Annotated in this window: 56 protein-coding genes and 2 tRNA genes (2 of these 58 cut by a window edge); 32 read left to right on the top strand and 26 right to left on the bottom strand. The window is 69.1% G+C overall.

What is annotated here, in order from left to right:
- Nucleotides 1-1,324 carry the 5' portion of a glycosyltransferase family 9 protein gene (locus H0I76_RS04495; protein WP_200607519.1) on the bottom strand. 107 nt of this gene lie to the left of the window's left edge, so the window shows 1,324 of its 1,431 coding nt (coding positions 1-1,324); it begins with the start codon at nucleotides 1,322-1,324; the stop codon falls past the left edge of the window.
- A 202-nt stretch (nucleotides 1,325-1,526) separates the two neighbouring features.
- On the opposite strand from H0I76_RS04495, the gene mgtE reads away from it, so the two are divergent.
- From mgtE to H0I76_RS04475, 4 genes are all read left to right on the top strand, one after another.
- Nucleotides 1,527-2,918: a magnesium transporter gene (gene mgtE / locus H0I76_RS04490; RefSeq protein ID WP_200607517.1), complete on the top strand. Its 1,392-nt coding sequence runs from the start codon at nucleotides 1,527-1,529 to the stop codon at nucleotides 2,916-2,918.
- 88 nt (nucleotides 2,919-3,006) lie between these two features.
- Nucleotides 3,007-3,921 carry an AAA family ATPase gene (locus tag H0I76_RS04485; protein WP_200607515.1) on the top strand — a complete coding sequence of 305 codons (915 nt, stop codon included), beginning with the start codon at nucleotides 3,007-3,009 and terminating at the stop codon, nucleotides 3,919-3,921.
- A gap of 60 nt (nucleotides 3,922-3,981) precedes the next feature.
- Nucleotides 3,982-5,223 (top strand): vWA domain-containing protein, encoded by a 1,242-nt coding sequence (locus H0I76_RS04480; RefSeq protein ID WP_200607513.1) that lies wholly within the window; start codon nucleotides 3,982-3,984, stop codon nucleotides 5,221-5,223.
- Nucleotides 5,224-5,418: 195 nt separating this feature from the next.
- Nucleotides 5,419-5,742 carry a hypothetical protein gene (locus H0I76_RS04475; protein ID WP_200607511.1) on the top strand — a complete coding sequence of 108 codons (324 nt, stop codon included), beginning with the start codon at nucleotides 5,419-5,421 and terminating at the stop codon, nucleotides 5,740-5,742.
- 19 nt (nucleotides 5,743-5,761) lie between these two features.
- Here the strand turns inward: H0I76_RS04475 and H0I76_RS04470 are convergent, their stop codons facing one another.
- Entirely contained in the window at nucleotides 5,762-6,442 is a 681-nt protein-coding gene (locus H0I76_RS04470; RefSeq protein ID WP_200607508.1) for a cupin domain-containing protein, read from the bottom strand.
- A gap of 186 nt (nucleotides 6,443-6,628) precedes the next feature.
- Between H0I76_RS04470 and H0I76_RS04465 the strand changes: the two genes are divergently transcribed.
- Both H0I76_RS04465 and H0I76_RS19670 read left to right on the top strand, forming a co-directional pair.
- A complete protein-coding gene (locus tag H0I76_RS04465; protein ID WP_200607506.1) occupies nucleotides 6,629-7,699 on the top strand; it encodes an XdhC family protein in 1,071 nt (356 codons plus the stop codon).
- Nucleotides 7,696-9,363: a molybdopterin-binding/glycosyltransferase family 2 protein gene (locus H0I76_RS19670; RefSeq protein WP_325166403.1), complete on the top strand. Its 1,668-nt coding sequence runs from the start codon at nucleotides 7,696-7,698 to the stop codon at nucleotides 9,361-9,363. Before H0I76_RS04465 ends, H0I76_RS19670 begins: the two co-directional genes overlap by 4 nt.
- Before the next feature lie 24 nt (nucleotides 9,364-9,387).
- Here the strand turns inward: H0I76_RS19670 and H0I76_RS04455 are convergent, their stop codons facing one another.
- Both H0I76_RS04455 and H0I76_RS04450 read right to left on the bottom strand, forming a co-directional pair.
- Complete coding sequence (locus tag H0I76_RS04455) at nucleotides 9,388-10,380, bottom strand: site-specific tyrosine recombinase XerD (protein WP_200607504.1); 993 nt, start codon at nucleotides 10,378-10,380, stop codon at nucleotides 9,388-9,390.
- Nucleotides 10,377-10,517 (bottom strand): hypothetical protein, encoded by a 141-nt coding sequence (locus H0I76_RS04450; protein ID WP_200607502.1) that lies wholly within the window; start codon nucleotides 10,515-10,517, stop codon nucleotides 10,377-10,379. Before H0I76_RS04450 ends, H0I76_RS04455 begins: the two co-directional genes overlap by 4 nt.
- A 257-nt stretch (nucleotides 10,518-10,774) precedes the next feature.
- On the opposite strand from H0I76_RS04450, the gene H0I76_RS04445 reads away from it, so the two are divergent.
- Together H0I76_RS04445 and aroB are read left to right on the top strand one after the other, a co-directional pair.
- Nucleotides 10,775-11,359 carry a shikimate kinase gene (locus tag H0I76_RS04445; RefSeq protein WP_325166402.1) on the top strand — a complete coding sequence of 195 codons (585 nt, stop codon included), beginning with the start codon at nucleotides 10,775-10,777 and terminating at the stop codon, nucleotides 11,357-11,359.
- A 7-nt stretch (nucleotides 11,360-11,366) separates the two neighbouring features.
- Nucleotides 11,367-12,476, top strand: a complete 1,110-nt coding sequence (gene aroB / locus H0I76_RS04440; protein ID WP_200607875.1) for a 3-dehydroquinate synthase — start codon at nucleotides 11,367-11,369, stop codon at nucleotides 12,474-12,476.
- A 9-nt stretch (nucleotides 12,477-12,485) separates the two neighbouring features.
- On the opposite strand, the gene H0I76_RS04435 is transcribed toward aroB, so the two are convergent.
- Nucleotides 12,486-13,109, bottom strand: coding sequence for a class I SAM-dependent methyltransferase (locus H0I76_RS04435; RefSeq protein ID WP_200607498.1), 624 nt, complete (start codon nucleotides 13,107-13,109; stop codon nucleotides 12,486-12,488).
- 132 nt (nucleotides 13,110-13,241) lie between these two features.
- Between H0I76_RS04435 and H0I76_RS04430 the strand changes: the two genes are divergently transcribed.
- Nucleotides 13,242-14,123 carry a LysR family transcriptional regulator gene (locus H0I76_RS04430; RefSeq protein WP_200607495.1) on the top strand — a complete coding sequence of 294 codons (882 nt, stop codon included), beginning with the start codon at nucleotides 13,242-13,244 and terminating at the stop codon, nucleotides 14,121-14,123.
- Between the two features lie 110 nt (nucleotides 14,124-14,233).
- Here the strand turns inward: H0I76_RS04430 and H0I76_RS04425 are convergent, their stop codons facing one another.
- The 3 genes from H0I76_RS04425 to H0I76_RS04415 all read right to left on the bottom strand — a co-directional run bounded on the left by H0I76_RS04425 (nucleotide 14,234) and on the right by H0I76_RS04415 (nucleotide 18,014).
- Entirely contained in the window at nucleotides 14,234-15,193 is a 960-nt protein-coding gene (locus H0I76_RS04425; RefSeq protein ID WP_200607493.1) for a radical SAM protein, read from the bottom strand.
- A gap of 117 nt (nucleotides 15,194-15,310) precedes the next feature.
- On the bottom strand, nucleotides 15,311-16,267 hold the full coding sequence (locus tag H0I76_RS04420) for a phosphate acetyltransferase (RefSeq protein WP_200607491.1): 957 nt from the start codon (nucleotides 16,265-16,267) through the stop codon (nucleotides 15,311-15,313).
- Between the two features lie 238 nt (nucleotides 16,268-16,505).
- Entirely contained in the window at nucleotides 16,506-18,014 is a 1,509-nt protein-coding gene (locus tag H0I76_RS04415) for a mechanosensitive ion channel family protein (protein ID WP_200607489.1), read from the bottom strand.
- A gap of 377 nt (nucleotides 18,015-18,391) precedes the next feature.
- Between H0I76_RS04415 and H0I76_RS04410 the strand changes: the two genes are divergently transcribed.
- The 3 genes from H0I76_RS04410 (at nucleotide 18,392) to H0I76_RS04400 (ending at nucleotide 21,846) form a co-directional block, all read left to right on the top strand.
- Complete coding sequence (locus tag H0I76_RS04410) at nucleotides 18,392-21,208, top strand: intermembrane phospholipid transport protein YdbH family protein (RefSeq protein WP_200607487.1); 2,817 nt, start codon at nucleotides 18,392-18,394, stop codon at nucleotides 21,206-21,208.
- A gap of 82 nt (nucleotides 21,209-21,290) precedes the next feature.
- Nucleotides 21,291-21,482, top strand: coding sequence for a YnbE family lipoprotein (locus H0I76_RS04405; RefSeq protein ID WP_200607485.1), 192 nt, complete (start codon nucleotides 21,291-21,293; stop codon nucleotides 21,480-21,482).
- Between the two features lies 1 nt (nucleotide 21,483).
- Nucleotides 21,484-21,846, top strand: a complete 363-nt coding sequence (locus tag H0I76_RS04400; RefSeq protein WP_200607483.1) for a YdbL family protein — start codon at nucleotides 21,484-21,486, stop codon at nucleotides 21,844-21,846.
- 76 nt (nucleotides 21,847-21,922) lie between these two features.
- Here the strand turns inward: H0I76_RS04400 and H0I76_RS04395 are convergent, their stop codons facing one another.
- The 3 genes from H0I76_RS04395 to H0I76_RS04385 all read right to left on the bottom strand — a co-directional run bounded on the left by H0I76_RS04395 (nucleotide 21,923) and on the right by H0I76_RS04385 (nucleotide 24,333).
- Nucleotides 21,923-22,669 carry a L,D-transpeptidase family protein gene (locus H0I76_RS04395; protein WP_200607480.1) on the bottom strand — a complete coding sequence of 249 codons (747 nt, stop codon included), beginning with the start codon at nucleotides 22,667-22,669 and terminating at the stop codon, nucleotides 21,923-21,925.
- Between the two features lie 319 nt (nucleotides 22,670-22,988).
- Nucleotides 22,989-23,062 (bottom strand) — tRNA-Gly (locus H0I76_RS04390).
- Between the two features lie 68 nt (nucleotides 23,063-23,130).
- Nucleotides 23,131-24,333 (bottom strand): pyridoxal phosphate-dependent aminotransferase, encoded by a 1,203-nt coding sequence (locus tag H0I76_RS04385; RefSeq protein ID WP_200607478.1) that lies wholly within the window; start codon nucleotides 24,331-24,333, stop codon nucleotides 23,131-23,133.
- 360 nt (nucleotides 24,334-24,693) lie between these two features.
- Between H0I76_RS04385 and H0I76_RS04380 the strand changes: the two genes are divergently transcribed.
- The 8 genes from H0I76_RS04380 (at nucleotide 24,694) to H0I76_RS04345 (ending at nucleotide 31,588) form a co-directional block, all read left to right on the top strand.
- The gene (locus tag H0I76_RS04380) at nucleotides 24,694-25,074 is read left to right on the top strand and encodes a helix-turn-helix domain-containing protein (protein ID WP_200607476.1); all 381 of its coding nucleotides are present in this window, start codon (nucleotides 24,694-24,696) and stop codon (nucleotides 25,072-25,074) included.
- A 73-nt stretch (nucleotides 25,075-25,147) separates the two neighbouring features.
- Nucleotides 25,148-26,050, top strand: a complete 903-nt coding sequence (locus H0I76_RS04375) for an ROK family protein (RefSeq protein WP_200607474.1) — start codon at nucleotides 25,148-25,150, stop codon at nucleotides 26,048-26,050.
- 38 nt (nucleotides 26,051-26,088) lie between these two features.
- Complete coding sequence (locus H0I76_RS04370; RefSeq protein WP_200607471.1) at nucleotides 26,089-26,349, top strand: FAD assembly factor SdhE; 261 nt, start codon at nucleotides 26,089-26,091, stop codon at nucleotides 26,347-26,349.
- A 277-nt stretch (nucleotides 26,350-26,626) separates the two neighbouring features.
- Nucleotides 26,627-27,553 (top strand): 3-hydroxyisobutyrate dehydrogenase, encoded by a 927-nt coding sequence (mmsB, locus tag H0I76_RS04365; protein WP_200607469.1) that lies wholly within the window; start codon nucleotides 26,627-26,629, stop codon nucleotides 27,551-27,553.
- Between the two features lie 113 nt (nucleotides 27,554-27,666).
- Nucleotides 27,667-28,176 (top strand): MarR family winged helix-turn-helix transcriptional regulator, encoded by a 510-nt coding sequence (locus H0I76_RS04360; protein ID WP_234455070.1) that lies wholly within the window; start codon nucleotides 27,667-27,669, stop codon nucleotides 28,174-28,176.
- Between the two features lie 266 nt (nucleotides 28,177-28,442).
- The gene (locus H0I76_RS04355; protein ID WP_200607466.1) at nucleotides 28,443-29,708 is read left to right on the top strand and encodes a RodZ domain-containing protein; all 1,266 of its coding nucleotides are present in this window, start codon (nucleotides 28,443-28,445) and stop codon (nucleotides 29,706-29,708) included.
- Nucleotides 29,709-29,913: 205 nt separating this feature from the next.
- Nucleotides 29,914-31,047, top strand: a complete 1,134-nt coding sequence (gene ispG / locus H0I76_RS04350; protein WP_200607464.1) for a flavodoxin-dependent (E)-4-hydroxy-3-methylbut-2-enyl-diphosphate synthase — start codon at nucleotides 29,914-29,916, stop codon at nucleotides 31,045-31,047.
- Nucleotide 31,048: 1 nt separating this feature from the next.
- The gene (locus H0I76_RS04345) at nucleotides 31,049-31,588 is read left to right on the top strand and encodes a DUF1499 domain-containing protein (RefSeq protein ID WP_200607462.1); all 540 of its coding nucleotides are present in this window, start codon (nucleotides 31,049-31,051) and stop codon (nucleotides 31,586-31,588) included.
- Nucleotides 31,589-31,613: 25 nt separating this feature from the next.
- Here the strand turns inward: H0I76_RS04345 and H0I76_RS04340 are convergent, their stop codons facing one another.
- Nucleotides 31,614-31,895: a hypothetical protein gene (locus H0I76_RS04340; RefSeq protein WP_200607460.1), complete on the bottom strand. Its 282-nt coding sequence runs from the start codon at nucleotides 31,893-31,895 to the stop codon at nucleotides 31,614-31,616.
- A 78-nt stretch (nucleotides 31,896-31,973) separates the two neighbouring features.
- Between H0I76_RS04340 and prfA the strand changes: the two genes are divergently transcribed.
- The 3 genes from prfA to H0I76_RS04325 all read left to right on the top strand — a co-directional run bounded on the left by prfA (nucleotide 31,974) and on the right by H0I76_RS04325 (nucleotide 34,782).
- A complete protein-coding gene (prfA, locus tag H0I76_RS04335; protein ID WP_200607458.1) occupies nucleotides 31,974-33,032 on the top strand; it encodes a peptide chain release factor 1 in 1,059 nt (352 codons plus the stop codon).
- Nucleotides 33,029-33,889, top strand: coding sequence for a peptide chain release factor N(5)-glutamine methyltransferase (gene prmC, locus H0I76_RS04330; RefSeq protein WP_200607455.1), 861 nt, complete (start codon nucleotides 33,029-33,031; stop codon nucleotides 33,887-33,889). Before prfA ends, prmC begins: the two co-directional genes overlap by 4 nt.
- A 212-nt stretch (nucleotides 33,890-34,101) precedes the next feature.
- Complete coding sequence (locus H0I76_RS04325; RefSeq protein ID WP_200607453.1) at nucleotides 34,102-34,782, top strand: DUF4167 domain-containing protein; 681 nt, start codon at nucleotides 34,102-34,104, stop codon at nucleotides 34,780-34,782.
- A gap of 100 nt (nucleotides 34,783-34,882) precedes the next feature.
- On the opposite strand, the gene H0I76_RS04320 is transcribed toward H0I76_RS04325, so the two are convergent.
- Nucleotides 34,883-35,218 (bottom strand): HesB/IscA family protein, encoded by a 336-nt coding sequence (locus tag H0I76_RS04320; RefSeq protein WP_200607451.1) that lies wholly within the window; start codon nucleotides 35,216-35,218, stop codon nucleotides 34,883-34,885.
- 104 nt (nucleotides 35,219-35,322) lie between these two features.
- Between H0I76_RS04320 and H0I76_RS04315 the strand changes: the two genes are divergently transcribed.
- The 6 genes from H0I76_RS04315 to scpB all read left to right on the top strand — a co-directional run bounded on the left by H0I76_RS04315 (nucleotide 35,323) and on the right by scpB (nucleotide 41,998).
- Nucleotides 35,323-36,507 (top strand): deoxyguanosinetriphosphate triphosphohydrolase, encoded by a 1,185-nt coding sequence (locus H0I76_RS04315; RefSeq protein WP_200607448.1) that lies wholly within the window; start codon nucleotides 35,323-35,325, stop codon nucleotides 36,505-36,507.
- 115 nt (nucleotides 36,508-36,622) lie between these two features.
- Nucleotides 36,623-38,368 carry an arginine--tRNA ligase gene (gene argS, locus H0I76_RS04310; protein WP_200607870.1) on the top strand — a complete coding sequence of 582 codons (1,746 nt, stop codon included), beginning with the start codon at nucleotides 36,623-36,625 and terminating at the stop codon, nucleotides 38,366-38,368.
- Between the two features lie 76 nt (nucleotides 38,369-38,444).
- Complete coding sequence (locus H0I76_RS04305; protein ID WP_200607446.1) at nucleotides 38,445-39,398, top strand: SPOR domain-containing protein; 954 nt, start codon at nucleotides 38,445-38,447, stop codon at nucleotides 39,396-39,398.
- Nucleotides 39,395-40,414 (top strand): glycoside hydrolase family 3 N-terminal domain-containing protein, encoded by a 1,020-nt coding sequence (locus tag H0I76_RS04300; protein WP_407704249.1) that lies wholly within the window; start codon nucleotides 39,395-39,397, stop codon nucleotides 40,412-40,414. Before H0I76_RS04305 ends, H0I76_RS04300 begins: the two co-directional genes overlap by 4 nt.
- Nucleotides 40,407-41,237 carry a segregation and condensation protein A gene (locus H0I76_RS04295; RefSeq protein ID WP_200607442.1) on the top strand — a complete coding sequence of 277 codons (831 nt, stop codon included), beginning with the start codon at nucleotides 40,407-40,409 and terminating at the stop codon, nucleotides 41,235-41,237. The genes H0I76_RS04300 and H0I76_RS04295 overlap by 8 nt, the downstream gene beginning before the upstream one ends.
- A gap of 41 nt (nucleotides 41,238-41,278) precedes the next feature.
- Nucleotides 41,279-41,998, top strand: coding sequence for an SMC-Scp complex subunit ScpB (scpB, locus tag H0I76_RS04290; protein WP_200607868.1), 720 nt, complete (start codon nucleotides 41,279-41,281; stop codon nucleotides 41,996-41,998).
- A 64-nt stretch (nucleotides 41,999-42,062) separates the two neighbouring features.
- On the opposite strand, the gene H0I76_RS04285 is transcribed toward scpB, so the two are convergent.
- The 8 genes from H0I76_RS04285 to H0I76_RS04250 form a co-directional block, all read right to left on the bottom strand.
- Nucleotides 42,063-43,148, bottom strand: a complete 1,086-nt coding sequence (locus tag H0I76_RS04285; protein ID WP_200607440.1) for a 2'-deoxycytidine 5'-triphosphate deaminase — start codon at nucleotides 43,146-43,148, stop codon at nucleotides 42,063-42,065.
- 85 nt (nucleotides 43,149-43,233) lie between these two features.
- A tRNA-Pro gene (locus H0I76_RS04280) sits at nucleotides 43,234-43,310 on the bottom strand.
- Between the two features lie 121 nt (nucleotides 43,311-43,431).
- Nucleotides 43,432-43,929, bottom strand: a complete 498-nt coding sequence (locus H0I76_RS19665; RefSeq protein WP_200607438.1) for a MerR family transcriptional regulator — start codon at nucleotides 43,927-43,929, stop codon at nucleotides 43,432-43,434.
- Nucleotides 43,926-44,225: an integration host factor subunit alpha gene (gene ihfA, locus H0I76_RS04270; RefSeq protein ID WP_200607436.1), complete on the bottom strand. Its 300-nt coding sequence runs from the start codon at nucleotides 44,223-44,225 to the stop codon at nucleotides 43,926-43,928. Before ihfA ends, H0I76_RS19665 begins: the two co-directional genes overlap by 4 nt.
- Nucleotides 44,226-44,378: 153 nt before the next feature.
- The gene (locus H0I76_RS04265) at nucleotides 44,379-45,356 is read right to left on the bottom strand and encodes a beta-ketoacyl-ACP synthase III (RefSeq protein ID WP_200607434.1); all 978 of its coding nucleotides are present in this window, start codon (nucleotides 45,354-45,356) and stop codon (nucleotides 44,379-44,381) included.
- Entirely contained in the window at nucleotides 45,353-46,456 is a 1,104-nt protein-coding gene (plsX, locus tag H0I76_RS04260) for a phosphate acyltransferase PlsX (protein ID WP_200607432.1), read from the bottom strand. The genes H0I76_RS04265 and plsX overlap by 4 nt, the downstream gene beginning before the upstream one ends.
- A 79-nt stretch (nucleotides 46,457-46,535) precedes the next feature.
- Nucleotides 46,536-46,742 (bottom strand): 50S ribosomal protein L32, encoded by a 207-nt coding sequence (rpmF, locus tag H0I76_RS04255; protein WP_200607429.1) that lies wholly within the window; start codon nucleotides 46,740-46,742, stop codon nucleotides 46,536-46,538.
- A gap of 174 nt (nucleotides 46,743-46,916) precedes the next feature.
- Nucleotides 46,917-47,507, bottom strand: coding sequence for a YceD family protein (locus H0I76_RS04250; RefSeq protein WP_200607427.1), 591 nt, complete (start codon nucleotides 47,505-47,507; stop codon nucleotides 46,917-46,919).
- Nucleotides 47,508-47,677: 170 nt separating this feature from the next.
- On the opposite strand from H0I76_RS04250, the gene H0I76_RS04245 reads away from it, so the two are divergent.
- Complete coding sequence (locus H0I76_RS04245) at nucleotides 47,678-48,100, top strand: outer membrane protein assembly factor BamE (RefSeq protein WP_200607425.1); 423 nt, start codon at nucleotides 47,678-47,680, stop codon at nucleotides 48,098-48,100.
- Nucleotides 48,101-48,144: 44 nt separating this feature from the next.
- On the opposite strand, the gene H0I76_RS04240 is transcribed toward H0I76_RS04245, so the two are convergent.
- The 4 genes from H0I76_RS04240 to ribB form a co-directional block, all read right to left on the bottom strand.
- A complete protein-coding gene (locus H0I76_RS04240; RefSeq protein ID WP_200607423.1) occupies nucleotides 48,145-49,362 on the bottom strand; it encodes an MFS transporter in 1,218 nt (405 codons plus the stop codon).
- A 123-nt stretch (nucleotides 49,363-49,485) separates the two neighbouring features.
- Nucleotides 49,486-49,968: a transcription antitermination factor NusB gene (nusB, locus tag H0I76_RS04235; RefSeq protein ID WP_200607421.1), complete on the bottom strand. Its 483-nt coding sequence runs from the start codon at nucleotides 49,966-49,968 to the stop codon at nucleotides 49,486-49,488.
- Nucleotides 49,968-50,504 (bottom strand): 6,7-dimethyl-8-ribityllumazine synthase, encoded by a 537-nt coding sequence (locus tag H0I76_RS04230; protein WP_200607419.1) that lies wholly within the window; start codon nucleotides 50,502-50,504, stop codon nucleotides 49,968-49,970. Before H0I76_RS04230 ends, nusB begins: the two co-directional genes overlap by 1 nt.
- A 3-nt stretch (nucleotides 50,505-50,507) precedes the next feature.
- Nucleotides 50,508-51,626 (bottom strand): 3,4-dihydroxy-2-butanone-4-phosphate synthase, encoded by a 1,119-nt coding sequence (ribB, locus tag H0I76_RS04225; RefSeq protein ID WP_200607417.1) that lies wholly within the window; start codon nucleotides 51,624-51,626, stop codon nucleotides 50,508-50,510.
- Nucleotides 51,627-51,933: 307 nt separating this feature from the next.
- Between ribB and H0I76_RS04220 the strand changes: the two genes are divergently transcribed.
- Nucleotides 51,934-52,461, top strand: a complete 528-nt coding sequence (locus tag H0I76_RS04220) for a GNAT family N-acetyltransferase (RefSeq protein WP_200607415.1) — start codon at nucleotides 51,934-51,936, stop codon at nucleotides 52,459-52,461.
- 37 nt (nucleotides 52,462-52,498) lie between these two features.
- Here the strand turns inward: H0I76_RS04220 and H0I76_RS04215 are convergent, their stop codons facing one another.
- Nucleotides 52,499-53,098: a riboflavin synthase gene (locus H0I76_RS04215; RefSeq protein WP_200607412.1), complete on the bottom strand. Its 600-nt coding sequence runs from the start codon at nucleotides 53,096-53,098 to the stop codon at nucleotides 52,499-52,501.
- Nucleotides 53,099-53,372: 274 nt separating this feature from the next.
- Between H0I76_RS04215 and H0I76_RS04210 the strand changes: the two genes are divergently transcribed.
- Nucleotides 53,373-53,668, top strand: partial view of a polysaccharide biosynthesis/export family protein gene (locus H0I76_RS04210; RefSeq protein WP_200607410.1) — the 5' portion only. It continues 832 nt past the right edge of the window; the window shows 296 of its 1,128 coding nt (coding positions 1-296); its start codon is at nucleotides 53,373-53,375; the stop codon falls past the right edge of the window.

The raw sequence follows: 53,668 nt of genomic DNA, 5'->3' as shown, positions 1-53,668 counted from the left end.
GCATCGACGGGTACCACGGTGTCGTCTCGCCCTTGCCATAGAGCCAGAAGCCTTCGTGGCTCAGCAGGTTCCAGACCGGCTTGCCCAGGGAGGCCGCGACATGCACGACGGCGGTATCGGTGGTGATCATCAGGTCCATCTCGTCCATTACGGCGGCGCTGTCGGCGAAGTCGCGATCCGCGCCGCAGGCGTCCACGATCAGCCCGGCCATGCCCGAGGCGAGAAACGCCTCGTGTGCCGGCCCCTTGTAGAGGCTGAAGAGCTGCACCCCGGGCACGCCCGCCAGCCCCAGGAAGCTCTCGGGCCCCGTCGAGCGCAGGTGATTGCCCTTGAAGGTGGTGCTGCCGGTCCACACGACGCCGATCCTGAACGCCAAACCGAACGGCGCGACCAGCGCCCTGGCCCGCGCCCGGCTGTCCGAGGGGATCGCCAGCGGCGGCGCGGGCGGGATGCCACCGGCCATGCCGACGAGATGCGGCAGGCTCATGTTGGGCGTGTAGAAATCGTAGTCGTCGCTGCGGCGCGCGGCGTCCGTCAGCCGGATCCCCGCAAGCCCGGCAAACAGCCGGCGCAGCGGCGGCTTGACCAGCATGGTCACCTCGGCCCCCATGGCGCACAGCGCGGGCAGGAAGCGGCTCATCACGATCGCGTCGCCGAACCCCTGTTCGGGCAAGACCAGCAGGCGCTTGCCCGCGATCGCCTCCCCCTGCCAGCGCGGCCAGGGCACGTCGGCGGGAAGGCTCACCTCGCCATCGGCATAGCGGCACTCGAAATCCGCGAACCCGTCGCGCCAGTACCCCAGCATCAGCTGGGCAAGGCCGCGCTGCAGCCGGCAGGTGTCGTCGGCCCATCCTTCCTGCTCGGCCCCGTCGACCAGGGCGATCGCCTCCTCCTGCCGCCACTGCGCGCGCAGCACCGCCGCAAGGTCGCGCAGGCGCACCGGGTCGCGTGGCGCCTCGGCAATCAGCTCGCGGCGCAGCGCCTCGGCCTCCGCGCATTGCGCGTCGTCGGCCAGGGCGTTGGCGAGGTTCACGCGGGCGCCCACGAGCCCGGGGTCGAGCGCGAGCGCGCGCCTGTGCGCGGCGATGGCGGGGCCAAGCCGCCCCATCCGCCTCAGCAGCGCGCCGAAATTGGTCCAGACCTGCGCGTTGCCGGGCGCGCCGGCCAGCAGGCGGCGGTAGACAGCCCCCGCCTCATCGAGCTTCCCGGACCGGTGCAGATCGAGCGCGCGCTGGTGCAGTTGCGCAAACGATGCGCCCGGTGCCGCGGCTTCCGCATCCGGGTCAGCAGCCTGCGCGTCAGCACCGTTTTCCGCCTTTTCCATCGCGCCGTCCCTTGTACCCGCCGCCCCGGTGATACCGTCTCGTCATGGCATGGGATCATGGCGCTCCAAGTCGTGGCCCGCCAGCCGAAAATCCCCGCGGCGGCCTTTGCGGTTGCGCCGGATTTCGCCTAAACAGTGGCTCGCGGTGCCACGGGGAACCACGTGAGCGGTGCGGCCGCGCGCATTCTTCGGAGGGCCAGAGATGACCGAGACGCAACCGGTGATCCCGGAGCCCGTGGACGAAGACGACGCGTTCGATCTCGACCCCGAAAAGGTGACGGCGGTGATCGAGGCGGTGCGTGCGGGCGACAAGCCCGCCGTGCTCGAACTGATCGAGGACCTGCACGTCGCCGACCTCGCCGACCTTCTCGAGCAGATCGACAGCGAGACCCGGCGCCAGTTCCTCGACATGGCCTGGTCGGACATCGACCAGGAGGTCCTCGTCGAGGTCGAGGAGGGCGTGCGCGACGACATCCTCAGCTGGCTCGAGCCCGAGCGCCTGGCCGAGGCCGCGCGCGAGTTCGAGACAGACGACGTCGTCTACCTGCTCGAGGACCTCGACGAGGAGCAGCAGCGCCAGGTGCTCGAGGCGCTCGAGCCCGAGGACCGGGTTGCGGTCGCCAAGTCGCTGACCTACCCCGAATACTCGGCCGGCCGCCTGATGCAGACGGACTTCGTCAAGGCGCCGCCGTTCTGGACCGTCGGCCAGATGATCGACTTCCTGCGCGCCTCGGCGGGCGAGCTGCCCGAGCAGTTCTACGACATCGTCGTCGTCGACCCTGCGATGAAGCCCGTCGGGACGATCCCGCTGTCGAAGATCATCGGCACGCGGCGACCGGTCACTCTCAGCGCGCTGATGGACGAGGATTTCCGCACCCTGCATGTCGAGGACGCGCAGGAGGACGTGGCCTACGCCTTCAAGCAGTACCACCTCGTCTCGGCGCCGGTGGTCGACGACGACGGCCGCCTGGTCGGCGTGATCACCATCGACGACGCGGTCGAGGTGCTGGACGACGAGGCCGAGGAAGACCTCAAGCGCCTCGGCGGCGTCGGCGACGAGGAAATCTCCGACCGGGTCTGGGAGATCACCCGCCAGCGCTTTCCATGGCTGGGCGTCAACCTGATGACCGCCATTCTCGCCTCGCTGGTCATCTCGCTCTTCGAGGGGACGATCCAGCAGATCGTGGCGCTGGCCGTCCTGATGCCGATCGTCGCCTCGATGGGGGGCAATGCCGGGACGCAGACCCTCACCGTCGCGGTGCGCGCCCTGGCCACGCGTGATCTCACGCCGACCAACGCGATGCGCGTTGTCGCGCGCGAGACTGTGGTGGGCTTCTTCAATGGCGTGGGTTTCGCGATCGTCATGGGCCTGATCGCCTGGTTCTGGTTCGAAGACCCGCATCTCGGGATGGTCATCGCTGCCGCGATGGTGGTGAACCTGCTCGTCGCGGGGCTCTCGGGCATTCTCATCCCGCTCGCGCTCGACCGTGCCGGCGCCGATCCGGCCCTGGCATCGGGCACCTTCGTGACCACGGTGACCGATGTCGTGGGGTTCTTCTCGTTCCTCGGCCTCGCCGCCCTGGTGCTGTTGTGACCAGCCGTCTCCGGCGGCGCTACTGCGCTTGACGCCGCCGCGCTAAGACCGTCCATTGGCCGCTGGCCGCGAACAGGAGAGAGGGCGCATGACCGCGATACCGCGCAGCATCGACGACACCATCGGGCTTCTGTCGGGGACCGGCTATGTCTGCGGCCGCGCGCTGGCGACGGTGGTGTTCCTCTCGCTTCGGCTCGGGCGTCCCCTGTTCCTCGAGGGCGAGGCCGGCGTCGGCAAGACCGAGATCGCCAAGGCCCTGTCCACCGCGCTGGGGCGCCGCCTGATCCGGCTGCAATGCTACGAAGGGCTCGACGCGGCCTCGGCCGTCTACGAGTGGAACTATCCCGCCCAGATGATCGAGATCCGGCTGGCCGAGGCCTCGGGCGATCGCGACCGCGAGGCCATCGCCAACGACCTCTTCTCCGAACGTTTTCTCGTCCACCGCCCGCTCCTCGACGCGATGAGCCCCCAGCCCGGCGGCGCGCCCGTGCTGCTGATCGACGAGCTCGACCGCACCGACGAGCCCTTCGAGGCCTTCCTGCTCGAGGCGCTCTCGGACTTCCAGGTGACGATCCCCGAGTTCGGCACCGTGAAGGCGCCCGAGCCGCCGATCGTCATCGTCACCTCGAACCGCACGCGCGAGGTGCACGACGCGCTCAAGCGCCGCTGCCTCTATCACTGGGTCGACTATCCGACGGCCGAGCGCGAGCTCGAGATCCTGCACGCCCGCGCCCCCGAGGTGCCCGAGCAGCTGTCGCGCGAGGTGGTGAGCTTCGTCCAGCGCCTGCGCACCGAGGACCTGTTCAAGCGCCCCGGCGTGGCCGAGACGATCGACTGGGCCAGGTGCCTCGTCGCCCTCGACGCGATGGCGCTCGATCCGCAGACCATCTCGGACACGTTGGGCGCGCTGCTCAAGTACCAGGACGACATCGCGCGCTTCCAGGGTTCCGAGGCGAAGCGCCTGCTCGACCAGGTGAAGGCCGGCGTCGAGGGGGCAGCGTGAGGCGGGCCGTGACACCTCGTGGTCTCCGGCAGGATGCGGGTCGCCTCGGTGCCAGGTTCGATGCCTGAGATCCGGATCCCCGAGGACGGGCGGCTTGCCCAGAACATCCTCTATTTCGCCCGCACCCTGCGCGCGGCGGGGCTGCCGGTCGGCCCGGGCCGCGTCGTCGACGCGGTCAAGGCGGTGGCGGTCGGGGGCGTCGACCACCGCACCGACTTCTACCACACGCTGGCCGCCTGTTTCCTGAGCCGGCCCGAGCAGCGCGCCGTCTTCGACCAGTGCTTCCACATGTTCTGGCGCGACCCCCAGATCCTCGAGAAGGCGATGGGCCTGCTACTGCCCGAGATCAAGGTCGCGCCCGAAGAGCGCGAGAAACGCGCCGCCGAGCAGCGTGCCGCCGAGGCCATGACCAGCGGCGCCAGGCTCCCGCCGCCCCCGCCGGCCGAGGAGGAGGGCGAGGAGGTCGAGATCGACGCGCGCCTCACGATGTCGACCGAAGAGCACCTCGCGTCGCGCGATTTCGAGCAGATGACCGCCGCCGAAATCGCCGAGGCCAAGCGCGCTATCGCCCGGCTTGCCCTGCCGGTCAGGCCGATCGCCTCGCGTCGGGCGCGCCCGGCGGCGCATGGCCACCTGCCCGACTGGCGCGCCACCATGCGCAAGGCGATGCGACGCGGCGGCCAGGTGCGGGAGTTCGCCCGCGCGACCCGGCGCGAGCGCTGGCCGGCGCTGGTCTGTCTGTGCGACATCTCGGGCAGCATGGCGGGCTACAGCCGCATGCTTCTGCATTTCCTGCACGCCGCAGCCAATGCGAAGGGGGCGGGCTGGTCGAAGGTGCATGCCTTCACCTTCGGCACGCGGCTGACCAACATCACCCGTTACCTGCGCGAGCGCGACGTCGACGAGGCGCTCAGGCGCGCCGGCCGCGAGGTGCAGGACTGGGAGGGCGGCACCCGCATCGGCGCCTGTCTCGAGGCGTTCAACCGCGACTGGTCGCGCCGCGTTCTGGGGCAGGGGGCCGTGGTGCTCCTGATCACCGACGGGCTCGAGCGCGACGAGCCCGAACGCCTTGGCCACGCGGCCGAACGGCTCGCGCTGTCCTGCCGCAAACTCGTCTGGCTCAACCCATTGCTGCGCTGGGACGGCTTCGAGGCCCGGGCCGCGGGCGTCCGCGCGATCCTGCCCCATGTCGACAGCTTTCGCGCGACTCACTCGATCGACAGCCTGCGCGAACTGGCCGAGGCGCTGACCCGCCCGGACGACCAGGGCGCGAAGGCGCGCATGCTCGCAACCATGCGCTGAGCGACCCCGCCGCGTCGGGCCCCTTCTGTTCAAAAACGGTGCAGTTTTCGCAAGATATGCGGCGTTGAGATCGCGCTTGCGCCGCAATTTTACCGTGGAGGGCGCGCATCCTTAACCATCATTTCCGCGGGGCTGTGGGCCTTGCGGAGACGGGAGGCGGACAACCGCCCCCGGATCGAGGGGAAGGATCGGGCCATGCTGTTGCAAGTTCTGGAATCTGGAGTTCTCGTCGTCGTCTCGCTGATCTGGTACGGGTCGCTCTGGGGCGTCATCGCGCGGCGCAAGGCCACGCCGGTGCGCCCGGCCATCGTCACCCTGATCTGCGCGGGATTGCTGGTGGGGATCGCGTCGAAGCTGAGCGAGTTCGCGGGCGGCGCGCCGCTCGACCCGCTCGTCTGGCTTCACGTCTTCAACCTGATGGTCGTGTTCGCCGATCTCGGCGTGACGGCCCGCTACGTGCGCGGCGCGCATGACCTGCGCGCCCTGCTTCGGAGTACGGACGGGGCGCAAGCCGTCTGAGGCCCGTACCCGACACGACTCAGGCCGCGGGAGGACGGGGCTCCTCGCTCAGGTGCCCCGTCTTGACCCAGACCAGCGCGCCTTGCGGGCCCGCCTGCGCCTCCAGGCGGGCACCCTTGGGCAGGCGCAGCCACGCCTGGGGCTCGAACTGCTCCGCGCTTTCTGCAAAGTCCCCCTCCAGCACCAGGATCTCGGCACCTCCGGGCAGGACTTGGGTGACCTTTGCGCCGGGCGCCCAGCGCTCGAGGCGGACATCCTCGCGCGCGTCGCTGTGAAGCGGCGCCACCTCGATGCCCGGCCGTCCTTCGGCGGGGGAAAATTTCCGCTCGGCCGGCGGCACGCGCACCTCGGCGCGGTCGTCGGGCGACATCTGCCAGAGCTTGACGAAGATGGTGCAGCCCGGCGCCGATGCCGGCGTGTGGCGCGAGGTCGGCGGATTGCGCACATAGGTGCCGGCGGGAAAGTCGCCGCTCTCGTCCTGGAACACGCCCTCCAGCACCAGGAACTCCTCGCCCCCGCCATGGGTGTGCGCGGCAAAGGCCGATCCCGGCGCGAACCGCACGATCGTGGTGGCGCGCGCCACCTCGTCGCCGATCCGGTCGAGCATCCGCCGCTCGACCCCCGCGGCGGGCGAGGGAACCCATGGGTTCGATGCGGGGTGCATCGCGGCGCGGCGGCTGAAATCGTCGTTGATGCGCATGGCGGCCTCCGTTCTTCGTCCTCTTCCACATAGGTAGGGCCAAACATCGCCCGCGCACAGATCACGTCTGCGTGTGGCGCGGCCCCGGCGGGCGGCGGCGGCCTCACCCCTTGCCATCGCGCCCCACAAGGGGCACCTCTTCTTGAGCCGCGCCCGGGACGCGTCGCGCCGGGCAGGAGGAGAGCCATGGCCATCACCGATCACGATCGCATCCCCGAAATCGCGCTCAGCTGGCACCGCGATGGAAAGGGGGCGGCGCTTGCCACCGTGGTCCAGACATGGGGCTCGGCGCCGCGCCAGGTCGGCGCGCAGCTTGCGATCTCGGGCGGCTCCGAGATCATGGGCTCGGTCTCCGGCGGCTGCGTCGAGGGGGCCGTCGTGGTCGAGGCGCTCGACGCGATCGGCGACGGGCGCTGCCGGATCCTCGAGTTCGGCGTCTCGGATGCCGAGGCCTTCGCCGTCGGCCTCGCCTGCGGCGGCACGATCCGCGTGCTGGTCGAGCCGGTCGGCATCGGCGACGGCGTCCCCGAGGGGCTGCTTGCCGAACTGGTCGCGGCCCGCGCGGCGCGGCGCCCCGCGGCGGTCGCGACCGACACCGCAACCTGGACGCGCCGCCTGCTGGCATACGCGGATGCGCCCGCGCGGTTCGACGCCGACCGGTCGGGCTTCCTCGACGATGACGCGCCCCAGACCTTCCTCGCGGTTCACAACCCGCCGCTGAGGTTGGCCATCGTGGGGGCCGCGCATATCGCCCAGCCGCTCACGCTGATGGCGCGCGCGGCCGGCTACGACGTCACCGTGATCGACCCGCGCGAGGCCTTTGCCTCCGAGACCCGCTTCCCCGGCGAGGCGGTTAGTCACGACTGGCCGGACGAGGCACTTCGGGCGCATGGGCTCGACCTGCGCACGGCGCTGGTGACCCTGTCGCACGACCCCAAGATCGACGATCCCGCGCTTGTCGAGGCGCTGCGCTCCGATGTCTTCTACATCGGCGCGCTGGGCTCGACCCGGACCCACGCCAAGCGGGTCGACCGGCTCCGGGCAGCAGGTTTTTCCGAGGCCGAGATCGCGCGCATCGAGGCGCCCATCGGCCTCGACATCGGCGCGAAATCCCCCGCCGAGATCGCCATCGCCATCCTCGCCCAGATGACCGAGCGCCTTCGCCGGCCCGACACCCGCCCGGGTGCGCGTCCCGGTGTGCCGCCCGGTGCGGCCGATATGCCGCCGCTGCGGCGCGCATCAGGGGGGCAGGGATGAGGTTCGCCCGTGTCCCCCTCGACGACGCCGCCGGCGCGATCCTCGCCCATTCGCTGGGCGTGCCGGACGGGCGCATCAAGAAGGGCACCCGCCTTGGCCCCGACGAGATCGAGCGCCTGCGCGCGGCGGGCCATGCACAGGTCGTCGCGGCGCGGCTCGACGACGGCGACCTGCCCGAGGACGAGGCGGCGGCGCGCATCGGGGCGGCCCTCGCGCCCGATCCCGCGGCGCTCGGCCTCACGCGCTCGGCGCCTTTCACCGGCCGCTTGAACCTTTACGCCGCGACCGGCGGCGTCGTCTCGGTCGATGCCGAGGCGGTGCGTGCGATCAATGCGGTCGACGAGGCCGTGACGCTTGCCACCGTCGCCGACCGCGCGCGGGTCACCGCCCGCCAGATGATCGCGACCGTCAAGATCATCCCCTACGCCGCGCCCGAGGCCGCCGTCCGGCGCATCGAGGCCCTGATCGCCGGCCGGCCGGATCCGCTGATCCGCTTGCACGGCCTCGTCCGAGACTCGGCCACGCTGATCCTCACCCGCGTGGCCGGCATGAAACCTGCCCTGGTCGAGAAGGGCGCCGAGGCCGTCCGCGCCCGGCTCAGGGCGCTTGGCATCGAACTGGCCCGCGAGGTCGTCGTCGCGCATGACGAGGACGCGCTGGCCGCGGCGCTGGCCGACGCGCCGGGCGCGATGGTGCTGATCCTCACCGGCTCGGCCACCTCCGACCGTGGCGATGTCGGGCCCGCCGCGCTGGTGGCGTCGGGTGGGCGCCTCACCCGGTTCGGCATGCCGGTCGACCCCGGCAACCTTCTGTTCCTGGGCGAGCTGGCCGGGCGCCCCGTGATCGGCCTTCCGGGCTGTGCGCGCTCGCCCAAGCTCAACGGTGCTGACTGGGTGCTCGAGCGTGTCGCCTGCGGCCTCGATCCCGACTGGTCCGAGATCGCCGCGATGGGCGTGGGCGGCCTGCTCAAGGAGATCCCCTCGCGGCCCCAGCCCCGCACCGGCGAGGCCCCGCGCGAGGCGTCGGGCGAGGCGGACGACGAAGGCACCGGGCGCTGGCCCCGCATCTCGGCCGTCCTGCTCGCGGCGGGCGCGTCGCGGCGCATGGAGGGGGCCGACAAGCTGACCGAGATGGCTGGCGGGCGCCCGCTCCTGGCCCGCGCCGCTGCCGCGCTTGCCGCCAGCGCCGTCGAGGAGGTCGTGGCCGTCCTGCGCCCCGGCGACAGTGCCCGCGCCGCCGCGCTGCAGGGGCTTGGCGTGCGGGTCATCGAGAACCCGCGGGCGGCCGACGGCATGGGCACCTCGATCGCCGCCGGCGTCGCGGCGCTCGCGCCGGGCATCGACGCCGCGATGATCGCGCTTGGCGACATGCCCGATCTCGATCCCGCCGACATCGACCGGCTGATCGCCGCCTTCGACCCGGCGGAGGGCCGCGCAATCGTGCGTGCGCGTGGCGCCGAGGGCGCGCCGGGGCATCCGGTGATCTTCGGGCGGCGCTTCTTCGAGCCCCTGCGCGCGCTCGAGGGCGACGCCGGCGCGCGCGCCGTGATCGCCGAGCATCCCGAGTTCGTCGTCGACGTCACCCTGTCCGGCCGTTCGGCGTTGACCGATCTCGACACGCCACAGGACTGGGAAGCCTGGCGCGCGCGCCAGGCCGGCGCCTGACCGGCGCCCGACCAGCTACAGCGCTCAGTCCTGCGCCAGCGGGTGGTGTGTCAGCACCAGCTGCCGCAACCGCTCGTCGAGGACATGGGTATAGATCTCGGTGGTCGAGACATCGGCGTGCCCCAGCAGCGTCTGGATTACTCGCAGGTCGGCGCCATTGGCCAGAAGATGCGTGGCGAAGGCATGGCGCATCGTGTGGGGCGAGAGCCCTTCGGGGTCGAGGCCGCTGCGCGCCGCCAACCCCTTCAGCGCCGCCCAGAAGGCGACCCGGCTCAGATGTCCGGCCTTACCGGTCGATGGGAACAGGAAAGCCGAGGGCCGTGCGCCCCCGCGACGCGCCGCGGCCTCGGCGCGGTCGCGCACCGCCAGCCATCGGGCCAGCGCCTCGCGCGCGGGCTCCGAGAGCGGCACCATGCGCTCGCGACCACCCTTGCCCCGCACCATCAGCATCCGCGGGTTGCCGCGCGCCGCCTGGGCCGGCAGGCCCACCAGTTCGCTCACCCGAAGGCCGGTGGCATAGATCAGCTCAATCAGGCAGTAGAGGCGCAGTGCATTGGCGGCCGGCGGCTTCGTGCCTGATTGCCCGTCCGTGCCGGCCTCGGTCTCGTCCTGCGCCGCGTCGCGGGCGGTGGAGATCAGGCGGTCGACCTCGTCGACGCCCAGCGTGTTGGGCAGCTTGCGCGCGGGCTTCGGCCCGGTGATCCGTGCGGCGGGGTCGTCGTCGCGCCAGCCCTCGGTCAGCAGGAAGCGCATGAGCTGGCGGATCGCCGAGAGCTTGCGCGCACGGGTCGAGGGCGCCATCCCGGCATCCTCCAGCACCGAAAGATAGGCCTCGATCTCGGGCCTGCCGGCCGTGGCGAAGTCCCGCCCGCGCGCGGTCAGCCAGGCGCCGAAGTCCCCGAGGTCGCGGGCATAGGCGGTCAGGGTGTTGCGCGCCGCGCCACGCTCGGCCGCCATCGCCTCGAGAAAGGCCTCGAGCCAGCCTGCCGCCCGTGCCGCAGGCGCGCCGCCGCTCATTGCCCGGCTGCGGGCGTTTCCAGCGGCAGGCTCACCGGCGCGCGCGGGGCGTCGAGATCGCCAAACAGCGCGTAGCCCACCAGCGCCAGCGCCGCCAGCACGATCAGACGGAATAAGTATTTCAGCAGCCTGCCCATGGCCCTTGCCCCCGCCCGCGGCGCGCGGCCGCTGGTCCCCAGCTTCCGGGTCTCTCGCCGGGATCGCTCGCTCCCGGACTTTCGCCCACCTTGGCTCCGGCGCACTTTCGCCGTCTCGCGGGCTGGTGTAGACCCAGACCCCGCGCCGACCGCGCCGACGCTCTCCGCCCGGACAGTAACCCGGAGGGGGCGCTCGGGGCAATCGCCGGAACGGCCCGGCGGCGCGCGGAGGGACGATGCAGGGGGCGAGACCAGGCGTGGCAAAGCAGGCCCGCACAGCGTCAGTCGAGGGCCCGACGCTCAGGCGCCCGATCGTGCTGATCGGGCTGATGGGCGCCGGCAAGAGCTCGGTCGGCCAGCGGCTTGCCGAGCGGCTTGGCGTGCCCTTCGCCGACTCGGACGCCGAGATCGAGCGCGCCGCCGCGATGAGCATCGCCGAGATCTTCGAACGCTACGGCGAGCCCCATTTCCGCGACGGCGAGCGCCGCGTGATCGCGCGCCTGCTGCAGGAGCCGCCGATGGTGCTGGCAACCGGCGGCGGCGCCTTCATGAACCCCGAGACGCGGGCCCTGATCGCGCAGGGCGCGACCAGCGTCTGGCTCAAGGCCGGCCTCGACCTGCTGGTCTCGCGCACCGCTGGCCGGACGCACCGCCCGCTCCTCAACCGCGGTAATCCGCGCGAGACCCTCGCCCGCCTGATCCGCGATCGCTACCCGGTCTATGCCGAGGCCGCCGTGACGGTCGAGAGCGAGGCCGGCTTCACCCATGACGAGATGGCGTCGCGTATCATCGCGGCGCTCGAGGCACATGGCGCGTTTCTACCCGCGCCGCGAGACGAGTGAGGCAGGCATGGAGACGGTGCGCGTCGGTCTGGGCGAGCGAAGCTATGACATCCTGATCGGGCCCGGCCTGCTTGGCCGGGCGGGCGGGCTGATCGGGCCGTATTTGCCGCGTCCCTTCGCGGCGATCGTGACCGACGAGACGGTGGCGGGCATCCATCTCGAGCCCCTGCGCGCGGCCCTGGCGGCCGAGGGCATCGCCAGTGAGGCGGTGATCCTGCCGCCGGGCGAGGCCACCAAGTCGATGGCCAACGTGACGCTGGTGGTCGAGAGGCTGCTCGGGCTGAAGGTCGAGCGCGACGATCTCGTGATCGCGCTGGGTGGCGGCGTGATCGGCGATCTCGCGGGCTTTGCCGCCGCGATCCTGCGCCGGGGCGTGGGCTTCGTGCAGGTGCCGACCACGCTGCTCGCGCAGGTCGACAGCTCGGTCGGCGGCAAGACAGGCGTGAACTCGCCGCATGGCAAGAACCTGATCGGCGCCTTCCACCAGCCGCGCCTCGTGCTTGCCGACATCGACATCCTGGCGACCCTGCCGCCGCGCGAGTTCCTGGCCGGATATGCCGAGGTGGTGAAATACGGCCTTCTGGGCGACGCGGCCTTCTTCGACTGGCTCGAAGCCCATGGCTCCGCGCTCAGGGACGGCGACACGCTGGCGCGGCTCCACGCGGTGCGGCGATCGTGCGAGATGAAGGCCGACATCGTCGCGCGCGACGAGCACGAGCGCGGCGACCGGGCGCTCCTGAACCTCGGTCATACCTTTGGCCATGCGCTCGAAGCGGCGACCGGCTATTCGGCGCGGCTCCTGCATGGCGAGGGGGTCGCGATCGGCATGGCGCTGGCCTTCGAGGTCTCGGCCCGCATGGGGCTCTGCGCGCAGGAGGCGCCCTCGCGCGTCGCCGCGCACCTCGCGGCGATGGGCATGAAGCACCGGCTCGCCGACATCCCGGGCGATCTGCCTGATGCCGAGGGGCTGATCGCGCTGATGGGGCAGGACAAGAAGGTCCGGCAGGGCCGGCTCACCTTCATCCTGGTGCGCGGGATCGGCCAGGCCTTCGTGACGCGCGAGGCAGACATGGCCGTCGTGCGCGCCGTGCTCGGGGAAGGTCTGGCGGCGCGCTGAACGCAGCGCTCAGGGGCGCTTTGCCACGACGAAGCGGGCAGGGGGCGAGGCCGGGAACACCCCCGTCTCGATGATCCGGAAGCCCGCGGCCTCGATCGCGGCGTCGAGCTCGGCGACCGCCATCGATCGCACATAGGGCGCGATGCCGACCAGCTGCAATGGCTTGATCAGCGCCCGCATCCACAGCGGCGCACCCTTGATGCAGACCGTCTTCGAGACGAAGACCCCGCCGGGCTTCACCAGCCCGTGGATCCGTTCCAGCGCGCCCGGCAGGTCCTCCAGCAGGTGCAGGAGGTTGAAGGCGAGCACCGCGTCGTAGCTCTGCCCGCCGATTCCGGGCCCGTCGGCGGGGCTGCGCAGGAAGCGGACATTGCCGGCCCCAGCCGCCCGTGCCTTGCCCTCGGCGATCTCGATCATCCTGCCCGAGATGTCCGAGGCCGTGATCGCGCCCACGGCGTCGGCAAGCTTGAGCGCGGTCGTCCCCGTCCCGCAGCCGATCTCCAGCACCGTGTCATCGGGCGCGAGATGCGAGCGCGTGCGCGCCAACGTGCGCTCGTAGGCGTCGACGTCCCGGACCGGGCGGCGTGCATATTTGTCGGCGATGCGGTCCCAGAAGGCGGCGGCGGGCGTCATGGCGGATCCTCGGCTTCGTCATGCGGTGGTGGCGCGGGCTGATGCGGGTTCAACCTGTGCGGAAATGCTGATTACCTATGCGAGGATCGAAGGTGAATTGCCAAAATTCGCAGCGGTGATATACGAAAACGCATGAAACGCCTCCCGAAGGGCTTCAACTGGGCTCAGGCGCACGCCTTCCTCGCGACAGCCGAGGCTGGATCCTTTTCGGCCGCAGCCCGCGACCTGGGCCTGACGCAGCCGACGCTGGGCCGGCAGGTCGCCGCGCTCGAGGCCGATCTTGGTGTGACGCTGTTCGAGCGCGCCGGGCGCAGCCTCGTGCTGACGAAATCGGGTCTCGAGCTTCTCGACCACGTCCGCGCGATGGGCGAGGCGGCCGAGCGGGTGGCGCTGACCGCTGCCGGCCAGTCCCAGGCGGTCGAGGGTCACGTCTCGCTCGCCGTCACCGACGTCACCGCCGCCTATCTCCTTCCGCCGGTGCTGCACCGGCTGCGGGACGAGGCGCCCGGCATCACCGTCGAGATCGTCGCCTCGAACACGATGAGCGATCTCAGGCGGCGCGAGGCCGACATCGCGCTACGCCATGTCCGGCCCGACCAGCCCGACCTGATCGCGCGCCGGGTGAGGGACACGACCGCGCATCTCTACGCGGCGAAAGCCTATCTCGACCGCTGCGGCAGGCCCGCCTCGACGGCCGATCTCGCCGGCCACGATTTCGTCGGCTTCGATGCCTCTGACCGCCTGCTCGTGGCGCTGAACGGGTTCGGCATCCCGGTAACGCGCGAGAATTTCCGCATCGGCTCCGAGGACGGCCTCGTCGCCTGGGAGATGACGCGCCAGGGCTTCGGCGTCGGCGTGATGATCCGCGAACTGGCCGCGATGACGCCCGGGGTCGAGCAGATCCTGCCCGAAATCGCGTTTCCGGTGCCGACCTGGCTCGTGACGCATTGCGAGCTCAACACCAGCCGGCGCATCCGCATCGTCTTCGACGCTCTCGCCGATGCTTTCGGCTGATGCCGCGGCGTCCGGCGCGGAGCTTCGAAAATGCGCGAGACAATCTGAATTTATAGTGTTATCAACGTGATAAGGTCTCTTTCACGTGTGAAAGCACTGCCATTCACGCCTCAGCCCGAGCAGCTTGCGCCGCCCAGGACGCAGAACTTGGCGCAATGCGGGTGGTTGAGCGCGACCGGCCGCGCCGCCTCGCGCAGGGTGCGGCCAAGCTCGAACTGCCGGTCATAGGTCAGAAGCGTGCAGGCCAGGACGACCGGCGCCGTCTCGCCCCGCCGCTTCACCACCATCCGCGCGTTCGAGCACATCACGCTGTCGGGACGCTTGCCCAGGATGCCCCAGCAGCTCTCGGTGATCTCGGGCACCTCGGCGCCCTCGTCCATCTCGGGGAAGAGGACGCAGAGCCCGGGGTCCTGCGCATCGATGTCGAAGCCCTCGGCGGCGAAGAGCCGGGCATAGCCCGCGCGCGCCTCGGCGTCGCTCTCGCCCCACAGCGTCCGGCCCGCGACCGCCATGCGAATGCCGGCGTCGCGCAGCCAGCGCATGCCCTCGACGGTCTTGGCGAAGCCGCCGGCGCCACGTTCCTCGTCGTGATGCTCGGCGCTCCAGTGGTCGAGCGAGATCCGCAGCGTGAGCCGCGCGCCGAAGCGGCGGGCCAGGTCGGCCAGCCCGCTGCGCACGCTCCCGCGCATCATCGGGCGCATCGCGTTGGTCAGGATCAGGACCTCGTGCCCCGCCTCCAGCGCAGCCTCGGCCATGCCGATCATCTCGGGGTTCATGAAGGGCTCGCCGCCGGTGAAGCCGATCTCGCGAATGGGCAGGCCGTCGCGCGCGATCTCGGCGAGATATCCCTCGACCTCGGCGCGGGTCAGGTAGACCAGCGCGTCGTTGCTCGGCGACGAGAGGATGTAGCAGTTGCGGCACTCGATGTTGCAGAGCGTTCCGGTGTTGAACCACAGCGTCTCGAGCGCCCTCAGCGCGACCCTGGCGCGCCGCTCGCCCCTGGCCGTCCAGTCCGGGTCCTGAAACTTGTCCAGCACGACGGGATGTGCCGCGGCCGCCTGGTCGTTCATCGTCGTTCCTCGCATAGCACCGTCCGCATGAGTTGGCTGCGGCGGGCTGCAAAGTCAAACCAATGCGCGCTCTTCAAGCGGATGTGACCGTCCCGCGGGCCGCTTGCCTTCGCGCTCTCAGGCCGCCGGCACCGCAGCCGCCTGACGGCGTGACGCGGCATAGAGCGTCGCCACCGCGCACGAGGCCATGCGCGAGCGGATACTGTCGGCCCGCGAGGTCAGGACAATCGGCACGCGTGCGCCCAGAACGATCCCGGCCGCGTCAGCGTGGCTGAGGAAGGTCAGGTTCTTGGCCAGCATGTTGCCGGCCTCGAGATCGGGCACGACCAGGATCTGCGCGCGCCCCGCGACCGGCGAGACGATGGCCTTGATCCGCGCGGCCTCGGGGTCGATGGCGTTGTCGAAGGCCAGCGGTCCGTCGACCAGCCCGCCGGTGATCTGGCCCCGGTCGGCCATCTTGCACAGTGCAGCGGCCTCGATGGTCGAAGGGATCTTGGTGGTGACCGTCTCGACCGCCGAGAGGATCGCCACCCGCGGCTCGCCCAGCCCGATGCCGCGCCAGAGGTCGATCGCGTTCTGGACGATGTCGCGCTTGGCGTCGAGGTCGGGGAAGATGTTGATTGCCGCGTCGGTGATGAACAGCGTGTCCTCGTGGCCGGGCACGTCCATGACGAAGACGTGGCTGATGCGCCGCTCGGTGCGCAGGCCGGTGGCCGAGGAAGTGACCTCTTGGATCAGCTCGTCGGTGTGCAGGCTGCCCTTCATCAGGAGCTCGCCCTTGCCCTCGCGGATCAGCTCGACCGACTTGGCCGCGGCGGCATGGCTGTGCGGCGCGTCGACGATCTCGATGCCCCCGATGTCCAGTTCCTGCTCGGTCGCGATGGCCCGGATGCGCGCCTCGGGGCCCACGAGCACCGGCCGGATGAGGCCGGCGGCCCTGGCCTCGATCGCGCCCGTCAGCGAGGGCGCGTCGCAAGGATGCGCGACGATCGTGACCGCGGGCGCGGCGGCACGGGCCGAAGCGATCAGGCGCTCGTATTTCGACTGCGGCGTCTGGGTCGTGGCGTCGCTCATGATCGGGGGATCCTGTCGCTTGCGGGCTTGGAAAACCGCGGGATGGTCGAGGGCGCAGAGGTCCACGCCACCTGCGCGTGACGGTCGCGGATGTTAACCGAGCCGCGCCCGGCGTGCCATGCGTCCTGACGCGGGGTTGACCCGCGGTAGTCGACGGGACGAGGAGCGGCGGCCGGGCCGCGCGTCCCGTCGGGCCACCATCGCGCCAACGCGCGGCACCGGCGCCGATGCGGCTCGGTCATGCCTCGTTCGGGCGCTCGTCGGCACCGTCGTCGCCTTTGGCCATCGCGGCCGCTGAGCCGGCCCGGGGGGCGCGCGCCTCTGCGAGTACCGGACGGTCCGCCTCCCCGCCCTGGCCGGCGGGCGCGGCCTTCACATGGACGTCCCGCTGCGGATAGGGGATCGAGATGCCGGCCGTATCGAACGCCTGTTTCACCTGCTGCATGAGATCCCAGTAGACCGCCCAGTAGTCGACCGTCTTGGTCCAGGGGCGGCAGATGAAGTTCACCGAACTGTCGGCAAGCTCGTGCACGCGGATGACAGGGGCGGGCTCCTTCATCACCAGCGGATGAGCGGCCACCGTCTCTTCGATGACACGCCGGGCATCGGGAATCGAATCCTCGTAGGAGATGCCGAACACCAGGTCGACCCGGCGCGTGTCGCTCGCGGTCACGTTGGTGATGACATTTCCCCAGACATTCTTGTTGGGAATGACGATCACCTGGTTGTCGGGCGTGACGACGGTGGTCGCGACGATGCTGACGGCCTTCACCGTGCCCGCGACGCCGCCGACATCGACATAGTCGCCCTCGTCGAAGGGGCGGTTGACCATGATCATCAGGCCGCTCGCCAGATTGCCCAGCGTGTCCTGGAAGGCGAAGGCGAGGATGAAGGATGCACCGCCGATCAGGGCGAAGACGGGCGAGATATCGATCCCGAGGGCCGAGAGCACGACCATCAGCCCGACCGCGAGGACGATCCAGTAGACCACGGTCACGAGGAACGCCTGCAGCAGCTTCGACAGGTTGGGCACATGCCCGATCCAGCGGCGTGCGAAGCGTCGCATCACGCGGGCGAAGAAGACCAGGCCCATCAGCGAGCCGATGATTACCGAGAGGTCGATCCCCAGCTGGATGCCGCCGTCCCGGCTGGCGAGCCATGAGGCCGCCTGTGCGACCAGGGTCTGGAAGTCGGCGGTGCGCGTCTCCTCGATGATGATCGCGCTGCGATAGGCGCGGAAATCCTCGATCGCATCCGGGTCGCCGCCCTTCTTTTCCCAGGCCGCGATCACCTTGGAATACTTGTCGAAGAGCGCCTTTCGCGCGTGAACCAGGTCGGTGAGATGCTCGCGCGCGGCCTCCTCGACCGTGCCTTCGGTCTTGTCGATGGCAATCTGCGCGGCCATGACCTCCTCGGTCTTGGCCTTCACGATCTTGAGCCATTCGGCGGTAAGGGCCGCGAGTTCATCCTTCGTCATCGGCACGAGGCGGTGCTCGAGTTCGGTCGGGTTGATATCCGGGTCGAGGACCTCGGCGGTCACTCCCGTCTCGGCGTCACGCGCGGTCTCGTCCACAGCCGCCGCGGCGATCGCGTCGGCCAGGTTCTCGGCGACCGTATCCGCGGGCGTCTGCGCCGGATCTTGCGCCCGAACAGGTAAGGCGATGAGCCCAAGAAGGACTGCGACGGTCAGGACGCGCAACGCGTGCAGAAGGGCCCACGGATGAATGAATCGCGAGACGACGGACATGAATGCTTGTTCTCCTGTCTCAGAGCCGCGCCACTGGGACGCGGTCGCTTCCTCTGCGTGATCCGGCCGCTGAAATGCGCCCGGCCACCGGTTTTCCCGCCCTCGGGGCAACTCTCGGGGACTGATCCGCCATGAGCAACCGTTCGCTGTGCCGCATGCGGATGCGAGCGGGATCCGGCCGCGGCGCGTAGCGGAGGGTTCTGAACTCCACATGTCCATGACGTCTCGGCGTCAAAGTCACGCTCCGAGAGGTGTCCGAACCGGCCTGCGCGGAAGATCCGTGGCCGTGTCCTGCATTCGATCTCGATGCTGTGACGGGCCCGAGCACGGCACGCCGCCAACAAGCTGCTTGCGGCGACACGTCCGACGCGGCGACGATGCGGGAGACGGGACGGATCGGACGGATGGGGACGAACCCGGTGCGAAGATTGGCGCGGCGGCTTCTGATGCTCTTGTGCGTGCTGGGCATCGCCATCGTCGCGCTGCACCAGTCACGGCGCATGGTTGCCGAGCACGCGGCCCGGTATCTCCTCGAATCGCAAGGCATGACCGTCGACGCGTTGCGCGTCTCGGAAATTGGCGGAACCGCTGCCCTGGTCGAGGGTGTGCGCCTGACGGGGCCGGACCTCTCGGCCGAGCGGATCGAAATTCTCTATGACGCCGCCGGGCTGTCGCGCTCGCGCATTTCCGAGGTCCGGCTCGACGGGCTTCGGCTCGATGTCTCGGCGGGCCTCGCCGAGATCGAGGAGATGCTGGCGGGCGGGGCCGGCGGCGACACTTCGCTGGCCGTCGATCTGATCACGGTCACCAACGGCACGCTGATCCTTGGCCCGCCATTCGCGGGAACGGTGACGATTGACGGCAGCCTGCGGCCGTCGGGCGAGGGGGCAGTGGCCGAGCTCGATGCCGTGCTGGATCTCTCGGCACTCACGGGCAAGGTGCGGCTGAGCTCCGACGGACTTGCGACAGGCGCGCTGATCGCGGTCACGGGGGAGGCGGCGCTTGATCTGGGCGAACTCGCGCGCATCGCGGACCTGGCAGAGACGGGGTCAGGGCAGGGGCGCGTCGTGTTGGAGTTCGAAGGCAGCGCAGCGGCGCCGACGGGCATGGACCCGTTCTCCGCGCTGACCGAGGCGCTGACCCTGGCGGGCCGGTTGCGCGTCGAGGATGCGCGGATTGGCGCTGAGAGCGCGATTTCGGGCGAGCTTGACTGGTCGCTCGAGGGGCGGGACGGCGAAGTCGCTCTTCAACTTACGCCGCCGTCGCGACTCGAGGCTGCGGGGATCGACTTGGCCGCGCTTGGCATCATCGGCGGCAACCTGGACGAGCGCATCCTGACCGAGATTGCGGGTGCCGGAGCCGAGGTGCGCTGGCGGCCGCTCGGGCCTGGCGGGGAGTTGGGGGTCAGGGCTGCGCTGCGCCTTTCAAGAGGCGAGGCAGTGGCGGATTTGAACCTGATGGCGCGGTCGGTTCACAACGCGGACATGAGCCTCTCGCAGGATGCGGCGGCAAGCTTCGAAGTTGCGGCTGCTGCCATCGACCTGTCGCGCCCCGACTGGAGCGCGCGCCTCGATGCGTTCGGCTGGCAGGGCGAGGCGATCATCCTTCCCGACGGGCGTCTTGAGATCTCGGGCCCTGCATCCGCCCAGCTGTCGGAGGCGCGGTTGGCGTCCACCCGAATGGCCGCTGCGACGTTCGAGGGCGATCTGCGCGTCGCCGGGATGGCGAGCGACTGGGCGCTGGAAGCGGCGGCCGGCACGTCGCTGGCCATCGAAGGGCTAGTCTCACCCGGCGTTGCGGCGATCGAGGGGCGGGTGGCGGCGGAAGTCGAGGAAGCCCGCGTCTCGGGCGGCGATTCCGGAGTGAAGCTCGCGCTGGCAGCGCGGCTGGGGCCATTTGGCGCCGTCCTCGATGCTGAAGATGGCCCCGTGGCCATCGAAGACATCGAGGCTCGGGTCGTCGTCACGGGTGACGACGCGGCGACGGGCGATGCCTCGCTCTCCGAAGTCGCCGCGCGCCTTCCCGAGCAGGCCGTCGAACTCTCGGATGGCACGGCGACGATCACGCGGCACGGGTCAGGCGATGCGACCGACATCTCCGTCGCAGCCGCCATCCGCGATATCGCGCGCGCGCAGCGGTTTGCACCTGCGGAACTGGAATTGTCGGGCACGCTGCAAGGCGAGGCGCTGGCAGCGTCGGGTGCGGTCGCGCTGACCGGGACTGGGGTGTCGATACCCATCGAGCTTGTCGGCGATCTTGCAGGTCCGAACGCCGAGGCCCGCCTCGGCCCGGCGCCGCTCGCGTTCAGGCGCAGTGGTTTGCAGCCCGCGGCGCTCAGCCCGCTGCTCGCATCTGTGCGCGATGTCGACGGCCGGGTCACGCTCGACGGCACGATCTCGGTGGCAGCCGGTTCGGCACCCGAGACGCGGCTCCTACTCAGATTCGATGATGTGGCGGCGCGGAGCGCGGACACCGATGTTGAAGGTCTGTCGGGCACGCTCGGCCTGAGCAGCCTCTCGCCACTCGCCTCCGCGGGCACCCAGCGGCTGAGGGCGCGGCGTGTCGTTGCCGGGGTCCCTCTGACCGACGCGGACCTGCGCTTCTCGATTGCGCCGGCACGGCGGGGACATGCGATCCGCATTCGGACGGCCGCGGCCGGGCTCGCGGGTGGAACGGTCGGGCTGGCGGAGACGACATGGGTCACCGGGGCGTCCGGCAACGCGGTACGCGTCTCGCTCGAGGGCGTCTCGCTCGAGCGCCTGCTGAGAGACTGGCACATCGAAGGGGTCAGCGGGACGGGGGTGCTTTCCGGCTCGCTGCCGCTCGAGTTCGCGGGGGGCGGCGTGGGTGTCACGGGCGGCGTTCTCGCATCGGGTGGCCCCGGCGTGGTGCAGGTAGACTGGGGAGGCGCCCGCGAGACCCTGGTCGGCGCCGGGCAGCAGGTCGAACTCGCGGTGCGCGCGCTGGAGGATTTTCACTACGAAATCCTCTCGGTCGGCGTCGACCAGGTGCCGGGCGGTGAGATGACCCTCGCGATCAGGCTCGAGGGAGCGAACCCTGATGTCCTCGACGGCCACCCGTTCAACTTCAACATCAACCTGAGCGGTGAACTCGACCGGATCCTCGCGGCGGTGCGCGAGGGGCGCAGGATCGGCGCGGGACTGTTGCGGGGCGGGATCGGCAGCTCGCCCTGAGCGAAATCGTCTCGACCGGCGCCGGGCCGCGGGTATAGTCGGAGAGGCTTGCCGATTGGCATCACGCGAGGGAGTGCAACCGATGACAGGACGCCGCGCAATCGCGCTGCTGGGCTTGGTGCTCTCGGTTGCCGCCTGCGAGCCGACCGTGAAGGTCGAGGCGCCGAAGGAGCCGATCACCATCAACCTCAACGTCAAGGTCGATGCCGAGGTCCGCGTGAAGCTGGAAGAACAGGCCTCGCAGGACATCAAGAATTCGCCGGAGATCTTCTGAGATGGCGCATCTTATCCGCTGCTTCCGGCGCGTCGCCGCCGTGCTGACCGTCGCTCTGATCATGCTCGCCTCGGAAACGCCGGATGCATGGGCGCAGTCCAAGCTCGACAGCTACCGCGCGAACGGCGCCGTGGCCGAGCGCTTCGACGGCTACGTCGAGGTGCGTGACCCCGGCGCGCCAGGCGATGCGCGTGCGCTGGTCAACGAAGTGAACGCGCAGCGCCGTGCGCTCTACGAGAAGCGCGCCAAGGAGACCAATGTTCCGGTGGCCGAAGTCGGCAAGCTGTTCGCCACCAAGATTGTCGAGCAGGCGCCCAAGGGCACCTACTTTCGCCAACCCAGCGGAAGTTATGTCCGAAAATGATACAGAAGCGGGATCGTCTCCGCCCTTAAGGCCGTGGCCGTGCGGGCCGTGCATCTCGGTGTGAAACGCGGCGGGCCTATGACCCGCGCGCCAGTTTTGCCGAGGCCGTTCCCCGGCGGTAGACATCCATGTGGGTCCGCAGCACGCCCTCGGCGTCGGGGAATGCGGTGAAATAGCGGAACAGGACCGGCACGCCTTGGGTGTCCATGTCGAAAGTGCGGCTGCCATTGGCCGCGCGACGGACCTCGTCGGTATCGAGGTCGAGCACCCATGCGGCGATCGCGTCCCAGCGCTCGACACGGATGCAACCTCCTGAGAGCGCCCGCTCCTCGCGGTCGAAGAGCTTGGGCTGATTGGTGCCGTGGAGGTAGATCAGCATGCCCGGCTCGAGCCGGATCGCGAGCAGCCCGAGCGGGTTCCGTGGCCCCGGCGGCCAGCGCCGGTCCTTGTACTTGCCGCTCCTGACCATGCTGGGCGTCGGACGCCAGGTGGGGCGGAAGCGCACCACGGATGTCTGGGTGTCCACCATCGGCGTCCGGTCGCCGTCGACGTCGCGTCCGACGATCACCCGGCTGCGCAACACCGGCTCGCCGTCCTCGAGGGCGATTAGCTCGTAGGACGGAATGTTCACGACGATTGCCTTGCCTTTTTGCGGGACGCGCAGGGGGATGTCGTGACGATCCATGAGTTGCTGAAATTCCGAAGGTCGCTCCTTGACCGCCGGGATGTCGTGCAGAGCGATCTTGCTGGCGTCCGCGCGTTCGGTCGTCGCGCATCCGCTCGCGAGCAAGCAGACGGATCCGATCGCGGCAAGGAGCGCCATGCGTATGAATTCGGAGGTTCTCGGACGGCCGAAATGACCAAGAGTGCGGAAATATCTGGCAGCAAGCATAACCCAAGCCCAAGTTCGAATATGAGAACTGCGGGCTGAGCCCGTCTGTGGTCTTGCTGCTCGATCTCACTATAGACCAGATTTGTGGCTATACCGTGTATCCGTTCTCACAGATCACGGAAATTTGCCGATCGGCCGAGGCGCAAGCGCGCGGTCGATCGCGCCACAGGAAACACATCGCCAACCACGCGAACGGTTGATCCCGCGGACGCGGCTAACCGGTTGTGATCACGGAGTGTTTGGGGGCGCTTGGAGCGGGTAGCGGGAATCGAACCCGCGCGTTCAGCTTGGGAAGCTGACAGGCTACCATTACATCATACCCGCCCGGGCATGCATGCCGCCGATCTAGCATCGCGCCCGAAGCCGTGCAAGAGGGCTCCGGGCGCGCCGCGTCACGAGAGGCTGGCGCAGAATCGCTGAATGCGCTCGCACGCCTTTTCCAGCAGTTCGTCCGAGGTCGCGTATGACACGCGGAAGTTCGGGCTGGTGCCGAAGGCCGCGCCGAACACCGCCGCCACCCCTTCGGTCTCGAGCAGCTGCGTGCAGAACACCTCGTCGTTCTCGATGACCACGCCCGCCGGGGTCTTCCTGCCGATCAGCTTCCGGATCGACGGATAGACATAGAAGGCCCCCTCGGGCGTCGGGCACTCGATGCCGGTCGCCTGGTTCAGCATCGAGACCACGAGATCGCGGCGGCGCTGGAACGCCTTGCGTGACTCGGCGATGTAGTCCTGCGGGCCGTTCAGCGCCTCGACCGCTGCCCACTGGCTGATCGAGCAGGGGTTCGAGGTCGACTGCGACTGCACCTTGGCCATCGCCTTGATCAGCTGCTCGGGTCCGCCGGCATACCCGATGCGCCAACCGGTCATCGAATAGGCCTTGGAGACGCCGTTCACGGTCAGCGTGCGGTCGTAGAGGCCGCGCTCGACCTGCACGGGGGTCACGAAGTCGAAGCCCTCGTAGGCGATGTGCTCGTACATGTCGTCGGTCATCACCCAGACATGCGGATGGCGCATCAGCACGTCGGTCAGCCCCTTCAGCTCGTCGCGCGAATATCCGGCGCCCGAGGGGTTCGACGGCGAGTTGAAGATCAGCCACTTGGTGTTCGGCGTGATCGCGGCCTCGAGCTGCGCGGGCGTCATCTTGAAGGCCGTGTCGATCGAGGTCTCGATCACCACGGGCGTGCCGCCGCCCAGCAGCACCATGTCCGGATAGCTCACCCAGTAGGGCGCGGGGATGAGCACCTCGTCGCCGGCATTGAGCGTGGCGATCAGGGCGTTGTAGAGCACCTGCTTGCCGCCGGTGCCGACCGAGATCTGGCTGGGCTTGTACTCGACCCCGTTCTCGCGCGCGAACTTGGCGCAGATGGCTTTCTTAAGCTCGGGAATGCCGTCGGGCGCGGTGTACTTCGTCTTACCGGCGTTGATCGCCGCGATCGCGGCGTCCTTGATGTTTTGCGGCGTGTCGAAGTCCGGCTCGCCCGCACCCAGCGAGATGACGTCGCGTCCGGCGGCCTTGAGCTCGGCCGCAAGCGTCGAGACCGCGATGGTGGGCGAGGGTTTCACGCGGGCGAGAGCGTCGGCGAGGAAGGCCATTGCAAGGTTCTCCTGTGCGAGAAAGCGGATCGTCGCGCGTGATACGCCCCGCGAGCGCGCGCGGCAAGCGCCGGGCGACCGCTTTACCCCCGAAATCGCGACGTTTTTTGTCAACCGTGCCGATCTGTGCTCGCATTGCCGCGCGCGACGAGGGGACGCGGCCGTCGATGCGAGGGGTGACATCCGGGGGCAGGCGAGATAGAACGCACACACAAGACGCATGCCGGGGTCGGCCGTGCATCGCCCGATCCCCCGGGGTGGCTCTCTAGCCCGTGTTCCGCGTCAAGTGACGCCCGTGGCGCCCATCGGCAGCGCCGCCCCGAGACGCGCGAATTTGCGCCATATACGGAGGATTACCGCATGGATGATTATACTGACACCGCGGCAACGTTTGGTGACCGGCTCTCCCTTGCGCGCGAGGCGCAGGGCATGACGCCAGCCCAGCTTGCCCGGCGTCTGGGTGTGCGGCGCGACACGTTGGAGGCCTGGGAGGCGGACCGCTCCGAGCCGCGTGCCAACCGGCTTCAGATGCTGGCTGGGCTGCTCAATGTCTCGCTGATCTGGCTCATGACCGGCGAGGGCCCCGGTGGCCCCAATCCGAACTCGGTGCCGGCGGACACCTCGAGCGAGGTTGGCAAGCTGCTCGCCGAGCTGCGCGATATCCGCCTGGATCAGGCCCGCGTGCTCGAGCGGATGGCGCGCGTCGAGAAGCGCCTCAAGACGCAGGCCGGCGCGGCCTGACCCTCCGGCCCCGTTGCGCGCGGTGCGCGGGCATGCATAGGCTCGCGCATCGTCATCGCGGGGGGCAAGAGCAATGCGCATCGGCGTCGATCTGGGCGGCACCAAGACCGAGGCGGTTGCGCTCGGCCCCGGTGGCGAGATCCTGGCGCGCGAGCGGGTGCCGACGCGGCGCGAAGATTACAACAAGATCGTAGCGGACATCGTGTCGCTGGTTGGCCGGGTCGAGGACGCGGCAGGCGGGCGTGCGGCGGGGATAGGGCTTGGCATCCCGGGCTCGTTCTCGCCGGTCACGGGGCTCGTGCGCAACGCGAGCACGACGGTCCTGATTGGCCAACCCTTCGATCGCGACATTGCCCAAGCGCTTGGCCGCCCCGTCCGGATCGAGAACGACGCGAACTGCTTCGCGCTGGCCGAGGCGCGCGCCGGCGCGGGGCAGGGATATGGCGTGGTGCTGGGGCTGATCCTGGGGACCGGCGCCGGCGCCGGCATCGTCGTGCATGACGGGGTTCATGTCGGCCCCAACCGCATCGCCGGCGAATGGGGCCATATTCCGCTGCCGGATCCGAATGACGACGAGCGCCCCGGCCCGGAGTGCTTCTGCGGCCGCCGGGGCTGTGCCGAGACCTGGATCTCGGGCACCGGGCTCGAGCGAGACCACGCCAAGGTGACGGGCGAGCGCGCGCGAGCGGCCGAGATCGCGGCGCGCGCGACGCAAGGCGACGCGGCGGCGCTGGCAACGCTTTCGCGCCATATCGATCGGCTGGGCCGCACGCTGGCGGTGGTCGTCAACATCCTCGATCCCGACTGCATCGTGCTTGGTGGCGGGCTCTCGCATCTAGAGCATCTCTATCGCGACTTGCGTGGCGCGACCCGGCCGCATGTCTTCTCGGACTGTTTCGACACACCGATCCTTCGTAACCAACTTGGCGACAGTGCGGGCGTGATCGGCGCGGCCTGGCTGTGGCCCGAGGTATGAGACCCCGCTATAAGCCGGGCGAAACCCCGGAGGAGCCGATGACCGAAAGCCGCGAGACCCGCCTCAAGCGCCTCAAGATCCGCAGCTGGCGACGCGGAACGCGCGAGATGGACCTGATCCTCGGCCCCTTCGCCGACAGCGAGCTCGCGCGCCTCGACGAGAGGGAACTCGCAGCCTACGAGGCGCTGCTCGAGGAGAACGACCAGGATCTCTACGCCTGGGTCAGCGGCGCGGCCGCCCCGGCAGCGGAACACGAGGGGCTGCTCCGCAGCATCGCGGCGTGGCACCAGATCGGTTAAGGCGGGGTCTCGGCTCGCTCTGCGTCAAGCCATAGACACGACGGCGCCCTCCCGTTGCTGCTTGCTGGTTCGGCGGCTGTCCTGCGGGGATATTCCGATCATCTCGTACTTCCCGGGTCCGGCGGCCAGGATTGCTGCTCCCGAGTTGAGCGACGCACTCAGCAAAGCAGGGGCGAGGACGAGGAAGGCGCCGCGGCGCGGCCGTTCATGCGTCGCCGCTGCGGCGACTTACGCCTTGCCCCGCGCAGGTGCCCGCCCGATAGTCCGGCGCAAGGCGGTGCGGCCGCGAGAATTCACGAGACGGGAGGGGACGGACATGAAGATCGGCTTCATCGGGCTTGGCAACATGGGCTTGCCGATGGCGAAGAACCTGGTCGCCAAGGGGCACGAGGTGACCGGCTTCGACATGGTCGAGGCGAACCGCGCCGCGCTGGCCGAGGCAGGGGGCAAGGTTGCGGGCTCGGCGGCTGAGGCGGTGGCGGGCGCAAGCGCGGTGGTGACAGCACTGCCCGCGGCGAAGCATGTCAGGGCCGTCTACGAGGGCGACGGCGGAATCCTCGCCGCGGCGCCGAAGGGGACGGTCTTCATCGATTGCTCGACGATCGATGTCGAGTCGGCTCGCGCGGTGGCCAAGGCGGCGGAGGCTGCGGGGCAGATGATGGTCGACAGCCCCATGTCGGGCGGCGTGGGCGGCGCGACCGCAGGCACGCTCACCTTCATGGTCGGCGGTTCCGTTGAGGCCTTCGCCAAGGCGCGTCCCGTGCTCGAGGGCATGGGCAAGAACATCTTCCATGCGGGGGACTCGGGCGCGGGCTCGGCCGCCAAGATCTGCAACAACATGATGCTTGCGATCCAGATGATCGCGGTCTCCGAGGGCTTCAACCTTGCCGCCCGGCTGGGGCTCGACGCGCAGAAGCTCTATGACATCTCCTCGACTGCGACGGCGCGCTGCTGGTCGCTCAACGACTACTGCCCGACGCCGGGGCCGGTGCCGACCTCGCCTGCCAACCGCGACTACCAGCCGGGCTTCGCCGCCGCGCTCATGCTCAAGGACCTCCGCATCGCGATGGAGGCCGCTCAGGCGGCCGGGGCGCACGTGCCGCTGGGGGCGCACGCAACCCAGCTCTACTCGCTGATGGATCTGCAGGGAAAATCGGACCGCGATTTCTCGGGTATCATCGAGGTTCTGAGCGGCAAGGACTGAGGCGTCCCACCCAGGGCGAAAAAGGCGAGGCGCGCGCACTTCCTTTAACGCCCTGTTTGCCATTCTTGACGACACTCCCCCGTGCCAGCGAAGACCTGCCGCGGGAGAGAAGCATGAGACCCCAAATGGCCATTGTGCTCAGCTGTGACGACGCGGCAGGGCCACATGTCGTCGCGGGGTATGCCGAGACGCTGTCGCTGATCGAGCGCCTTCACCGCCTGGTCCTCGATGTGATCAAGGACGAGCTGGAACGCTCGGAGCAACTGGAGCTCACGGCGGTGCAGGCGCTCCTGCTTTTCAACATCGGCGCGCGGACCCTCACGGCGGGCGAGTTGCGCAGTCGCGGCTACTATCAAGGATCGAACGTTTCCTATAACGTGAAGAAGCTGGCGGAGGCCGGGTTCATCGAGCACCGGCGCAGCGATCTCGACCGGCGGACCGTCCGTATCAGGCTCACCGCGAGGGGTATGGAGATCCACGGGATCGTCGCCGATCTTCTCCGGCGCCACGCCGCGGATCTCGGGCTCGCCGACTGGCTGCGCCCCGACGGGTTCGACCGAGTGAACCAGTTTCTGCGCCGGCTCGAGCGCTATTGGACCGAGGAGATTCGCTTCGCTTACTGATCGCGGTCGCGTCGCCGCGAGAGTGCGCCAGTAGATCGCCACAGCGAGCCTTGCGTTTCTGTTGTTTGGATGCAATGCGGAGGGCCATGGATGGAATTTCGCGAATCTCTGCGGAACGATCCTGCTGCACAGCGTTTCTTTGTTAGAAAAGATGTGTCGAGGGGTTGTTCCGATTGAATTCTTCCGACGTTTTTGTAAAACTGTGGAAGAGGCGGAATGACCATCGGAACGATGGCGCGGCGATGACCTGAGCAGGAGAAGCCCGAGTGGCACTTCGGGGCTTTGATGATTACAAGCTCACGCTTGGCGACGAGATGCGCGGCGAGCGCGCTTGTCTTGGCAAGTCGCTCGGAGATGCCGAGCGAGACCTCTGCATAAAAGCGGACATGTTGTCGGCGATCGAGAACGCCGACATCGAGGCCTTTCCCAATCGCAGCGTGGTGCCCGGCTACGTCCGGTCCTATGCGCGTTATCTGTCGATGGATCCCGAGCACTGCTACGAGCGCTTCTGCGAGGAGTCGGGCTTCCGCTCGCCGCTCGCGACGTTCGGCATGGTGCCCGATCCCGCGGCGAACTCGACGCGCTCGCCCGACGCGGGCGCGCGTGCGGCCGTCGGGATTCCCACATCGGGCCTGACACAGTCGAGATTTGCCTATGCGCCGCGTGCGCGGCGGATCGGGGCTCCGATCTCACTGGGCGGTGTCTTTTCCGTGGTCGCGCTGATCGGCCTTGTCGGCGGCATCGGCTACGGCGGCTATGCGCTGGTGCAGGATATCCAGCGGGTCGGCTTCGCCCCGTTGCCGGAAGCCCCGGCAGTGGTGGCCGATGCGCCGGTGATCTCGGCCCCGGCGATCGCACAGGAAGCGGTGACCCTGTCGGCCCGCCCCGACGCCAGCGCCTATTCGGGTGGTGGTGCGCTCGCGCTTGCCACGCCAGCCGAGTTGCCTGCCCCCGCGATGGGGCGGCGTGACGGCCCGATCTCGGCGATTGATCCTGCGACTTCGGGCGTTTTCGCCAAGCATCTCGACCTGCCGCGCTCGCCGAGGGCTGCGGGAGGCGCAGACGACCGGCCGCTTGCCGTCTTCGCGACCGTCACGCCCGTCGAGGAGCGAGGGCATCCCGGTTTCGGCGCGGCCGTGAGGCAAACCGAGCCACCTGCCGATACCGCCGAGGGCGCGGCCGTCGAGGCGCCCGATCACGTTGCGCTGGTGATTGCCGACGAAGCATGGCTCCGTGTCCGCGACGCGGCCGGTGCCGTTCTCTTCGAGGGGCTGCTCAAGCCGGGCGACCGGTTCGAGGTGCCTGACCGCGCAGATGCTCCCGTGCTTCATGTGGGCAACGCCGGCGGTGTCTATGTCACGGTCGGCGGCATCCTTCACGGTCCGGTCGGCGCGCCCGGCAAGGTCGTCAAGAACTTCTCGCTTGTGCCGGCCGACCTGCGCGGGTCGGTGCCTGTTGCGAGCGGCCTTCCCGACGCGACGGGACATGCTGCTGGCGACATGCGCAGCGCCTCGGCGGAAATCCAAAACTGATCTGCCCTGTTATGCCGACCGGGCGGCGGTTGTCGCAGCGGTCGCTCGAGAACGGTGCAGCGGCGGTCATATGTACGCCGTTGCGGTGTCGCCGAGTGGCCGCGCTTGATGCGCCCGGGGCGTCTCGGGTCGGATCTCCCCTCGACTTGACCGGCACGACACCTTATTTCTCCGCACGAAACCCGAGCCGCTCAGGAGGCCACGCGTGAGCATCAACCATATCCGCCCGTGGCGCGACATCTACCGGCGCAAGAGCCGGAAGATCCGGGTCGGCCGCATCGAGGTCGGCGGCGATGCACCGATTTCGGTTCAGACGATGACGAACACGCTGACGACTGATGTCCAGGCCACCATCGCGCAGGTCAATCGCTGCGCCGAGGCAGGGGCCGATATCGTGCGCATCTCGGTGCCGGACGAAGACAGCTCGGCGGCACTGCGCCACATCATCCCGCATGTCGATGTCCCGATCGTCGCGGACATCCATTTCCACTACAAGCGCGCCATCGAGTCGGCCGAGGCTGGCGCCGCCTGCCTTCGGATCAACCCCGGCAACATCGGCGACGAGAAGCGCGTGAAGGAAGTCATCAGGGCCGCGCGCGACCACGGCTGTTCGATCCGTATCGGCGTGAACGCCGGCAGCCTCGAAAAGGATCTGCTCGAGAAATACGGTGAGCCGTGCCCCGAGGCGATGGTCGAGTCCGGCCTCGACCACATCAAGATCCTGCAGGACAACGATTTCCACGAGTTCAAGATCAGCTGCAAGGCGTCGGACGTCTTCCTGGCCGCCGCCGCGTACCAGGCGCTGGCCGATGCGACGGATGCGCCGATCCATCTCGGGATCACCGAGGCGGGCGGCCTCATGTCAGGCACCATCAAGTCGTCGATCGGGCTCGGCAACCTCCTTTGGATGGGCATCGGGGACACGATCCGCGTGAGCCTCAGCGCCGATCCGGTCGAGGAGGTGCGGGTCGGCTACGAGATCCTCAAGTCGCTGGGCCTGCGCCACCGCGGCGTGAACATCATCTCGTGCCCGTCCTGCGCGCGCCAGGGCTTCGACGTCATCAAGACGGTCGCGATCCTCGAGGAGCGGCTGGCGCACATCAAGACCCCGATGAGCCTCTCGATCATCGGCTGCGTCGTGAACGGCCCGGGCGAGGCGCTGATGACCGATGTCGGCTTCACCGGCGGTGGCGCCGGGTCGGGGATGGTCTATGTGGCCGGCAAGCAGGATCACAAGATGGACAACGACCGCATGGTCGAGCACATCGTCGAGCTTGTCGAGAAGCGCGCCGCGCAGATCGAGGCCGAGCGCGAGGCAGCGGCGCGGGCGGCCGAGTGAGATGACTGGCCGCACCGCCTCCGCGAGCATGGAACTGGCACCTGGATCCCTGAGACAGCGGGTCGTCCGGGTGGCAGGCCGCATCGTCGCGGCGGTGGTGGTTCTCGTCATCGCGCTTGCCATCGGCATGCGCGTCGTCCCGCTCAACCCGACCGAATGGCATACCGACCCGCTCGGTGCCGCGCGCAGTGGCGCGCCGAACGACTATCTGGTCCTGCCCCAGGGGATGAACTCGCCCGCCGACCGGATGATGGTGCCGCGGTCAATGCCGGCGCTCGATCTGATGACGCGGTTCGACGCCATCGCGCTCGCGACGCCACGGGTCGAGCGCATTGCCGGGGGACCGCAGCTTCTGTTCGCCACCTACGTGCAGCGCTCGGCCGTCTTCGGTTTTCCTGACTACATTTCGGTCCGTGCAGTCGAGGGCGAGGACGGGGCGGCGCTGGCAATCTGGTCGCGCTCGCGCTTTGGCTACTCGGATCTCGGTGTGAACCGACGCCGGGTGGAAGGTTGGCTCTCGACGCTCGACGGGGACAAGTGACGCGAGGGGCCGGGCCGCGGGCCGGTCAGCTGGTCGGGCAGGTTTCGCCGTTTCGGTAGCGCCAGGTGGTGACATTCACCGACCAATCGCAAAGCGCCCAGACCTCGCGCGCTCCGATCCGAAGGCAGGCGAACTGCCCCACGTCGACACGCCGTCCGCTGCTGTCGGTGCAATAGCAGTCGGGATAGCTGTAACCTTCCTTGGGCGGCGCGGGGGTGTAGTTCGGATTTGCGGGCGGCATGTACTGCGCCGCGGCGTGCTCCGCAGCGGCCCCCAGGAACAAGGCCAGGGCGAGCGCAATTCTCATCCGAAAAGGGTAAACCCAATCGCGGAGTTCGCAAAGCGGCGTCTTGACGGAGGCAGGCCGCCGGGGCAACTGAGAGCGATGATCCCGACCGAACGACTGCACGAAATCCTCGAGCGCTCGGCATATCTCGAGGCCCGCCTCGCCACAGCCGCCGCGCCCGGCGAGATCGCGGCTCTCAGCCGCGACTATGCCGCGCTTGGTCCCGTGGTCGGCGCGATCCGCGACTGGCAGGCGGCGATGTCTGACCTCGCCGCCGCCCGCGCGATGCTCAAGGACCCCGAGATGCGTGGGCTCGCGCGCGAGGAGATCGACGACATCGAGGAACGGCTCCCGGCGCTGGAACAGGCGCTCCGGCTCGCGCTGCTTCCCCGCGACGTGGCGGACGAGCGTGCCGCCATCATCGAGATCCGCCCCGGAACGGGCGGCGACGAGGCCGCGCTCTTCGCGGGCGATCTGTTTCGCATGTACACCCGCTATTGTGAGGCGCGCGGCTGGTCGGTCGAGATCCTCGACGAGAGCCCCGCCGATCTGGGCGGCCTCAAGGAGATCGTCGCCGCGATCCGCGGACGCGGTGTCTTCGCGCGCCTGAAGTTCGAATCCGGCGTGCATCGTGTGCAGCGGGTGCCCGTGACCGAGTCGGGTGGCCGAATCCATACCTCGGCGGCGACGGTGGCCGTGCTGCCGGAGGCCGAGGAGGTGGACGTCGAGATCCGCCCCGAGGATATCCGTATCGACACGATGCGAGCGTCCGGCGCCGGCGGGCAGCACGTCAACACCACCGATTCAGCGGTTCGACTCACGCATCTGCCGACCGGCATCGTCGTGACCGCTTCCGAAAAATCGCAGCACCAGAACCGGGCGCGCGCGATGGAGGTGTTGCGCGCGCGGCTCTTTGATCTGGAACGCCGCCGCGCCGACGCCGAGCGCGCCGCTACCCGCAAGGGGCAGGTCGGGTCGGGCGACCGTTCCGAGCGGATCCGAACCTACAACTTTCCGCAGGGTCGCGTGACCGATCATCGGATCGGCCTCACGCTCTACAAGCTCGACCAGGTGCTGGCGGGCGATCTCGACGAGATCACCGATGCGCTGATCGAAGCCGACCAGGCGGCACTTCTGGCGGAGATGTCTGCCGGATGAGCCAGACCCGGGCCGAAGCGATCCGGCGGGGCAGCGCCCGGTTGAGTGCCGCGGGCGTTCCCGGCGCCGATCGCGACGCGCGGCTGCTCTACCGCTGGGCCGCGGGGCTGAGTGGCGCGGGCCTGGCGTCCGGCCTTCAGGACCCGGCCTCGCCCGGCGAACTCGCGCGCTTTGGCGAGGCGCTCGCACGGCGCGAGGCGCGGGTTCCGGTGTCGCAGATCACCGGCCTTCGAACCTTCTGGGGGCGAGACTTTCGCGTGACGCCGGCGGTTCTTGATCCCAGGCCCGAAACCGAGACGCTGATCGATGCGGCGCTCTCTGGCTCCGCCGCCCGGCGGGTGCTCGATCTCGGCACGGGAACCGGCTGCATCCTGGTCACGCTGCTGGCCGAATGGCCCGAGGCGATCGGAACCGGTGTCGATGTCAGCCCCGATGCGCTGGCGGTTGCGGCTGACAATGCCGCGGCGCATGACGTGGCGGGCCGGGCGCGGTTCGTGCTCTCGGACTGGTTCGACGCGGTTTCGGGCGAGTTCGACCTGATCGTGTCGAACCCGCCATACATTGCCGAGGCCGAGATGGCCGACCTCGAGCCCGAGGTGGCGCTACACGAGCCGAGGATCGCGCTCACGCCGGGTGGCGACGGGCTTGACGCCTACCGCGCGATCGCAGCGGGGGCGGGCGCGCATCTTGCACCGGGTGGGCGCATTCTGGTCGAGGTCGGCGTCCACCAGGCGCGGGCGGTGGCTGCGATCTTTTCTGCCGCAGGCCTTGTCCATCACGAAATCTTGCGCGATTTGAACGGCCATGAACGTGTGGTTTTGGTGCAATCGGCAAGAAAAATGGCCGAAAACCGATAAATCGGGTTGAGCCCGGCGAAAAAAGGAATATACAAAAAATATTCCGGTCGAGGTGCATCAAAGGCTTGCGCCGTCGGGGTGGCCGGAAACGCATCGAATCACGCGCCATAACCCGTCGTCTTCTGCCGTGTGCGGTCGCTGCTGCACAACAGAATTGCGGATCGGGTATCCCTCGTGTCCCGGCACGGTGGCCGCAGCAAGATCAGTGTGAGATGAGACAAGCGCAGAAATCCAACCGTGCAAGGGGTCGCGGCGGTCGCAAGGGCGGCGGCGGTGGCGGCAATAATCTGAACCGCGTCTACGAGAGCGCGGGACCCGAGGGCAAGGTCCGCGGCACGCCGCAGCAGATCGTCGAGAAATACCTCAGCCTCGCGCGAGACGCGCAGACCTCGGGCGACCGGGTCGTGGCCGAGAATTTCCTTCAGCACGCCGAGCATTACCAGCGGATCGTCCTGCAGGCGATGGGCGCGCAGGAGGAGCGGCGCGAGAGCGTCGCCTCCGATCAGGACGACGACGATGCCGACGACACGCCGCAGGCGTCTCAGGGTCATCGCGGCGGCGAGCATCGTCCGCAGGGTGGCAACCCGCAGCACAGCAATGGCCGCGATCACGGCTCGCAGCCTTCCTCCGACGGGTCTCCGTCGCATAGCGCGCCGAACGTCGTGAGCTCGATGGCAACGATCGACCTCAGCGACGACGATCAGCAGGATCTCCTGGTGACGACCGATCAGCCGAGTGGCCAGCCCCATGTGGGCGAGGCATCGGATGCTGCCGATCCCGCCGCGTCCGAGGCCAAGGCCCCGCAGGCGCGCCGCCCGCGCCGCCCGCGTCGGCGCCCGGCCGAGACCGAGGCATCCGGCGCCGAGGCACCCGCCTCCGGCGACGAGAACTGACGCCAAGCGGCCGCGCTCCAACTCAGGAGGCGGCTTCGCGGCTGAAAGCGTTCAGGCACGATCTGCGCCCGCCTCATGGCGGGCGCGTTCATTTCGAGGGTCAGAGCGAGAAGCTGGTGCCGCAGCCGCAGGTCGATGTGGCATTGGGGTTCTCGACGGCAAAGCGCGCGCCGATGAGCTCGTCCTTGAAATCGACGACGGCGCCCGACAGGAAGGGCAGGCTTTCAGGATCGACCAGCACCCGTTGCCCGCCGTCCTCGATCACCAGGTCATCGGGCTCGGGCGTGCCCTCCAGCTTGAATTCGTACTGGAACCCCGAGCAACCACCGCCAAGGACCGCGACACGCAGGCTGGCCGGCGCGCCCTGCGACTCGGCGATCTCGGCGAGTCGCGAGAAGACGCGCGGCGTCACCTTCACGGGGAGGGTCAGGTCCATTTCGGCATCTCCGCTGATGCGTAACCTTTGGCCGGGCAGGTCTCGCGCCCGGCGTCATGGTGCAGTATGTATCCAGCGCAAGCCACGGAACAAGGGGGCGGGGCATGGACGAGGACAGGCTAGCGCCCTTTGCGGCCCACCCGTCGCGCTCGCGCGGGCGGCTTCATCCAGAGGAAGAGAGCGCCCATCGCTCGCCGTTCCAGCGCGATCGAGATCGCATCATTCACTCGGCCGCGTTCCGTCGTCTCAAGCACAAGACGCAGGTCTTCGTCGAGCACGAGGGCGACTACTATCGCACGCGCCTCACGCACAGCCTCGAGGTCGCGCAGATCGCGCGCACCATCGCCCGGCACTTCCGTCTCAACGAGGATCTCGCGGAGTCGGTGGCGCTGGCCCACGATCTTGGTCACACGCCATTCGGCCATACGGGCGAGGACGCGCTGGATGCCTGCATGAAGGATCATGGCGGCTTCGATCATAACGCCCAGGCGCTGAAGATCGTGACGAGCCTCGAGGGGCACTACGCCGCCTTCGACGGCCTCAACCTGACCTGGGAAACGCTCGAGGGGATCGCCAAGCACAACGGCCCGCTTCTGACCACGGCCGACGCGCCCATGAATGCGCTGCCCTTCGCGATCGCCGACTACAACGCCCGGCATGACCTTGCGCTGCACACGCGCGCCAGCGCCGAGGCACAGGTGGCGGCGCTCTCGGACGATATCGCCTATGTCAATCATGACCTTCATGACGGGCTGCGCGCCGGCCTCTTCACCGAGGCCGAGGCCGAGGCGCTGCCACTGGTCCAGCGCTGCTATGCCGAGGTGGACAGGCTCTATCCCGGCCTCGTGCCGCAAAAGCGCCGGCACGAGGCTCTGCGCCGTGTCTTCGGCCTGATGGTGGACGACCTGTTGACCGAGACGGCCACGCGCCTGGCCGCGGCGGCGCCTGCAAGCATGGGCGCGGTGCAGGCGCTCGATGCGCCGGTCGTCGCATTCTCGTCGTCGATGGCGGGCACGATCGCGACCATCAAGGAGTTCCTCTTTCACCGCATGTACCGCCACTACCGGGTCAAGCGCATGCGCATCAAGGCGACACGCGTGGTCGACGAGCTCTTCGCGATCTTCTCGGAATCGCCGGACCTCATGCCGGACGAATGGAGCGCCGCGGCGCTTGCCGCCCCCGACGCCACGGGCCGGGCACGCGTAGTGGCCGATTACATCGCGGGGATGACCGACCGTTTCGCGCTCGAGGAACACCGCATTCTCACCGACCCGCAAGCCCGCGCCTGATCGCGTCTTGCGGCGTTGGACCATGCCGCGCCGCTGTGCTATCGACCGCGCGACCGTCCCTTGCGCCGCCGTCGCGCGCGGGCTTTCCCAAGACTGAAAGATCGACATGGCCGCCATGAACCTGTTTGCCGATATCCGCACCCTGGTCACCGACTGCCTCGCAACACTGGTGGCCGAGGGGCTGCTGCCCGACGGGCTCGATCTCTCGAACGTCGCGGTCGAGCCGCCGCGCGATGCCGCGCATGGCGACATGGCGACCAACGCGGCGATGGTGCTGGCCAAGCCCGCCGGCAAGAAGCCGCGCGAGATCGCAGAGGCACTGGTGCCGCACCTTGCCGCCGACCCGCGGGTTACCGAGGCAACGGTCGCCGGGCCGGGCTTCATCAATCTGCGGTTGGCGCCTGTCGTCTGGCAGGGCGTGGTGACGACGGCGCTGGAGTTCGGCGCCGATTTCGGGCGCTCGATGGCGGGCGAGGGACAGCGGGTGAACGTCGAGTACGTCTCGGCAAACCCGACCGGGCCCCTGCATGTCGGGCATACCCGGGGCGCGGTGTTCGGCGACGCGCTGGCGCGGCTTCTCGCTTTCGCTGGCTGGGACGTGACGAAGGAATATTACATCAACGACGGGGGTGCGCAGGTCGACGTGCTGGCGCGCTCGGCTTACCTGCGCTACCGCGAGGCCAACGGCGAGGCGGTCGAGATCCCCGCGGGCCTCTATCCCGGCGACTACCTCGTCGGTGTGGGCGAGGCGCTGGCCGGCGCCTTCGGCGACAGCCTGATGGACCTGCCCGAGGAAAGCTGGCTGCCGGATGTGCGCGAGTTCGCGATCGAGCGCATGATGGAGATGATCCGCGAAGACCTCGCGGCGCTCGGCGTCGAGATGGATGTCTTTTTCTCCGAGCGGTCGCTCTATGGCACCGGGCAGATCGAAGCGACGCTCGAGACGCTCGAGAACAAGGACCTGATCTATGTCGGCACGCTCGAGCCGCCCAAGGGCAAGACGCCAGAGGACTGGGAGCCGAGGCCGCAAACCCTTTTCAAGGCAACGGCCTATGGCGATGATGTCGACCGTCCCATCAAGAAGGCGGACGGCGCCTGGACCTATTTTGCGCCCGATATCGCCTATCACAAGGACAAGCTCGACCGCGGCTTCGACCTGCTGATCGACGTGCTCGGCGCGGATCATGGCGGCTATGTCAAGCGCATGAAGGCGGCGGTGGCAGCGCTGTCGGACAACCGCGTCCCGCTCGACATCAAGCTCTGCCAGCTCGTCAGGCTGTTCAAGGATGGCGAGCCTTTCAAGATGTCGAAGCGTGCAGGCACCTTCGTGACGCTGCGCGACGTGGTGGACGAGGTTGGCGCCGACGTCACCCGCTTCGTGATGCTGACCCGCAAGAACGACGCGCCGCTCGATTTCGACTTCACCAAGGCGCTCGAGCAAAGCCGCGAGAATCCCGTCTGGTACGTGCAGTATGCCAGCGCGCGCACCCATTCCGTCTTCCGCGCGGCCGAGGAGAAGGGGGTAGGCGTGGCCGAAGAGGCACTGCCGGGCACTGATCTTTCCTGCCTGACCGACCCCGCCGAGCTCGGCCTGCTCAAGAAGATCGCCGAGTGGCCGCGCATGGTCGAGACCGCCGCACACCACCACGAGCCTCACAGGATCGCGTTCTATCTGTATGACATCGCGTCGGAATTCCACGCGCTCTGGAATCGCGGGCAGGACGAGCCCGGGCTCAGGATCGTGCAGCCCGAGGACCCGGCGGCAACCCGGGCGCGGCTCGCCATGGCGCTTGCCGTCAGAGTTGTCATTTCGGCCGGTCTTGGTATTCTTGGTGTCACCCCTGCGAGTGAAATGAAATAGTCACGCACAAGAATAAGCTGGGGCAGAGCAGGCATACCCCGGGAGCCTCTCCGGGGCGCGACAGGCGCGGGAGGCTATGAAAGCCTATTACGACGATGAAGAGGACTATGCTGATGCCCTGAGCGCCGCGCATGCGCGTGGCGGCTGGAGGGCGAGCTTGTCCATTTGGGCGGGCGCGGCTGTCGCGCTGGCGCTGGTCGTGGGTCTTGTCTACTGGTCCTGGGGGCTGGCGACGCGCGCGCCCGACGAGGTGCCGCTGATCCGCGCATCCGCCTCGCCCGCGAAAGAGCGGCCCGCCGATCCCGGCGGCGCAGACACGCCTCATCAGAACGTGCGCGCCTTCGATGCCGCGCTTGGGCAGGGTGAGACCGCACCGCAGGTGGCACTGGCACCGCCCGCGCCTTCGCCGACATCCGAGGATGTGGCGATGGGCCGCCTCGCGCCACGGTCGGGCAGCGGCGCGTCCACCGAGGTCGTGGCCGCCGTCGTCGGCGGCGTCGAGGAGATCGACGAGCGCGCGGCAGGCCAGGCGAACCCTTCGGGCCCAAGCCCGCTGATCGAGGCCGAGCAGGCCCTGATCGAGGAAAGCCTGCGGCGTGTTCTCGCGGACGCGAGCCCGGGCGAGCCGAGCCCGCCCGCCGGTGCAAGCAGCGAACAGGCTCCCCCCTACAGCCCGGGCGTCCGCGGAAAGCCGCGCGACCTCGCGGCCCGCGTGGCATCGGCCTCGACCGTCGATGTCGATGCCGAGTTGCGCGAGAGGGCCGCAACGTCGCAGATCCAGGTCCAGCTTGGCGCCTTCCCCGACCGGGGCGAGGTCGACCGCGAGTGGGAGCGGATCTTCCAGGCAAACCGCGACATCCTCGCGGGCCGGGCGCTGGCGGTGCAGCAGACGACCTCGGGTGGCACGGTTTATTTCCGCCTGCGCGTCGGTCCCTTCCGCGACGGGCACGAGGCCAACACGGTCTGCCAGGCGCTGAAGGCGCGCGGGCAGGACTGTCTCGTGGCCATCAATACCGACCGGAGGGGCTGAGCGTGGCTGCCGCGCGCGCCTGCATCTTCGGGGTTGGCGGCCTCGCGCTGACGTCGCGCGAGCGCGACTTCCTGCGTGCGGCCGACCCTTGGGGCTTCATCCTCTTCTCGCGCAATGTCGACACGCCGGCACAGGTCGCCGCGCTCGTGGCCGAGCTGCGCGACGCGGTGGGCCGGAAGGCCCCGGTGCTGATCGACCAGGAAGGCGGTCGGGTCGCTCGCCTTCGCCCACCGCACTGGCGCGGCTGGCGCCCCGTGGCCGAGATTTTCGACGGGCGCGACGAGGCGGTTGCGCGCGAGGCGCTGGCACTGCGCTACCGCGTCATCGCGGCCGAACTCGCGGCCCTCGGGATCGACGTCGACTGCATGCCGCTGCTCGACCTGCCCACGCAAGGAAGCCACGACGTGATCGGCGCACGTGCGCTTGGCACCGAACCTGCGCGGGTGGCCGAGCGCGCCCGGGTCGTCTGTGATGCCCTCAAGGCCGGCGGCGTCCTGCCGGTGATCAAGCATCTGCCCGGCCACGGCCGTTCCACGGTCGACAGCCACGAAGGGCTGCCGCGCGTCTCGACGGACTTTGCGACTCTTGATGCCACCGATTTCGCGGCATTCCGCCCCTTGGCGGGCGAGGCGCTGGGGATGACCGCGCATATTGTCTACGAGGCGATCGACGCCGAGCGCTGCGCGACGCTCTCGCCCGACTGCATCTCGCTGATCCGGCAGGGTATCGGGTTCGACGGCTGCCTGATGACCGACGATCTGTCGATGCACGCGCTCACGGGGCCGATGGGCGCGCGCGCTGCGGACGCGATCGCGGCGGGCTGCGACCTGATCCTGCACTGCAATGGTGACATGCCGGAGATGGAGGCGATCGCCGAGGCCACGCCGCGGCTGGCGGGGCAGGCACTCGCGCGTGCGCAGGCCGCGCTCGACGCACGCGCGACGCCGGATGCCTTCGATGTGGATGCCGCGTACGCCCGTTACCTGTCCCTGACCGGGGAGGATGTTCATGCCTGACGACATCTTCGATCTCGACGGCCTCGCCACGATCGATGGCGCGCCACGTGACGCCGCCGCCATCGAGGCCGAGACCTTGGTCGTCGATGTTGACGGCTTCGAGGGACCGCTGGACCTGTTGCTCACGCTCGCGCGGGCGCAGAAGGTCGACATGCGGCGCATCTCGGTCCTGCAACTGGCCGAGCAGTACCTGGCCTTCATGACCGAGGCCCGGCGCATGCGGATCGAGCTGGCCGCCGACTACCTGGTGATGGCCGCCTGGCTGGCCTATCTCAAGTCGCGCCTGCTGCTGCCGCAGCCCGACACCGACGACGGCCCTTCGGGTGAGGAACTGGCCGCACGGCTCGCGTTCCAGCTCGAGCGGCTCGAGGCGATGCGCAAGGCGGCCGCGCGGCTGATGGCGCGCGACCAGCTGGGCCGCGATTTCTTCGCCCGCGGCATGACCGAGTCGATGACGGTCAGGAAGCGGACCGAATGGTCGGCATCGCTCGCGGACCTGCTGCGTGCCTATGCGCGGGTCAAGACGCGCGAGGAGTACCGTCCTCTCCAGATCGACCGCGAGTCGCTTTTCGCCATCGACGCGGCGCTCGACCGGCTCAAGCAGCTCGTTGGCCAGGCACTCGACTGGGGCAGCCTGGCTGGGTTCCTGCCGGAAGGCTGGGGGCTCGATCCGGTGAAGCGGCGCAGCGCGATGGCCTCGTGCTTCGCCGCTTCGCTCGAACTCGCCAAGCGCGGCGAGATCGAGATCCGGCAGGCCGAGACCTTTGCGCCGATCTACCTGCGCCGCCGTATGCATCAGGCCGTGGCCGAGCCCGCCGAATGAGCGGCGACACTGACAGCGACGACGTCGACCTGCCGACGGGCATGGAGGACGAGGACGAGGCGGTCGATAGCGGCCTTTTCGACGCGCCGCCACTCCCCGAGCAGGAGCGGATGGTCGAGGCCCTGCTCTTCGCCGCGGCCGAGCCGATGACCCGTGCCCAGATCGAGGACCGGCTTCCACACGGCTCGGACGCCGGCCAGGCGCTCGAGATGTTGCGCAGCCGCTACGAGGGCAGGGGCGTTCGGCTGGTGCGTGTGGGGCCCGGCTGGGCGTTTCGCACCGCGCCCGACCTCGGCTTCCTGATGCGGCGCGAGGCGGCAGAGTCGCGCAAGCTCTCGCGCGCCGCGATCGAAACGCTCGCGATCGTCGCCTATCACCAGCCCGTCACCCGCGCCGAGATCGAGGAGATCCGCGGCGTCAGCGTGTCGAAGGGCACCGTCGACCTTCTGATGGAACTCGACTGGATCCGGCTCGGCCGACGGCGCGAGACCCCCGGGCGTCCCGTCACCTTCGTGACGACCAACAGCTTCCTCGGCCATTTCGGGCTGGAGAGCGCGCGCGACCTGCCGGGTCTCAAGGAACTGCGCGCCGCGGGGCTGCTCGACGCCATGCCGCCCGGCACCGACGAGACCGACGAGCCCGAGGAGGAGGAGACGGAAACCTCCGACATGTTCGAGGACGAAACCGCGCCGGACGGCGATGCCGAGGAGGAACACGTCGCGGGCGAGGCCCCCGAGACGGAGCCCGAACCGCCACGCTGAGCCCGGCACGAGGCCGGCAGGCCGCGCGCAAACGTCCACCTGCGCGCGTTGCGGAGGATCACGCTCAGGGCGCGCGGAAATGCTTCGAGAGCTTCAGCGCCTGTCCCTGGTAGTTCGAGCCGATATCGCGCCCGTAGAGCAGGTCCGGCACCTCGGCCATGCGTTCGAACACCAAACGCCCCACGACCTGCCCGTGCTCGAGCGCGAACGGCGCCTCGTGGCAGCGCACTTCCAGCACCCCGCGCGAGCCCGAGCCTCCGGTCGATGAGTGGCCGAACCCAGGGTCGAAGAAGCCCGCGTAATGCACCCGGAACTCGCCCGCCACCGCCATGTAGGGCATCATCTCGGCGGCCGTCTGGGGCGGGATCGAGACCGCCTCGCGGCTCACCAGGATGTAGAAGGCGCCGGGGTCGAGGATGATCCCGCCATGCCCGCCCGGGCGCACCGGCTCCCAGAACTCCGCGACGGGGTAGTGGCCGATCTTCGCGAGGTCGATGAGCCCGGCATGGCGCCGTGCGCGCCAGCCGATGAGCCCACCCTCGGTCGCGGCCCGCAGGTCGACCGAGAAGCCGAGACCGCCATCGATCACGGGCTCGACATCGACCAGTCGGTCCTCGGCGTTGAGCGCTACCAGCGCCGCGTCGTCCAGCGCGGCCTCGCCGCGGCGGAACCTGATCTGGTTGAGCGCGAGGCCGGGGCGCACCAGCACCGAGAAGGTGCGCGGGCTGATCTCGGCGTAGAGCGGGCCCTCGTAGCCCGCCTCGACGCGGTCAAACTCGGCCGAGCGGTCGGTGATCAGCCGCGTCAGCAGGTCGAGCCGTCCGGTTGAACTCTTGGCATTCGCCGCGGCCGACATGTCGGGGGGCAGGGCAAGTCGCTCGCACAGCTCGACAAGATAGACGCAGCCCGTTTCCAGCACGGCGCCGGGCGCAAGGTCGATCTCGTGCATCGCGAAATCGTCGAGGCGCTCGGCCACCGTCCGCGTCCGTCCGGCCAGGAAGCTCGCGCGCACGCGCCAGGCCCGCCGGCCCAGCCGAAGATCGAGGCTCGCCGGCTGGATCTGCGCCGTCGTCACCTCGGGTGCGGCGGCGATCTGGCCCGCCGTGATCATCGCCCGCAATCCCTGGGAAGGCACCACGCCGTTGGTCATGCCCCTCGCTCTCCCCTGTCGCAGGTGGCGCAGCAGCGCCACGAAAACGAAAACGCCAGCGGCCCGGCCGCTGGCGTTCCCTTTTTGGTCGGGCCGGCGAGATTCGAACTCACGACCTCTTGCGCCCCATGCAAGCGCGCTACCAGGCTGCGCTACGGCCCGACAACCGTGGAAGCCCTTATACCGGTTGCGCCCCCGAGTTCAATGGGAAAGCGACGGGAATTTAATGCCCGTCGCAGGGGCGCCGCGCCGCCCGAACCGGGTGCAGCGCGGCGTTGCGCGATCAGCGCCGTTCCAGTCGCTCGAGCACCGATTCGAGGCGCTCGATCGAGGCCCGGATCCGGTCGGCAGGTGTCGCTGCCTGCTGGCCTCCTTCGCTCGCCGCCGGCTGGGCAGCGCCGAGCCGGGCCTTGAGCGAGGCGAGCCGCGCCGGCGTGTCCTCGGGCAGCGAGGGCACCAGCGGCGTCCCGTCGGCCTCGGCCTTGCCACGCGCGATTACCGCCTTGACGCCCTGCTCGCGCAGGACCTTCTGCACACCCTTGATGGTCATCCCGTCGCCGTAGAGCAGCGCCTTGATCCCACGCAGGAGCGCCACGTGGTCGGGACGATAGAGCCTGCGCCCACCGCCGCGCTTGAGCGGGCGGATCTGCGAGAAGCGCGTCTCCCAGAAGCGCAGGACATGTTGCGGAAGGTCGAGCTCGTCGGCCACTTCGCTGATGGTTCGGAACGCCTCCGGCGATTTGCCGGTCGATCCTTGCTGCGGTGCAGGAAGGTTACTCACGCCGTGCCCCCGTTCACACGCTCTTTCATGATATGCGACGGGCGGAACACCAGCACCCGGCGCGGCTCGATCGGAACCTCTTCACCGGTCTTGGGATTGCGACCCATCCGGGCACCCTTTTCGCGTACGGTGAAGGTCCCGAACGAGGAGATCTTCACATGCTCGCCACGGACGAGGGCGCTCGAGATCTGTCCAAGGATGCTTTCGACCATCTCGGCCGACTCGTTGCGCGAAAGCCCGATCTCGCGATAAACGGCCTCGCTCAAATCAGATCGGGTTAGGGTGTTGCCTGCCATCGTCCCCTCCGGAAACAGACGCCCTCGCCTCCGCGTCTTGCATTGAACATAGGACAGCGCGCGAAAACGAGTCAATGTCAATGGCTTGTGCTGCAATGCGAAAGCGGCGCCCGAGGATCGGTCACGAGGCGCCCGCGCGGGCTGCCCGCAGGCTTACCAGCGCAGCAGTGCCGAGCCCCAGGCAAGGCCGCCGCCGATGCCTTCCATCAGCAGCAGGTGGCCGGGCTGGATGCGCCCGTCAGCCACCGCGGAGGACAACGCGAGCGGGATCGAGGCGGCCGAGGTGTTGCCGTGATCGGCGACCGTGACGACCACCTTGTCCATCGGCACGCCCGCGCGCTTGGCGGTCGATTCGATGATCCGGATGTTCGCCTGATGCGGCACGATCCAGTCGACATCGGCGCCGGTGACGCCGACCTTTTCCATCACCTCGTCCGCGACTTCGGCGAGTTTTTGCACTGCGTGACGGAAGACCTCGCGGCCCTCCATCTTGAGCACGCCCGCATCGCGTGTCGAGGAGGGCCCCCCCGAGACGTAGAGGATGCGGTTGTGCGCGCCGTCCGAGTGCAGGCAGGTGCCCAGGACACCGCGGTCCTCGGCGGTGCCGACGCCGAGCCCGCCTTCCAACACCACCGCGCCGGCGCCGTCGCCGAACAGCACGCAGGTCGAGCGGTCCTGCCAGTCGAGGATCCGCGAGAAGGTTTCGGCGCCGATCACCAGCACACGCTCGGCCATGCCGCTCAGGATCAGCCCGTTCGCATTCGCGAGCGCATAGATGAAGCCAGCGCAGACCGCCTGGATGTCGAAGGCATAGCCGCGCCGCATCCCAAGGGCGTCCTGCACCCGCGTCGCGGTCGAGGGGAAGGTCTGGTCGGGCGTCGCCGTGGCCAGCACGATCGCGTCGAGATCGTTGCCTGACATGCCCGCGGCGGCCAGAGCCCGCTCGGCCGCGGCGATCGCCAGGTCCGAGGTCATCTCGTCGTCGGCAGCCACATGCCGGCGCTTGATGCCGGTGCGCGAGACGATCCACTCGTCCGAGGTGTCGAGGGTTCGGGCGATCTCCTCGTTGGTGATCACCCGCTCGGGCAGGTAATGCCCGCAACCCACGGCCCGGCTCCGCAGAACGCTCATTCGTCGGCTCCTCGCTCGGTCGAATGCCGGGCTGCGTGCTGCGCGCGCTCCTCGGCCGTCATGCTGTTGATCCGGGCGAGCCGCTGCTCGACGCCGGTGGCGAAATCGGTTGCAGCCATGCGCGCGGCAAGCCCCACGGCGGCCTCGAAGCCGACGGCGTCGGCGCTGCCATGGCTCTTGATCACCGCGCCGTTGAGGCCAAGAAAGACGCCTCCGTTCACCCGGCGGGGGTCGATGCGCCGCGCAAAGCGCTTGAGCGAGGTCATCGCCACAAGCGCCGCAAGACGCGAAAGCACCGTGTGCTGGAACGCTTCGCGCAGTCCCGCGCGAATGAAGGCGGCCGTCGCCTCGGCGGTCTTCAGCGCGACATTGCCGGTGAAGCCATCGGTCACGAAGACGTCGACGCCCTTGGCGAACATCTGCGTGCCCTCGACGAAGCCCACGCATTCGAATCCGGCATCATCCTCGGCCGACACGGCGAGAAGGATGTCGAGCGCTTCGCGCAGATCGTGGCGGCCCTTGGTCGCCTCGGTGCCGACGTTGAGAATGCCGACCCGTGGACGCTCGAGACCGAAATTGATCCGGGCATATTCCGCGCCCATGACGGCGTATTGCACCAGGTTGCGCGCATCCGCCCGGATGTCGGCGCCCATGTCCAGCACGGTGTTGTATCCATGCGGCGCGCTCGACGGCCAGTGCACCGCGATCGCTGGGCGGTCAATGCCGGGGGCCTTGCGCAACAGCAGCACCGACATCGCCATCAGCGCGCCGGTATTGCCCGAGGACACGACCGCGGCCGCCTCGCCCTTCTTCACCGTCTCTATGGCGTTCCACATCGAGCTGCCGCGATGCTCGCGCAGGGCGCGCGACGGCTTGTCGGCCATGCGCACGACATCTGCGGTGTGGCGCAGCTCGATGCGCGCACGCAGCGCCGCGAACGAGCGTTTGCGCAGGAAACGCGCAAGCTCGGCCTCGTCGCCATGCAGGATGAAGCGAAGGTCCGGCGATTCCCGCAGCGCCCGGTTCAGCCCACCGAGGACGGGAGCGGGCCCCTTGTCCCCCCCCATCGCATCAACGGAGATCACGCGTGCGCGGGTCATGTGGTTTATCGACTCAAAGGCCCGCAACGCCCTTCACGGGCGGCGGGCCGCAAGGCGCCGGGACAGCCGGCAAATGCGTTCAGGCGGCGTCTTCGTCGAGATCGACGTCGGTCACCGCAGCCACGACCTCGCGATCGCGGTAGTGACCGCAAGCACCGCAGACGTGGTGCGGAAGCTTCAGCTCGCCGCAGTTCGGGCACTCGTTCGAGGCCACCGCTTTCAGCGCGTCGTGGCTGCGGCGCATCCCGCGCTTCGACCGCGTTTTCCGGTTCTGAGGGACTGCCATGATCTAACCTCTGCTCTTGTCGCACTGGCGCCACTCGCGGGCGCGCGATATCGCGGTAACTTTCCCCGGCACAGGGCGCCGCGGCACCGCAAGGTGCCCCGGTTCGGCTCTCCGGTGAACGAGACGCGGAAAATACTCGCTTTCGACGCCGGGGCAAGTGCTTTTTTCCCACCGTCAATCCGACTCTCCGGCAAGACGCGCCCGCAGGCTGGCGAGCTTGGCAAATGGCTTCTCCGCCTCAGGGTCCAGCGGCGCGGCACCCGGCGGCGTTCGAGACATGGTCCCCAGCTCGGCACCGGGCGCGCGGGGATAGGGGTCGATTGCCAGCGCAAGCTCCTCGACCAGGATCGCCCCAAGGTCGATATCCTCGCCCAACGGCTCGGGCGGTTCCTCCTCGCCTTCATCGCCGCTCTCGCCGATGTTGATCGCGATCACGCCTGGCCGCTCGGCGCCGGGCTGGAACGCGCGCCGCACCGGCGAATCGACATCCGTCTCAATCGGCTCGAGCGTGACGACGCAGACCTGGCCGACCCGCGCCTTCAGCCGCGCATCGAGCCGCCAGCCCTTGCGCCCATACGCCGCGATGCCGCCTTCGAGGGCGACATCCGAGAGCGACTTGATCCCCATGAACTGCGCGAGCCGGTCGAGCTCGGCGGCGTCGGGCACCAGCGATACCGGCGTTTCAGCCTCGGCAGAGAGACTTGCGACCGGCACTTTCCGGCTCAGCGGCAGGGGGCGGAGGTCGGGCTCAAGGGGATCGGTCATCGGGCCTCTCCGTGATTGGTGTCCGCGGGCGGCCGGCGCGCGCCGTGGGTGCTGCGGTCTTCTTCCACCGGGCTAGCGCGTCGCTTGAATTTAGTCCAGACGCGGGGTAGGGGAAACCACGTGAACGAGGGACCACAGGCATGACGCGGTTCGGACATCTGACGTGCGCGATGGCTCTTGGGGCCGCGATCCTCGGCTGCTCGCCGGTGATAAGCACGCATGGTTTCGCCCCCCCGGACGAGCAGCTTTCCGAGATTGCCGTCGGCCAGGACACGCGCGGCTCGGTTCGCCGCAAGATCGGCCGCCCCGGTCTCGATGGCGTCTTCACCGATGAAGGCTGGTATTATGTGTCCAGCACCGTCGAGCGGCTGACCTGGCACGAACCGAAGGTGACCGACCGGCGCATCGTGGCCATCGCCTTCGACGAAAACGATACCGTGACCGCGATCAACCGCTACGGGCTCGACGACGGCCGGTTGGTCGACCTCGAGACCCGGACCACGCCCACGCGTGGCCGCGACCTGACGGTGCTCCAGCAGCTGCTCGGCAACATCGGCAACATCTCGGCGGATCAGGTTCTCCAAGACCAATAAGGCCTCCGGCCACGGCACGGGCCCGCGCGGCTGCAGGTCCCCGTTCAGGCGCGGACCCGCACGCCTTCGCGTAGCACGAGCCAGATCAGGGCCGCGCCGGCCGCCGTCAGGAAGGGCAGCATGGCGAGGTTCACGGCCATCCAGCCGAACGATGCCATCAGCGCGCCCGACCCGAACGACGCGGCCGTGACCAAGCCCATCACGAGGAAATCGTTCAGGCCCTGGACCCGGGCTCGTTCCTCGGGCAGATGCGCGCCCGCCAGCATCGACGTCGCGCCGATGAAACCGAAGTTCCAGCCGATGCCCAGCAGGATCAGCGCCGCGGTGAAGTGCTCGATCTCGATGCCGGCCAGCGCGACCATCGACGCGAGCGCCAGGCAGGCGAGCCCCGCCGCGATCACCCGCGGCGCGCCGAAGCGGGCGATCACCGGCCCGGTGAAGAAGCTCGGCGCATACATCGCCAGCACGTGCAGCCGCACCACGCCGGCCGCATCGGGCGTGCCGAAGCCGCAACCGATCATCGCCAGCGGCGTCGATGTCATCACCAGGTTCATCAGGGCGTAGGACACCATCGCGCAGAGCATGGCGACCACGACCCGCCGGTCGGCGAGGATCTCGGACCAGGGCCGCCCGGCGCTCTCGCCCCGCGCGCGTCGCGCGGGTCTGGGGATGTCGAGGAACATCACCGGCAGCACGCCGACAAGGTTCAGCACGATCACGGCGCGGTAGGCGCCGGCGAAGGGAATCGGCTCCATCGCGTCCTGGAACCAGATGACCAGTTCGGGTCCCAGCAGGGCCGCGATCAGCCCGCCCGCCATGACGTAAGAGATAGCCTTGGGCCGAAAATCGGGGCTTGCCATGTCAGCAGCCGCGAAGCGGTAGAAGTTGTGACAGGCCATGTAGATGCCGGTCAAAGCTGCAGCGGCGCAGAAAAGTACGAAATCCTTCTGCGCGATCGCGTGGACTGCCAGCGCGGCACCCGCCGTCCCCGCCAGGGCACCCAGTGCGAAGCCGACCCGGCGCCCGAGTCGGCCCATCAGCAGCGACATCAGCGGTGCCGCCAGCATCGAGCCCAGCACCGTCATCGAGATGGGAACGGTGGCCAGCGCCTTGTTCTCGGCCAGCATCGCCCCGACCAGGCCGCCCAGGATGAAGTGCACAGGCAGTTGCGCGCCCAGCACCGACTGCGCCCAGGCGAGGATCGCGACCGCGCGCCGGGCGCGGCCGTCGTCATGCGGTGTCGAGATGCACAGCTCGGTCATGTGGTCCGTCTAGTGCCTGCCGCCGCTGCACGCAATGCGACGAGACGACGGGCAGGGTTGCGCGCGGTGCAGGGCTTGCGATCGGCGTCATCCGTTCGCGCAGGGCGGGCCATGCCGCCTGCGTCAGCGGGGCTGCATGTCCGCCGCGCGGACTTCGCGGGCCATGTGGTCGAGCACGGCGTTGACGAACTTCGCCTCCTTCCCTTCCGAGAAGAATGCTTTCGTTACATCGACATATTCCCCGATGCTCACCTTCGGCGGAATGTCGCTGCGCGAGATCAGCTCGTGGCCTGCCGCGCGGAAGATCGCGCGCAGCGTCGCGTCCACGCGGCCGAGCGGCCATTTCTCGATCAGCGCGCGATCGGTCAACTGGTCGATCGCAGCCTGGCGCGCGACCACGCCCTCTAGGATGTCACGGAACAGGTCGACATCGGCCTCGCGATACTGCTCGCCATCGATCTCGGCGCCCAGCCGGTGGGTTTCGAACTCGCGGCGGACCGACTTCCAGTCGGTGCCGGTGATCTCCATCTGGTAGAGCGCCTGCACGGCCGCGAGCCGCGCGGCGGAGCGGGCCAGCCGGCCCTCGGTGTGCGCGCGCGACGGCATCATGCGGTCCGCGTGCTGGCCGCGACCGCGGCCGTCATCACGTCGGCGGAAGGCCCCGACGGGCCGGCGCGAAAGCGGCGCGCCAGCGCGATCATGTGCACTGCCGCCGCGGCAGCGCCGCCGCCCTTGTCCATGTCGGCCGGATTCGCCCGCGCCTCGGCCTGCGCCATGTTCTCGCAGGTCAGGATGCCGTTGCCGATGCAAAGCCCCCTCTCGACGCCCAGCAGCATCAGCCCGCGCGAGCTGTCGTTGCACACGGTGTCGTAATGCGTGGTCTCGCCGCGGATCACGCAGCCCAGCGCGACATAGCCTTCGTATCGGCCGCTCTCGGCGGCGAGGCGGATCGCGGGCGGGATCTCCAGCGCGCCGGGCACCTCGATGACCTCCGGCGCCGCACCGGCCTCGTCCAGCACGGCGCGCGCACCGGCCAGGAGCCCGTCGGCGATGGCGCGGTAGAAGGGCGCGACCACGATCAGCACGCGCGGGGCAGGGGTCAGGCGCGGGAGCGGCAGCCCTTCGGACTCGGTCTTGACCATCGATCAGCCTCCGCGCCGGGGGATCGGCCGGGTCTCGACGATCGAGAGCCCGTAGCCGTTGAGGCCCACGACCTTGGGCGCGGGCGAGTTTGTCAGCAGGATCATCTCGGTGATCCCGAGGTTGAGCAGGATCTGTGCGCCGACACCGTACTGGCGCAGTTGCTTCGGCCCCGGATCGGTGCGTGGCCTCAGCCGGTCCGAGATCGCGGTGGGCGAGCTGTCGCGCAGCATCACCACCGCGCCGCGCCCTTCGGCCGCGACGGCGGCCATCGAATCGGGCACCTGGGTCGCGCGCTCGGGATGCAGCGCGATCACGTCCTCGAGCGGGTCAAGCACATGCATCCGCACCAGCGCGGGCTTGCCGTCGTCGACCCGCCCCTTGATCAGGGCATAGTGCTCGCCCCCGTCGGGCGAGTCGCGGAACACCCTCAGCCGCCAGGTGCCGCCGATCATCGAGGTGATCTCCACCTCGTCCACGTCCTGCACCAGGTTGTCGTGACGGCGGCGATAGGCGATCAGGTCCGAGATCGTGCCGATCTTGAGCCCGTGGCGCTGGGCGAAGGCCACGAGGTCCGGCAGCCGCGCCATGGTGCCGTCGTCCTTCATGATCTCGCAGATCACGCCAGCGGGCGTCAGCCCGGCCAGCCGAGCGATGTCGACGGCCGCCTCGGTATGGCCCGCGCGGACCAGCACTCCGCCCTCGCGCGCGCGCAGCGGGAAGACATGCCCCGGCGTCGCGATGTCGGCGGGCACCGAACGCGGGTCGATCGCCACCGCGATCGTATGTGCCCGGTCATGCGCCGAGATGCCGGTGGTCACCCCCTCGCGCGCCTCGATCGACACGGTGAAGGCCGTCTCGTGGCGCGAGCGGTTGTTCGAGGACATCAGCGGCAGCCCCAGCGCGTCGACCCGCTCGCCCGGCATGGCAAGGCAGATCAGCCCGCGGCCATGCATGGCCATGAAGTTCACGGCATCTGGCGTCGCCATCTGGGCGGGAATGATCAGGTCGCCCTCGTTCTCGCGGTCCTCGTGGTCCACGAGGATCGTCATGCGCCCGTTCCGCGCCTCCTCGATGATCTCGGAGATGGGGGAGATGGCGTCGGTCCAGTCGGTGTCGGACATGAGGGCTCGGGGCTCCGGCTCGCGGTATCGTCGAGGCGCACTTAACCCGGACCGCGGACGATTTCCAGTGGCGAGCGGGGCGGCGGCCTCCATGAAGTCGAGGAAGGGTTTCCATTTGGCCGGCCTGCGTGTCTAAGCCCGGCCGCGCGAGGCGTCTCGGCTCCCATCCGGCACGCGCGCCATGGCACGACCCCGACCACGATCTTTCGCCCCGCGGACATGACGCCATCCTGGTCGTATCCTTCGCGTGGAACGTTGATCCTCGTCGGCAGGGTCGCGCGTGCCGAGCCGCTGGCCGGGGAGCCCGATGACAGAGAGCCTCGAGATTCGCGAGAGCGATGCCGGCGACCGCGCCGCGATCGACGCGCTCTACACTGCCGCCTTTCCCGAGGAGGATCTGCTCTCGCTGATCGCCGATCTGCTCGGTCGCCCTGACGACGTTCTTTCGCTGGTCGGCCTCGTCGGTACGGAGATGGTGGGGCATGGCATCTTCACGACCTGTGCGGTATCCGGCGGGGACTATCGCGTCGCCCTGCTGGGACCACTCGCCGTCGCCCCGGCCCGTCAGGGACAGGGCACAGGCACGCGGATCGTCCGCGCCGGCCTGCAACGCCTGGCGGGGCAGGGCTTTAGCCGCGTCTACGTCCTCGGCGATCCTGCATATTACCGGCGTTTCGGGTTTGCCCCGGACGCGGGCGTGGTCCCGCCCTGTCCGATCCCGTCCGAATGGCGCGGTGCTTGGCAGTCGCTCGGGCTTGGCGGCAACGATCAGTGCCTGACGGGCACGCTGGTCGTGCCGCGGCCATGGCAGCGGCCCGAGCTATGGGCGCCCTGAGCGGTGGCTGCTGACCTAAGCCCGGCGCCGGGGCAGCTCATCCCGCCTCACGCAGCCGCGCCACGTAGCGCGCCATCAGGTCGGCCTCAAGATTGACGTCCGAGCCCACGCCCTTGCCCTTGAGGCTGGTCACCTCCCAGGTGTGCGGGATGATGTTGACCCCGAAGCGGCTGCCATCGACCTCGTTGATCGTCAGCGAGATGCCGTCCACCGCGATCGAGCCCTTCTCGGCAAGGAACTTCGCCAGCGCTGCGGGGGCCTCGATCGTCACGCGGTGCGAGGCGCCCTCGGGCCGGATCGCCACGATCCGCCCCAGCCCGTCGACATGGCCCGAGACGATATGCCCGCCAAGTTCGTCGCCGACGCGAAGCGCTGGCTCGAGGTTCACCGCGTCGCCAGCCTTCCAGGTGCCAAGCGTGGTGCGTGCGCGCGTCTCGGCCGAGGCCTCGACCGCGAACCAGTTCTGGCCCTCGCGCTGGCCCTTCTCGACGACCGTCAGGCAGATGCCGTTGCAGGCGATGGAAGCGCCGATCTCGATCTGGCCGGCGGGGCGGGCGCAGGCGATCTCGAGCCGCGTGTCCCCGACCTCGGATACGGCCAGGACGCGTCCCACCTCGCGCACGATTCCGGTGAACATGAGCAGGCTCCCTTCGGTTCGCGGCGCCATCCGCGTCGCGGCCAGCGTTACAATCTGGCGCCCGCCCGAACAAGCCCCGCGATCCGGAGCGCGGAGCGGGCGGCGGCATGCGCGAGTGTTGCATCGCTGCTCTGGGACTTGGCGGCGCTTTGGTCTAGTGTGCCGCGCGCACGCGGCGAAGGCGTCCGTCCGGGCAGCGCTCCGGGCCAGTGGGGGGCGCCGCGCGCCAATGACAGGCGAGACCCGGCTGCGGGTCCGAGCAGGAGAACGAGGGATGATGCGATCGACGCGGGTGCTGCTGGCGGCCGCCATTTCGCTGGGGCTGGCGGGGTGCGAATTGCCGCGCAGCGGCCCCTACTACAGCGAACTCACGACGACCGAGAATGCGCCGCTGCCCTTCAGCGTGGTCAGCGTGACGCCCGACGTGGTTGCCGCAACCATGATCGACGAGCGGCGCGGCTTCGCCAAGGCGTTCCTCGACCAGCCCGCCGAGGATGTCGACCGCATCGCCCGCGACGACGTGCTCAGCATCACCATCTGGGAAAGCGTGGACGAGGGGCTGCTGAGCCC

Source organism: Thermohalobaculum xanthum (assembly GCF_016623495.1).
Taxonomy (GTDB): Bacteria; Pseudomonadota; Alphaproteobacteria; order Rhodobacterales; family Rhodobacteraceae; genus Thermohalobaculum; species Thermohalobaculum xanthum.
Note: the sequence above shows the minus strand (reverse complement) of the source record. Positions and strands in the feature narration are given on the sequence as shown.

Excerpts from the sequence above, each read along its gene's own strand:
- H0I76_RS04420 (WP_200607491.1), bottom strand. The coding sequence starts at position 16,267 with ATGAGCGACGCCACGACCCAGACGCCGCAGTCGAAATACGAGCGCCTG.
- H0I76_RS04480 (WP_200607513.1), top strand. The coding sequence starts at position 3,982 with ATGCCTGAGATCCGGATCCCCGAGGACGGGCGGCTTGCCCAGAACATC.
- H0I76_RS04485 (WP_200607515.1), top strand. The coding sequence starts at position 3,007 with ATGACCGCGATACCGCGCAGCATCGACGACACCATCGGGCTTCTGTCG.
- H0I76_RS04430 (WP_200607495.1), top strand. The coding sequence starts at position 13,242 with ATGAAACGCCTCCCGAAGGGCTTCAACTGGGCTCAGGCGCACGCCTTC.
- H0I76_RS04245 (WP_200607425.1), top strand. The coding sequence starts at position 47,678 with ATGGCTCTTGGGGCCGCGATCCTCGGCTGCTCGCCGGTGATAAGCACG.
- H0I76_RS04400 (WP_200607483.1), top strand. The coding sequence starts at position 21,484 with ATGGCGCATCTTATCCGCTGCTTCCGGCGCGTCGCCGCCGTGCTGACC.
- H0I76_RS04410 (WP_200607487.1), top strand. The coding sequence starts at position 18,392 with ATGCGGGAGACGGGACGGATCGGACGGATGGGGACGAACCCGGTGCGA.
- ribB (WP_200607417.1), bottom strand. The coding sequence starts at position 51,626 with ATGTCCGACACCGACTGGACCGACGCCATCTCCCCCATCTCCGAGATC.
- rpmF (WP_200607429.1), bottom strand. The coding sequence starts at position 46,742 with ATGGCAGTCCCTCAGAACCGGAAAACGCGGTCGAAGCGCGGGATGCGC.
- plsX (WP_200607432.1), bottom strand. The coding sequence starts at position 46,456 with ATGACCCGCGCACGCGTGATCTCCGTTGATGCGATGGGGGGGGACAAG.
- H0I76_RS04470 (WP_200607508.1), bottom strand. The coding sequence starts at position 6,442 with ATGCGCATCAACGACGATTTCAGCCGCCGCGCCGCGATGCACCCCGCA.
- H0I76_RS04475 (WP_200607511.1), top strand. The coding sequence starts at position 5,419 with ATGCTGTTGCAAGTTCTGGAATCTGGAGTTCTCGTCGTCGTCTCGCTG.
- H0I76_RS04315 (WP_200607448.1), top strand. The coding sequence starts at position 35,323 with ATGGACGAGGACAGGCTAGCGCCCTTTGCGGCCCACCCGTCGCGCTCG.
- H0I76_RS04380 (WP_200607476.1), top strand. The coding sequence starts at position 24,694 with ATGGATGATTATACTGACACCGCGGCAACGTTTGGTGACCGGCTCTCC.
- nusB (WP_200607421.1), bottom strand. The coding sequence starts at position 49,968 with ATGCCGTCGCGCGCGCACACCGAGGGCCGGCTGGCCCGCTCCGCCGCG.
- H0I76_RS04370 (WP_200607471.1), top strand. The coding sequence starts at position 26,089 with ATGACCGAAAGCCGCGAGACCCGCCTCAAGCGCCTCAAGATCCGCAGC.
- H0I76_RS04295 (WP_200607442.1), top strand. The coding sequence starts at position 40,407 with ATGCCTGACGACATCTTCGATCTCGACGGCCTCGCCACGATCGATGGC.
- H0I76_RS04465 (WP_200607506.1), top strand. The coding sequence starts at position 6,629 with ATGGCCATCACCGATCACGATCGCATCCCCGAAATCGCGCTCAGCTGG.
- H0I76_RS04230 (WP_200607419.1), bottom strand. The coding sequence starts at position 50,504 with ATGGTCAAGACCGAGTCCGAAGGGCTGCCGCTCCCGCGCCTGACCCCT.
- H0I76_RS04425 (WP_200607493.1), bottom strand. The coding sequence starts at position 15,193 with ATGAACGACCAGGCGGCCGCGGCACATCCCGTCGTGCTGGACAAGTTT.
- argS (WP_200607870.1), top strand. The coding sequence starts at position 36,623 with ATGAACCTGTTTGCCGATATCCGCACCCTGGTCACCGACTGCCTCGCA.
- H0I76_RS04325 (WP_200607453.1), top strand. The coding sequence starts at position 34,102 with ATGAGACAAGCGCAGAAATCCAACCGTGCAAGGGGTCGCGGCGGTCGC.
- H0I76_RS04220 (WP_200607415.1), top strand. The coding sequence starts at position 51,934 with ATGACAGAGAGCCTCGAGATTCGCGAGAGCGATGCCGGCGACCGCGCC.
- H0I76_RS04240 (WP_200607423.1), bottom strand. The coding sequence starts at position 49,362 with ATGACCGAGCTGTGCATCTCGACACCGCATGACGACGGCCGCGCCCGG.
- H0I76_RS04435 (WP_200607498.1), bottom strand. The coding sequence starts at position 13,109 with ATGACGCCCGCCGCCGCCTTCTGGGACCGCATCGCCGACAAATATGCA.
- H0I76_RS19670 (WP_325166403.1), top strand. The coding sequence starts at position 7,696 with ATGAGGTTCGCCCGTGTCCCCCTCGACGACGCCGCCGGCGCGATCCTC.
- prfA (WP_200607458.1), top strand. The coding sequence starts at position 31,974 with ATGATCCCGACCGAACGACTGCACGAAATCCTCGAGCGCTCGGCATAT.
- H0I76_RS04305 (WP_200607446.1), top strand. The coding sequence starts at position 38,445 with ATGAAAGCCTATTACGACGATGAAGAGGACTATGCTGATGCCCTGAGC.
- H0I76_RS04375 (WP_200607474.1), top strand. The coding sequence starts at position 25,148 with ATGCGCATCGGCGTCGATCTGGGCGGCACCAAGACCGAGGCGGTTGCG.
- H0I76_RS04450 (WP_200607502.1), bottom strand. The coding sequence starts at position 10,517 with ATGGGCAGGCTGCTGAAATACTTATTCCGTCTGATCGTGCTGGCGGCG.
- H0I76_RS04320 (WP_200607451.1), bottom strand. The coding sequence starts at position 35,218 with ATGGACCTGACCCTCCCCGTGAAGGTGACGCCGCGCGTCTTCTCGCGA.
- H0I76_RS04385 (WP_200607478.1), bottom strand. The coding sequence starts at position 24,333 with ATGGCCTTCCTCGCCGACGCTCTCGCCCGCGTGAAACCCTCGCCCACC.
- H0I76_RS04395 (WP_200607480.1), bottom strand. The coding sequence starts at position 22,669 with ATGGCGCTCCTTGCCGCGATCGGATCCGTCTGCTTGCTCGCGAGCGGA.
- H0I76_RS04285 (WP_200607440.1), bottom strand. The coding sequence starts at position 43,148 with ATGACCAACGGCGTGGTGCCTTCCCAGGGATTGCGGGCGATGATCACG.
- H0I76_RS04250 (WP_200607427.1), bottom strand. The coding sequence starts at position 47,507 with ATGACCGATCCCCTTGAGCCCGACCTCCGCCCCCTGCCGCTGAGCCGG.
- H0I76_RS04455 (WP_200607504.1), bottom strand. The coding sequence starts at position 10,380 with ATGAGCGGCGGCGCGCCTGCGGCACGGGCGGCAGGCTGGCTCGAGGCC.
- ihfA (WP_200607436.1), bottom strand. The coding sequence starts at position 44,225 with ATGGCAGGCAACACCCTAACCCGATCTGATTTGAGCGAGGCCGTTTAT.
- mgtE (WP_200607517.1), top strand. The coding sequence starts at position 1,527 with ATGACCGAGACGCAACCGGTGATCCCGGAGCCCGTGGACGAAGACGAC.
- H0I76_RS04405 (WP_200607485.1), top strand. The coding sequence starts at position 21,291 with ATGACAGGACGCCGCGCAATCGCGCTGCTGGGCTTGGTGCTCTCGGTT.
- H0I76_RS04340 (WP_200607460.1), bottom strand. The coding sequence starts at position 31,895 with ATGAGAATTGCGCTCGCCCTGGCCTTGTTCCTGGGGGCCGCTGCGGAG.
- H0I76_RS04415 (WP_200607489.1), bottom strand. The coding sequence starts at position 18,014 with ATGTCCGTCGTCTCGCGATTCATTCATCCGTGGGCCCTTCTGCACGCG.
- H0I76_RS04265 (WP_200607434.1), bottom strand. The coding sequence starts at position 45,356 with ATGAGCGTTCTGCGGAGCCGGGCCGTGGGTTGCGGGCATTACCTGCCC.
- aroB (WP_200607875.1), top strand. The coding sequence starts at position 11,367 with ATGGAGACGGTGCGCGTCGGTCTGGGCGAGCGAAGCTATGACATCCTG.
- scpB (WP_200607868.1), top strand. The coding sequence starts at position 41,279 with ATGGAGGACGAGGACGAGGCGGTCGATAGCGGCCTTTTCGACGCGCCG.
- H0I76_RS04215 (WP_200607412.1), bottom strand. The coding sequence starts at position 53,098 with ATGTTCACCGGAATCGTGCGCGAGGTGGGACGCGTCCTGGCCGTATCC.
- prmC (WP_200607455.1), top strand. The coding sequence starts at position 33,029 with ATGAGCCAGACCCGGGCCGAAGCGATCCGGCGGGGCAGCGCCCGGTTG.
- H0I76_RS04345 (WP_200607462.1), top strand. The coding sequence starts at position 31,049 with ATGACTGGCCGCACCGCCTCCGCGAGCATGGAACTGGCACCTGGATCC.
- H0I76_RS04360 (WP_234455070.1), top strand. The coding sequence starts at position 27,667 with ATGAGACCCCAAATGGCCATTGTGCTCAGCTGTGACGACGCGGCAGGG.